This is a genomic window from Cystobacter fuscus (assembly GCF_044360685.1).
GTDB lineage: Bacteria > Myxococcota > Myxococcia > Myxococcales > Myxococcaceae > Cystobacter > Cystobacter fuscus_C.
Genome location: NZ_CP043491.1, coordinates 11,474,592 through 11,532,262, shown reverse-complemented (window position 1 = coordinate 11,532,262; position 57,671 = coordinate 11,474,592). Strand labels below are relative to the sequence as shown.

Below are 57,671 nucleotides of genomic sequence, written 5' to 3'. Positions count from 1 at the left end.
ACCTTCCCACACGGTGTCCATGGAGAACGAGAGCGCCAGCCGCATGCGTGCCAGCGTTTCGGGGGGCGGCGCGTTCTTTGGCGGCAGAAGCCGGTCGCCCGGAATCTCCAAGCGAGCGTACTGGCTCGTCGGCATTGGCGGGGTCGTGTTCCGCGACCCTTCCCAGGAGGCCAGTGCCACCTGTCTCTCCCATCGAGGTGGCGAGAGTGTCAGTGGAATGTTCAGCACGAGGTTGGTCAGAGCCTCGACGAACTCCTCCTGGTGGAGCTCCACAGGTGGGGGCTCGGAGGTCGGAGGCGTGTAGACAATGGACGGCCCCTGGCCCGTGTCCAGCCGAATCCCGGGGCGGGTTACACAATTCGTCAGCCAGGGCACCACCAGCAGCAACATGAGTCCACGCCATTTGTCGAGCACGTCCGCCTCCTCACGCCCCCTGCTGGGGGCAACGTCAGGTTGGATGCTATGGGGTACATCCGACGTTGATGACCTCGACGGTCAGCGATGCTCGGAGCACCTTCTAAATGGGATAGTGGCCATGGACCGGTTCGGTAACGTCCTCTTCGAGAACACGGAGATTGAAAACGAGCGGCTGGAGTTGATGGACAAGGAGGCGCACTACTTCCTGGGCCCCAACCTGACGATGAAGAACTGCACCCTCGTGCTGAAGGTGTCCGCCCCGCGTCTCTTCTTCGATGGCGCGCGCTTCATCAACTGCACCTTCGAGGTGAAGCAGGAACTGAAGAACCATCAGCAATGGCTGGCCGCGTCGCTGAAGGGCTGTCGGTTCAAGGGGCGGCTGTCGGGGTGCGATTTCGGCCACTGGCCCGAGTACATGAGCCTGCCGGGGTTTCAGCACGGCTCCATTGAGGACTGCGACTTCACCGAGGCCCGTCTGGATGGATGCCGCATCATGGGCTCGGCTCCCGCCACACTTCGCTTTCCCAAGTGGCCCTGCTTCACCCTCCTTGACCCCATCAGGCGAGCCCGCGAGCTCAACAGCGTCCAATGGCCGGGAGGTTTTCGCCCGATCATCGTGGAGGGGCAATACAGGGATCCTCCCTGCACAATGGCCGTAACGCTCCACGCTCCATCCCTCGCCAAGCGACGCGAGAGCACCGAGGAAGCATTCAGAGCGGTCGTTGAGCAGTTCGACTGCATCGTCTACTGACTGTCGGCTGCCCAGACCCGCGCGGGATTGACAAACGGGGAAGCTGTTGCAATATGTCCAGGTCATGAAGCCCGTCTCCACCATCCTGGGTGTGTCGTCCGAGCGCGTCGCCGCGCCGACGGTGGACGTGCGTCTGTCCCGCAACAAGGTGCTGCTCGACATTTGATCAGGCGGACTCGGTGCTCCGGGTGCGCGGGTGGCTGGTTCCCGTGTGCCCCTGGAGTCTGAGCTCCGCCCGTGATCCCGCCGGGCCCTCGTGTGTCCTCACGTCGTCCTGAGCCGCCCCGAGGGGCCGCTCCGGGCATGCGTGCGTCCACTCGCCAGGCCCGCTGCTCCCTCCATTTCCAACCAGTGTCTGTCTTCAACCCGCGGGGGCTCTCCTCCGCCGGGAACGGGAAGTCTTTATGTCTCGCACCACTCGAATCGAGCGCTATCGCAACATCGGCATCATGGCCCACATCGACGCGGGCAAGACCACGCTCACCGAGCGCATCCTCTTCTTCACCGGCCGCATCCACGCCATGGGCGAAGTGCACACCGGCTCCACCGAGATGGATTGGATGGTGCAGGAGAAGCAGCGCGGCATCACCATCACCTCGGCGGCCACCACCGCCTCCTGGAAGCCCGTGCGCGGGCCCTTCTCGGGCACCGAGCACCGTCTCAACATCATCGACACGCCGGGGCACGTGGACTTCACCATCGAGGTGGAGCGCTCGCTGCGCGTGCTCGATGGGGCCGTGGCCGTGTTCGACGGCAGCCAGGGCGTGGAGCCCCAGTCCGAGACGGTCTGGCGCCAGGCGGATCGCCACGGCGTGCCGCGCATCGCGTTCATCAACAAGATGGACAAGGTGGGCGCGGACTTCGACATGTGCGTGGACTCCATCCGTCAGCGGCTGGGCGCCAGGCCCGTGCCGGTGCAACTGCCCATCGGCGAGGGCGCGGACTTCCGCGGCCTCATCGACCTCGTGCGCATGCGCGCCTTCTTCTTCGACGAGGAGGGCGGCGAGACGCGCGAGGGACAGGACATCCCCGCGTCCCTGCGGGAGTGGGCCGAGGCCCTGCGCCTGCGGCTCATCGAGGCGTGCGCCGAGGAGGACGGCACGCTCCTGGAGAAGTACGTGGACGGGCGTTGGGACGACATCACCGAGGCGGAGCTGGAGCGCGCGCTGCGCTCGGGAACGCTCCAGCGGAGGCTCGTGCCCGTGCTGTGCGGGGCGGCCTTCAAGAACAAGGGAGTGCGCATGTTGCTGGACGCCATCGTCAACTACCTGCCCGCGCCGTCGGACCTGCGTGCGTCCGCCGAGGAGGAGCCCGTGAGCGCGCTCGTCTTCAAGCTCATGCACGACAAGGCCGTGGGGACCATCGTGTTCCTGCGCGTCTATTCGGGCACGCTGCGCACGGGCATGGCCGTGCTCAACACCCGTCAACAGCGCCGCGAGCGCGTGGGACGTCTCATGTTCATGCATGCCAACAAGCGCGAGGAGGTGGACGAGGTGCACGCGGGCGACATCTGCGCCGCGCTCAACCTCAAGGGCGTGCGCACTGGCGACACGCTCTGCTCCCCCGAGGCCCCCGTGCTCCTCGAGTCGCTCCACGTCCCCGAGCCCGTCATCCAGCTCGCCGTGGAGGCCGCCTCGCGCGCGGACCAGCAGCGCATGGAGGAGGGGCTCGCCCGGCTCGCCGCGGAGGACCCCTCGCTGCACGTGGGCGTGGATGCCGAGTCCGGACAGCAACTGCTCTCCGGCATGGGAGAGCTGCACCTGGAGATCATCGTGGACCGGCTGAGAACCGAGTACGGCGTGGAAGCCCGAGTGGGACAACCCAAGGTGGCCTGGCGCGAGACGCTGCGCCGCCGGGTGCGTCAGGAGTACCGTCATGTCCGGCAGAGCGGTGGCCCCGGCCAGTACGCCCATGTGGTGCTCGAGGTCGGTCCGGCGCCTCGCGGCGCGGGGCTCGTCTTCGTGGACGACACCCACGGCGGCGTCATCCCCAGGGAGCTCATCCCCGCCATCGAGAAGGGCGTGGAGGGGGCCATGCGGCGCGGGGTGCTCTCGGGCCACCCGGTGGTGGACGTGGAGGTGCGGCTGCTCGATGGGAGCACGCACGTGCGCGACTCCACCCCGCAGGCCTTCATGATGGCTGGCTCGCTCGCCTTCCAGGAGGCCGCGCGCCACGCGGGCGTGCAGTTGCTTGAGCCCGTGATGGACGTGGAGGTCTCCACGCCCGAGGAGTTCCTCGGTGACGTGCTCGGGGACCTGTCCTCCCGGCGTGGACGGGTGGTGGGGATGGAGGGCCATGGGGCCACGCGGAGCGTCTCCGCGCGGGTGCCCATGGCGAACCTCTTCGGTTATGTGACGAGCCTCCGGGGCCGCACGCAGGGCCGCGCCTCGGCCAGTCTGCGCCTGGCGGCCTATGAGCCCGTCCCCGACGCGCTCCAGGCCTCCGTGCTGGAAGCGCGGGCCTGAGTCGCACGAGGGGGCCTCGGGAGCCGTGGCTTCCGGGGCCCCCGCGTTCTCTTCCCGGCGGCCCGTGCTCGCTCGTCATCCGGACCGAGGAGCCATCCGACTCCTGGGAGTCCTCGGTCGTCCCTTGTCGGCCCCTGGACCGACTCCCAGGTTCGAGGCACAGCCCCACCCGCCTTCCGGAGAGCGCCCCTCATGGCCACCCCCGACTCCTCCCCCGAGCCGTCTTCCCGCCGCCACCCCTGGAGTCCGAGCGCGTTGTGGACGGGCCCCTTCGTGATGGGGATGCTCGTCATCCTGCTCGGCATGCTGGCGCTGGGCAGTGTCACCTTCACCAGCCTGCTGTCCGTCTTCTTCTATGGCGCGGTGCTGATGGTGGCGGGGGTGTTGGAGATCGTCCACGGCCTGCGCAACCGCGACACCGGCCCCTTCCTCTTGTTCGTCCTCGGGGGCCTGCTGTCGTTCCTCGTGGGGGGCTTCCTCCTCACCCAGCCGGGCGCGGGGCTGGTGTCGCTCACGGTGCTGCTCGCCGCGTACTTCTTCGCCAGCGGCTTCTTCCGCATCATCACCGCGAGCTCGGATCGCCACCCGGGCTGGGGCTGGGACTTCGCCCAGGGCGCGGTGTCGGTGATGCTCGGCGCCCTCATCTTCAGCCGGATTCCCTCCGCGTCCCTGTGGGTGCTCGGCGTGGTGGTGGGCGTGGAATTGCTCACCCGTGGACTGTCCCTGTTGGCCGGCGCACTCGTGGTGCGTGGCCTGGTGCGTCGGACCCCCGAGGGATGATCCCTCCCCGGCGGCCCCCGCTTTCCGGGGGATGTTCACGGGTGGATGGTCCCACCCCCCTGGGGTCTCGTCCTGGCCCCCCGGAATTCGTGCGCTGGTGCACGGATGGACAAGCTGGGCAGGCGCCAACGCCCAATCGCGTGGTCATCATGGCCCCAGGCGAGGGGACTGGTGATGGGGATCGTTTTGCGCATGTTTCCACCGGCCGGTGCCATCCAGAGTCCGAGCGCCGGGGAGCTCCCGGCGCGCAACGCCCCCCCCGTGGCGCCACCCACGGGCACGGTCGCGCTCGTCTTCACGGACGTGCAGGGCTCCACCCGGCTGTGGGAGCGCTGCCCCTCCGACATGGGCCGGGCGCTGGACGTGCACAACGAGGTGCTGCGCGCCCTGCTGGACGTGCACGGGGGCTACGAGGTGAAGACGCAGGGGGACTCCTTCATGGTGGCCTTCGCGTCGGTGGTGGAGGCGGTGCGCTGGTGCCTGGAGGCGCAGCAGGCGCTGGTGGAGGCGCCCTGGCCCGAGGTGCTGCTCGCCGAGCCGGACGCGCGGGTGGAGCGGGGCCCCCACGGGGTGATGCACCGGGGGCTGCGCGTGCGCATGGGCGTGCACCTGGGCGAGCCCGAGTGCCGGCTCGACGAGCGCACCGGCCACATGGACTACTTCGGGCGGATGGTGAACGCGGCGGCGCGCATCGCCTCGGCGGGCCATGGTGGCCAGGTGCTGGTGAGCGCGAGCGCGTGGACGCGCGTGGCGGACGCGTGGGAAGCGCTGGGGGGCCCCGTGGTGCGCTCGCTGGGCGACTACCTCCTCAAGGGCATCGAGGAGCCCATGGCGCTGGTGGAGGTGCTGCCCGCGCGGCTCGCGGATCGCCGCTTCGAGGCGCCGCGGGTGCAGAAGGCCCGGCGGGGCAACCTCCCGGGCGAGACGGGGGAGCTGATTGGCCGCGACGAGGAGCTGAAGGAGCTGCGCCGCTGCTTCGCCGAGGGCCTCTCGCTGGTGACGCTGCTGGGCCCCGGGGGCATGGGCAAGAGCCGCCTGGCCACGCGCTTCGGCAACCTGGAGGCGGAAGGGTGGGACGGCGGGGTGTGGCTGTGCGAGTTGTCGGACGCGGTGACGGTGGATGACATCTGCCATGCCGTGGGCCGGGCGCTCGGCGTCACGCTCACGCGCTCGGGCGAGGACAGCGAGCCCGCGGACCGGCTGGGCCGCGCCCTGGCCGGACGCGGGGACGTGCTGGTCATCCTCGACAACGTGGAGCACGTCATCCAGCACATGCCCGCCACGCTGGGCCGCTGGCGCGAGCTGGCGCCCCGGGCCCGCTTCCTCGTCACCTCGCGCGAGGCGCTCCAGTTGCCCACCGAGCGCGTGGTGGACCTGGAGCCCCTGGGGGTGCCCGAGGAGGGCGAGACGCGGCTGCCGGTGCTGCTCGCCTGTGGCGCGGTGTACCTGTTCGTGCAGCGCACGCGCGCGGTGCGCGGGGGCTTCGAGCTGACGGAGGCCGAGGCCCCGCTGGTGGCGGACATCGTGCGCAAGCTGGATGGCATTCCCCTGGCCATCGAGCTGGCGGCGGCGCGCACCAACCTGCTCGGGGTGAGTCAGATCCAGGATCGGCTCTCGCGCCGCTTCGAGCTGTTGCGCGGCGGGCGGCGGGACGGGTCGGCGCGGCAGAATACGCTGTGGGGGGCGATCGACTGGTCGTGGAACCTCTTGGAGCCCGCCGAGCGCGCGGCGCTGGCGCAGTGCTCGGTGTTCCGCGGCGGCTTCACCCTGGAGTCGGCCGAGGCCGTGCTGGTGTTCCCCCCGGGCGGGCCGGACGTGCTGGAGATCATCCACTCGCTGCGCTCCAAGTCGCTCTTGCGCGTCTTCACGCCGGACGGGCTCCCGGGAGAGCTGCGCCTGGGCATGTACGAGAGCATCCGGCAGTACGCCTCGAGCCGCCTGGCGGAGCGGGGGGAGGGGGCCACGGTCGCGGCGCGCCACGCGGCGTGCTACCTGGGGCTCGCGCGGCGCTTGAGCGAGCGGGGCGGGGGCGGGGCGGGGGAGATGGCCTTCCGCCGGCTGGTGCTCGAACGCGAGAACCTGCTGGCGGCGTGTGACAACGCGCTGGCGGTGGCGCCCGTCACGGCGAGCACGCTCGAGCGGGCGCTGGGCGCGCTGGTGGCGCTGGAGCCGGACGTGATGGCGCGCGGGCCGGTGGGCCTCACGCTCGCGCGGCTGGACAAGGCTCTGGAGCTGTCGGTCCACGGGGAGGTGGACCCGTTGCTGCGCGCCGAGGCGCTCGCCGTCCGGGGCCGGGTGCACCACATGGAGGGCCGGATGACGGCCGCGTGGACGGACCTGGGCGAGGCGCGCGCCATCTACCGGGAGCTGGGCGCGGCGGAGCGGGAGAAGCGCGTCCTGGTGGACCTGTGCATCGTGGCGCGGGAGGAGTGCGACACGGGCGCGGCCTGGACGCTCATCCAGGAGGCGCTGGAGCTGCCCTCGGGGGGAGACCTCTGGCTGGACGCGTACGCGGTGGGCAACCTCGGCCTGTTGGAGCTGGGACGGCGCGGGGTGGAGCCGGCGCTGCCGCACCTGCGCTCGGCACTGGAGCTGTTCCGGGCCATCGGCGACGTGGCGTTCGAGGTGGGCTTCCTCGTCAACTACGCGCTGGCCATTGGCGAGCACGGGCGCACGGAGGAGGCGGTGGCGCTGCTGGAGGAGGCCCTGGAGAAGGCGGCGCGCGTGGGGGATCGCTCGGGCCAGGCGCTGGCGTTGGTGAATCTGGGCTGCTTCCTGCTCGACGCGGGCCGGGCGGCGGAGGCGCGCGAGCAGCTGGGCGAGGCGGTGCGCATGGGGCGGCAGCTCGGCATGCGGCTGGTGGAGGGCGTGGCGCTGGGCGAGCAGGGCCGGGCGCTGGTGGCGCTCGGGGCGCTTCCGGCCGCGCGGGTGAGCCTGGAGGACGCGGTGGGGCTGCTGGCGCGGGTGTCCCGGTGGCACTCGCTGCGCTTCAGCGCGCACCTGGCCGCGGTGCAGGCCACCCAGGGCCACCTCGTGGCCGCGCGGCAGGGGTTCTCCGCGCTCGCCCAGGCCCCGGAGCTCCAGGACGATCTCGTGCTGCGCGAGCTCACCTCGGTGCTGCACGTGGCGGTGGACCTGGCGGAGGCCGGGAGCGCTCCGCACACCGAGCAGGGGCAGCGGGCGTTGATGGCGGCGCGGCATCGGCTGATGAGCGCGCGCCACGCTCCCGCGGAGGCGGCCTCGTCCGATCTGCGCGAGGCCCTGCGCCTCTTCGACCAGCGCGTGCTGGAGCTGGAGGGCGGCGTCCTGCGGGCGTGAGGCGGAAGGAAGAAACCGCGTCCGAGTGAATCCGGCCGGACGCGAGCACCGGGTGTGAAAGGGGGACGGAACGCCCGAGTGGAAAAGCCTTGGTCTGGTCTCTGGGAGAGAGGGCCTTTACAGGGCCCGGGCGTGTGAGGCCTTTCCGGCCGGGCGTTCCGATGAGGACAGGGACGGGGCGCGGTCGCGGTTCCTGACGGGCCTCTTCCAGACTTTTTTTCAGGCTCCGGCGCCGCCGGCTCGCGAGACGTTCACCGGGGAGCGTTCCAGGACCGGGGGGGTTGCTTCCTGGCGGACGACGCGGAAGGGACCCGCTATAGGCTTGTCCTCGGGTCCAAGGCGTGGAGTTGCGAGCATGTACATCCAGCGATCCCTCTTGCGTGAGGACGAGGTGCCCCGGGCGGGCGTGCGCCTCGGGACGGGTGCCGGCCAGGGTTGGGGGCCGGGGGCTCGTGGATGACGGCGCCCCTGCGCGTCCTGCTGGTGGCGGGAGAGCCGAACGACGAGGCTCGGGTGGTGGAGGCCCTGCGCGAGGGCGGCCACGGTGAAATCCAGGCGTGCGTCGTGCGCACCGCCGGGGAGCTGGGCACGGCGCTGGAGCGGGGGCCGTGGGAGGTGCTCGTGTGTGGCGAGGGCCCGCCGGGCCTCGACGCCGTGGCGGTGCTGGACACCCTGCGCGAGCGCGACCTGGAGATTCCGCTCCTGGTCCTCTCCGAGCACCTGGACGAGCGCGGGGCCGGGGAGGTGATGAAGGCGGGGGCGCGGGATTGCTTCTCCCGGGCGTGCCTGGGCCGGCTGCCGGCGGTGGTGGCCCGCGAGCTGAAGGTGTCGCGCCTGCGCCGCGAGCGCTCGCTGATGGCGCGCGTGGGCGAGGTGTTGGCCGGCTCGCTGGACTTCCAGGAGACGCTGCAGCAGGTGGCGCGGCTGATGGTGCCGGAGCTGGCGGACTGGTGCTCCGTCTACGCCCCCGACGACAAGGGGCAGCTCGAGCTGGTGGTGCTGGCGAACGAGGATCCCGAGTGGGTGGAGCGGGGCCGCGACCTCGACCGGCTCTTCCCGCTCGTGCCGGAGGCCACCTCGGGCTCCGCGCTGACCTGGCGCACGGGCCAGGCGCAGTGGGTGCCGGAGCTCCGGGGCGAGCATCTGCTGGCCTGGGCGCGCTCGCCGGAGCACCTGCGCGTGGTGACCGGGCTGCGCTTGCACTCGGCCGTCTGCGTCCCCCTGCGGGGGCGGCGGGAGAGCCAGGGGGTGATGACCCTGTTCGCCACGGGAGACCGGGCGGGCTTCACGGCCGAGGATCTGTCGCTCTTCCAGGACGTGGGGCGCCGCGCCGCGCTCGCGCTGGAGAACGCGCGGCTCTACCGCGAGGCGCAGGAGGCCATCCACCTGCGCGATGACTTCCTGGCCGTGGCCGCGCACGAGCTGCGCACGCCGCTGACCACACTGGGGTTGCAGCTCGGCTCGCTCGTGCAGCGCTCGCGGCGCGAGTCCCCGGCCCTGTGCGAGCGGCTGGAGCGGGGGCTGCGCCAGGTGCGGCGCCTGGGCACGCTGGTGGAGTCGCTCCTGGACGTGTCGCTGTTGTCCACGGGCGAGCTGCCCCTGTCGCCCGAGCGGGTGGACCTGGGCGAGCTGGTGGGCGAGGTGATGGAGCGCTTCCAGGCGGAGGCCGAGGCGGTGGGCTGTGGGCTGCGGGTGAGCGTGGCGTCGGGGCTCGTCGGCCAGTGGGACCGGATGCGCGTGGAGCAGGTGGTGTCGAGCCTGGTGGCCAACGCCCTCAAGTTCGGTCCGCGTCAGCCAGTGGTGGTGCGGGGCGAGGAGGCCGGGGGCCGGGTGCGCGTGGTGGTGGAGGACCAGGGCATCGGCGTGCCGGCGGAGCACCTGGAGCGCATCTTCGAGCGCTTCGGGCGGGCGGTGTCCTCGCGCTCGTACGGGGGCCTGGGGCTGGGGCTGTACCTGGCGCGCCGCGCGGCCGAGGCGCATGGCGGCCGCATTTGGGCCGAGCAGCGCCCGGAAGGCGGGGCGCGCTTCATCCTGGAGCTGCCCCTGGATCCGCCTGCCCGGCGCGGCGCACCCAGTTGACCCACGTCCCCAGGTGCCGGTAGCCGATGCCTCGGTACATGCTGACGCCCTCGTCGGAGGACTGGAGGACGGAGGCGACGCGGCCGCGCGCGAGCGCCTGGGCGTGCAGGGCCTCCATCACCCGTGCGCCCAGGCCCCGGCGGCGCGCGTCGGGGTGCGTGGCGACCATGTACACGCCCGCGGTGTCGTCCAGATCGAGCGCCAATCCCGCGGAGAGCACCCGGCCCGCCTCGCGCACGAGCACCCCGTGCAGCGGCACGTCCGGCGGCGATTCACCCCCCCAGACGCCCAGGAAGTCCATGACGCCCGGGGCGTAGCAGCGCATGTTGAGTTCAATCACCTCGCGCGGGTCGTCGGAGGACTCCAGGGAGAGCCCCGGGGGGAGGCGGGAGGGCGGGGCGGGCGCGAGGCACAGGCCCATGGCGGGCATGCCGCCCTCGGGCGTGTAGCCGGCGGCGGCCAGGGCGGACTCGGCGTGCGAGTCCCCCGGGGTGACGAGCACGCGCCAGGCGGGCACCCCCTGGTCGCGGTACCACGCCTCCAGGAGGGGCAGGGCGGGCGCGAGCGCCTCCGGGTGGGCGTACAGCACCTGTTGCTGGAAGAGGGGGACACCCCGGCCGGGCAGGCACAGGGCCCGGACTCCTGGCAGCTCCAGTCCACGCAGGGCCGTGGTGCGCGTCTGCATGCCCTTGAGGGCCAGCAGATTGGCGCGCAGCCGCGCGGTGAGTTCAGCGTCCGTCATGGGGGCTCTCCTGGGCGGCGCGGGCGCTTCCGGGTGGACAGTGCGGGCGGCGGGAAAATACCCGGCGGGCCCTCGGGGAGGGTAGGGTGCAGGCTGCTCGCATGGAGCCCCGCTTCTACGCCTTCGATCCCCGCTTCTCGCGCCGCGCCTTGTTCCTGGGCGCGTGCGTGCTGGCCATCCTCAGCGCCTGGGCCCTGGCGGATGCCCGCTCACAGGGCAATCCTCCCCTGGCCGTGGCCCGGGCGGGCGTCACCGGAGGATTGATGCTCGTCTTCGCCTTCGCCTGGCATCGCTTGCGGCCACGGTCAGGCTGGGGCGTTACACTCAGTGCTCGGGGCGTGGAAGTGGCTCGTCCCTTTTCCACCGGCCGGCTTCAGTTGTCCTGGGGGCAGATCGACTCCGTGCGGCGCATTGGCCGCCACGGCGAGGTGCTCGGCCTGTTCCTCGACGAGGGGGGACGGGTGCTCGTCACCCGGCACCTCTTCGCCTCCAAAAGCACCTATGGCGAGCTCGCGTCCGCCCTGGAGGAACGCAAGCCCGCCCCCCGGTTCGACGCCTAGCGTCATTTCGGGACATTTCGTGAATCTTTTCCACGCCTTGCGTGTTCTCCACATTCTTGTCCGGGGTATCTTCCAATGGTAGGCACCCGGGCTTCCCGACCTGTGATTTCCGAAGGATCTCCGCACATGGAAAACCTCCCCACCCCCGCCACCCCGGCGGCTCCGTCGTCGTCCGGGGACTATGACGCCGGTGCCATCACGAAGCTGGAAGGCGCGGAGGCCGTCCGCAAGCGGCCGGGCATGTACATCGGCGACACCGTCTCCTACGGGCTGCACAAGCTCGTCTACGAGGTGGTGGACAACTCCGTCGACGAGGCGCTCGCGGGCCACTGCACGGACATCGAGGTGGTCATCCACGTGGATGGCTCGCTGTCGGTGCAGGACAACGGCCGCGGCATTCCGGTGGGTCCGCACCCGGATCCCAAGTTCAAGGGCAAGGACACGCTGGACGTGGTGCTCACCGAGCTGCACGCGGGCAGCAAGTTCGGCAACGGCGCCTACAAGGTGTCCGGCGGTCTGCACGGCGTGGGCGTCACGTGCGTGAACTTCCTGTCCGAGTGGTTCAAGGTCCGCATCCAGCGCGGCGGCAAGGTGTACGAGCACTCGTACGCGCGCGGCGTGCCGCAGGACGCGGTGACGGTGGTGGGCGAGACGGACAAGCGCGGCACGCTCATCTCGTTCAAGCCGGACCCCACCATCATGGAAGTGGTGGACTTCAACTTCGAGACGCTCAGCCAGCGCATGCGCGAGCTCGCGTTCCTCAACGCCGGCCTGCGCATCGTCATCCGCGACATGCGCATCGGCAAGGAGCACGAGTTCAAGTTCGACGGCGGCATCGTGTCCTTCGTGGAGTACATCAACAAGGCGAAGGAGGCGCTGCACGACAAGCCCATCCACTTCAGCACCGAGCGCGAGGGCCTGGCGCTGGAGATCGCCCTGCAGTGGAACGATGGCTACGACGAGCGCATCTACACCTTCGCCAACAACATCAACACGCACGAGGGTGGCACGCACCTGTCGGGCATGAAGGCCGCGCTCACGCGCACGCTCAACACCTACGCGGAGAAGAGCGGCGTGTGGAAGGACCTCAAGGAGACGCCCACCGGCGAGGACGCGCGCGAGGGTCTGTCCGCCGTCATCTCCGTGAAGCTGTCCAACCCCCAGTTCGAGGGGCAGACGAAGACGAAGCTGGGCAACAGCGAGGTCAAGGGTCTGGTCGAGCAGATGGTGAATGACCAGCTCGCCACCTTCCTCGAGGAGAACCCCATCGTCGCCAAGAAGATCGTCATGAAGATTGGCGATGCCACGCGCGCGCGCATCGCGGCGCGCAAGGCGCGCGAGACGGTGCGGCGCAAGGGCATCCTCGATGGCGGCTCGCTGCCGGGCAAGCTCGCCGACTGCCAGAGCCGCGACCCGAGCGAGAGCGAGCTGTACCTCGTCGAGGGTGACTCCGCAGGCGGCTCGGCCAAGCAGGGCCGCGACCGGCGCAACCAGGCCATCCTTCCCCTGCGCGGTAAAATCCTCAACGTGGAGAAGGCGCGCTTCGAGAAGATGCTCACCAGCGCGGAGATCGTCACGCTCATCACCGCGCTCGGCACGGGCATCGGCCGCGAGGATTACGATCCCACCAAGGCGCGCTACCACCGCATCATCCTGATGACGGACGCCGACGTGGACGGCAGTCACATCCGTACCCTGCTGCTCACGTTCTTCTACCGGCAGATGCCGGAGCTCATCCAGAGCGGCTACCTCTACATCGCCCAGCCGCCGCTCTACAAAGTCACGCGCAACAAGAAGGACCTGTACGTCAAGGATCAGCGCGGCCTCAATGACTACCTCTTGCGCATCGCCTCGGATCACTCGCGCGTGGTGACGCCGGGCGGGGAGCTGGGCGGCTCGGAGCTGCGCTCGCTCCTGGAGAAGGTGCTCACCTACGAGGAGCGCCTGGAGAAGCTGGCGGCGCGGCGGGACGCGCGCGTGGTGGACGCCCTGGTGCAGGGCTGCGACCTGAACGTGGCCACCCTGTCCAACGAGGCCCTGCTCGCCGAGCAGGTGACCCAGCTGCGCGCCCACCTCCAGCTGCGCATGCCGGACACGCTCGGCCGTCTGGACGCCACCATCGTGGACGACCCCGAGGCCCAGGCGAAGAAGCTGGTGGTGAAGACGGACATCAACGGCGGCCTGCGCCAGTCCGTGTTCGACCACGCCTTCCTCTCCTCGCCCGAGTACCAGGAGCTGGTGAGCCTGCACGACGCGTTCGCCTCGCTGGGCAAGGCGCCCTACAAGGTGAAGGTGGGCGATGGCGAGGTGCTCGCCCTGTCCGTCCAGGAAGTCCTCGAGGCCGTACGCAAGGACGCCCAGAAGGGCCTCGGCCTGCAGCGCTACAAGGGTCTGGGCGAGATGAACCCCGAGCAGCTCTGGGAAACCACCATGAACCCGGCCACCCGCACGCTCCTGCAGGTGCGCGTCGAGGACGCGGTGGAGAGCGATGAGATCTTCTCGCTCCTCATGGGCGAGGCCGTCGAGCCGCGGCGCGAGTTCATCGAGCGCAACGCCCTCAACGTGCAGAACCTGGACATCTGAGCCGCTCGCCCCCCCGCTTCCCTCCCTCTCGAGGGAGCGGGAGGCCCCAAAAGACATGTGGGCCCGGTGCCATGAATGGCTCCGCGCCCACGTGCCTTTCCCGTCCTTGTTGAACCTGATCGCCTCACCGCCGCGAGCAGGCCCTTACGGAAGGAATCCTTCGGTTTTCGAAGGACCCGGTGATCCAGGCCCTTCCAACAGAGTATGCACCGTTTCGTTGAAAAGCGGTGCTCAAAGTAGGCTCGGCTGGTGGGCGCTTGGGCGCTCGTGTCGGATGGCGTCAGCGCCTGTCCGCCTGCTCCCTACCCCGTCCCGGGGGCAGGGGGCTCAGCGCGGGGCGTCGCGCAGGGCGTCGGCGCGCTCCTTGCGGGACATGGCGGTGACGTCGACGATGTCCACCTCGAAGGCGCCCGCGTTGTCCTCCACCCGGACATCCGGGAAGGCGCAGCGCAGGGTGTCCGCGCCCGTCAGCTGGAAGCGCTTGCCCGACTCGAGCAGACGGTGCACCCGCCGGGCGGACTTCTGGTTGCTCTCCACGCACAACACGCGGCGGGTGCGGCCGGTGGGGCCCACGCGCAGCTCCGCGACGTCATCGCGCACGGTGAGCATGTAGACGGCGTCCGGGTTGAGCCCGCGCAGGACGAACTGCTGCTCGGGGGCGAGCACCAGCGCGTTGCGGGTGGCCTCGAAGGTGAGGCTGCGCGGCGCGACGAACTGGGACTGGCGCAGGTTCACCCGCACCGAGCCGCTGTTGTCCGCCAGGTCATCGTCCAGGAGGAAGACATGCAGCCGGCGCACGCCCTTGAGCGTGCGCGTGGACGAGCCGAGCAGTCCGAAGGTCTCGTCCGCGGTCAGGTCGTCGCCCTCGGCGAAGTAGGCGAGCGTGCTCGTGGCCCCGCCCCGCCCGGAGGCCAGCGAGGCGCTGCCGTCGATGCTGACCGCGTAGGCCACCCGGGGGTTGAGCTCGAGCGAGGCCGTGGCGAGCCCGTCCACGACGAAGGCGTTGTAGCGCGGGCGCAGGACGAACAGCCGCGTCGGGTAGTCCACCTGGTTGCGCGACAGGTCGGGCTTCTCGGGCGCGGCAGTGGGCTCGGGCGCGGGGGGCGGCGCCTGCGGCGGGGGCTGCTCCTCGAGCGGCTCGAACACCGCGTTCAGGGTGGGCTTGTCGATGGCGGTCGGGGTGAAGCGCTTGGTCCACGTCCGGTAGCCCGGCAGCGTGAGCACGAAGGTGCTGGCCTCATTCAGGGGCACCCCCGGCACGAAGAGCGGCGTGACGCCGGGCACGTCCTGGCCGTTGAGCTTCACCGAGGCGCCCGGCGGCGTGGAGGTGAGCCACAGCGTGCCGACGTCCTCGTCCTTGCCCTTCTTGGGCGAGACGAGGAGGTAGACGAGGCCGAGCAGCGCGAGGGCGAACAGGGGGATGCTGAGCTGGCGCACCATGCGCCGTTGCCGCGCCTCGCGCGCCTTCTCCTCCAGCGCCCGTTGCTCGCGCGGCTCGCCCTGGGCGCCCTCCACGCTCGTGACGTGGGTGACCGCCGGCAACTGGATATCGAGGGGGGTGTTGTCGTTCGACTCGTCCGGGCTCTCGAGGACGCGGGCGGCCGTCGCCGGGCTCGCCATCGTCTCGGGCGCCGGGGCCTCGCGCGGGGCGGCGGCGGGGGCGCGCACGCCGCCCGCGCTCGTCACCCGGCGCCCCGTGGCCGAGTTGACGGCGCGCACGCCACTCGGCTGCGAGGGCCGGGCCACACCCGGGGAGCCCGCGCGTGACGACGGGGGGCGCGAGCCGGGGTTGCTCAGCATCGGCCCGCTGATCTCCCCGGACGCGGCGCCGGAAGCGGGCCTGGAGCGGGGACGGCTGGTGCCCGCCGGGGCCGGACGGGGCGCCCCGCTCGCCTGGTGCTGCCACTCGGCCAGCTGCTCGAGGAAGGCGGGCGTCACCTCCACCCGGCGGCCCTCGGCCGCGAGATCCTCGGCGAACAGGTGGCCGAGCAGCTGCGACGCCATGCTGGGCGAGAACCGGGGCCAGGCGGAGTAGAGCTGCTCGCGCAGCGCCTCGGCGAAGGCCTGGGCGGTGGGGTAGCGCTGCTCGCGCTCGAGCGCCATCGCCGTGGCGAGCACCAGCTCCACCTCGGGGGTGATGGCGGGGTTGTGCGAGGAGGGCCTGGGGTAGTCGCCGGCGAGCAGGCGCGGCAGCACGGTGACGAAGTCGCCGTCATAGGGGCGGCGGCCGCACAGCATTTCGTAGAGCACCACGCCCACGGCGAACGTGTCCGAGCGCGCGTCCAGATCCTGCTCGCCCCGGGCCTGCTCGGTGGAGAAGTACGGGTACTTGCCCTTGACGGTGCCCGGCGAGGTGCTGCCCTCCACGAGGCTCGTCGCCTTGGCGATGCCGAAGTCGATGACCTTGACCTGGCCCTCGTAGGAGATGAGCACGTTGTCCGGGGACACGTCGCGGTGCACCAGCCCCAGCGGCTCGCCGTGCTCGTCCAGGTGGCGGTGGGCGTAGTCCAGCCCGTCGCAGATCTGCGAGGCGATGTAGAGCGCCAGGGGAATGGGCAGCGACGGGAGGCCCGCGCGCTGGGCGCGGCGCAGAACCTTGGACAGCGGCTGGCCGTGCACGAACTCCATGGCCAGGAAGTAATGGCCGTCGATCTCTCCGAAGTCGAAGACCTGGGCGATGTTGCCGTGGGTGAGCGCCGCCGCCACGCGCGCCTCGCTGATGAACATCTCCACGAAGGCGGGGTCATCGGCGAAGTGGGGGAGGATCTGCTTGATGACCACCGGCTTGGTCACCCCCGCCGCGCCCTTCATCGTCGCGCGATAGGTGACCGCCATCCCGCCCGAGGCGAGCTTCGACACCAGTTCGTATCTGCCAAAGTCCCGGGCTGCGTTGGGGGCCACGTTGCGCGTCGTGTCGTTGAGGGGGAATCCGGAGGTCCAGCATACCTCGCTTCGCTCAAATAATCGCGAAACGGCAGGGGGACCCCGGCCCGGGTGCGTCGGCGCGGGGGGAGACGGGGGGGAGGCGCCTGGGCCCGCCTGTTCCCCCGCCTGCCCCCGGCCCCTCACTTCTGCGAGGCGGGGGGCACGGCCTGGACCACGGGCCCGGAGGGGCTCGGGATCAGGGTGAGCGTGGGGGCCTGGCCCGGCTTCTGGGTCTGGCGCAGCGCCGCCACGGCCGCGTCCACCACGCTCTGCCCGACGATGTTGCTGAGCGCGAGCCCCAGGCAGATGCTCTTCATCGCCGCGTCCATGTCCTGATCGCGCAGCCGGGAGATCTCATTGGCCAGGTCCAGCTTCTCCTCCGTCGTCACGTTCTGCATCATCGTGAAGGCGAGCTGGGGCAGGGCGGTGGAGATCTGACTGAACTCCAGGTCCTTCATCGTCTTGGCCATCCGCTCGGCGCGCACGGTGGCGCGCGCGCGATCCACGGCCCGGTCCGTGGCGGAGAGGATGATCTGCAACAGCGCGCTCGGTCCGATGGAGATGTCGTTGTTGCCCGAGCGCAGGGTGAAGGCCGAGGAGCGCAGGATGCTCATGGCGCCGAAGCCGGCGAGCAGCGTGTAGCCGATGCGGTGGGCCGCGTTCTGATCCCCGAGGGGATCCTGGTTGTTCACCGTATTGAGGGCCAGCAGGGCGACGACCGAGGCGAGCACATTGATGGCCGTGTAGAGCACGGCGTGCCGGTTGCGAATGGCCTCGTAGGGGTTGTCCTGATAACGCGAGACGAGCTCTCCAATGCCCACGCAGGCGCCGATGAGGGCCACCGCGAGGTACTGCAGCGATATTTCCAGCACTCGCACCCAGTCCACGGTTTCTTCCTCCGGTAGGGGGCCCGTGTGGGGGGCCGGAGTGGGATCCTAGCGCGTGTCCCGTGGGAGCCCATGCGACGCCAGGGTGGGGTCAATGGGGTCTTCTGGGGTGTTTTCGGCGCGGCGCCGCTGGAGGGCGGACAGGCGAGCGGGCCGGAGGGCCGACAAATCGGCCTCGCAGCGTACCCTCTTGATCTGACACTGCACATCTGTGCAGATAAGGGGCATCACGCAGCACGCGAAGGGAAGCCCCGACCATGTTCGACGCGACGGAAAACGATCCTATCTCGCCCGCGATGAGGGCGCTGCTCGAGGTGTTCTCCACGGAACTGTCCGAGGTGAAGTTTCCGGACGTGGACACGGAGGTGTTGGAGGAGGGGGCGAGCCGGGTGAGGGAGCAGGCGGAGGCGGTGGCGCGGGCGCAGGCGGCGCTGGAGGCGGCGCGCCAGGCGCTGGCGGACAGCCAGGACGCGCTGTTGCAGAAGGGGCAGCGGGCGCTGGCGTACGCGCGGGTGTTCTCCGAGGAGGACGCGGAGCTGAGCGCGAAGCTGGAGGCGATCAGCCTGCCCAAGCGGGGCGTGCGGGTGGAGACGGGCGTGGCGCCCGAGGCGAGCGCGCAGAACGAGGAGAACTCGCCGCGCCGCCGGGGCCGTCCGCCGAAGACGCGCCCGAGCGCGCCGCTGTTCAACGAGGGCAGCGCGCCCGAGGCGGCCGTGGCGGCCGAGCCGAGCGTGAGCGCGGCGGCGGTGACCCCGCGCCCCGTGGCGGCGTGAGGGCGGACTTCCGGACGGTGTCTGGAGCGTCGGGCCTGGGACTCCTTGGGAGCCCGGGCCCGTTTTCTTGGGTGCCTCGCTCCAGCACGGAACCCGGGTGTCGCTAGCCGCCCTTCCTCATCTTCGAGAGGAACAGCTCCGCCGTCCATTGACTGACGTTGTAGTACAGCTCCCAGAGCGAGTAGCCGAAGAGCTGTGGACCGGGTTTGCTGATGATGGCGAGCACCTGATCCCGACGGCCATTGGAGGCCATGTAGGCCAGGGCCGAGTTGAAGATCAAATCCACGAGCCGCGATTGATTGGAGAGATGGGCCCGCTGGATGAAGCGCGGATACCGTTGGGCGACGCCGTCGGACGTGGACTGGTAGTAGTCCGTCAGGTTCTGGGCGACGCTCCGGGAGAGGTTGAGCACCATCGCGTACGCGTCCGCATTCCCCGCGGTGTCCTCCGGGCTGATGAATTCCGTGTACTTCTGTTGGAGCCTGCCCGCGTCGACCCGGCTGGCCAGGTCATGGACGGATGCCTTGCTGCTCAGGACGTACTCGGCCACCACGCTGCCGAGATCGCCCGCGTACGTGGCCGCCGCCATGTTGGACTTGAGGTGGACGATTCCTCCGAGTGACAGGGGTGTGGGGTGGTTGCCCGCATCGAGCCCCGCGAACAAATGGCCGAGGTCCACCTCGCTCCCCTTGATCTTCATCACCTTGTGCTTGCGCAGGAAGTCGCGCGAGGCGGCCAGCTCTGGCGAAGCCCAGCTCCGGGGTTCCCGGTCCGCGGCGGCGCCTGGGATGAGGAGGCTCCAGGTTCCTCCACCCACGACGACCCCGAGGATGGTCCGAGCGGGCGCTCCATTGGGATAGTAGATGAGCCGGAAGTCCGTGATGCGCCGCTTCAAAGAGCCGTGCCCCTCCGTGATCGCCGCCTGCTCGAGCTTGGAGAGGTGGTGCAGGTACTGCTTGAAGGGGTCGTCGGTGGACTTCGCGGGGGCCTTCTGGGGTTCCACCTTGAGCGGCTGCTTCTGGCCCGATGGCGAGGTGTGGGGCTTGGACTTCTGGTCAGGGATGGCGATCCGGTCCCCTGGTTGAATGAGCGCCGGATTGGGACGCAGCTTGCGCAGTGCTTGGTTGGCCGGGTCTTCGTAGATGGGATGCCAGTCGGCGAAGCCGTGAGTCCTGGCGATGGACCAGATTGAATCGCCCTTCTTGACGATGTGGGTCTTCATCCACTCACTCCCCATTGCAGTCGCTTGAACACGTGCACGGCTGCTCCTGGCAGCGAGCCTTGAGTTTGCCGCAGCAGAAGGCGAGCTCCACTCCCGAGGAGAGCCGGGCCCGGAGCAGGTGGGGCCCTCGCAAGGGGTTGATCACTTCGAATCCCCGGAACTCGACCGAGCTTCCCAGCTCCTCTGGGGAGAAGCCCTGGGGCTCGATGGAGATACCCAGCCCGCGTTGGGTGTCACTGTCGGGAAAACGGCCCGTGGTCTTCGCCGCCTGGAGATAGAGGAGCGCGTCCATCTTCATGTCGCACTCCTCATCGAGGTTGGTGGACACGGGCGCTCCTGGCCCATGGTCGCGCTGCGGCGTGCAACCGAGCAACTCTCGGAGTTGCTCTGGAGTCTGGAGGGCGGTGAGTGGCAGCGGGGAGTGGCGTGTACAGGCGGCCAGGATCGTCAGTAATCCCAGCAGCGCCCGGATGCACGGGCGTGGGGTCTTCAGGGAAGACGCGCTCATCATCCCGGCATGATACCGGCAGGGGGTGTGCCACCGAGGGGGGCCCGGCGGAAAAAACGCCGCCCGGAGGCACGCCGATCCCCCGGAGCCCCCTCCGTGGGATGTTCGTGCATCCGGGCGATGGGGGCCGCGCAAGGGGCGGCCCCGGGTGCTGCGAGGACTTGCTCAGTTCTCCGGGTACGCGGTCCAGCCGGCCAGCCAGTTGTCCGTGCCCACCGCGCCCACGAAGCGGGCCGAGGCGTCGAAGAAGCCACCCGCGGGCGGCGTCGCGGCGTTCGCCGCATCCAGCGCCAGCGAGCCCGCCTGGGGCGCGAAGTTCGGCGCCTTCAGGTCCTGCGAGGCCGTCAGCTTCGGCTCCACCACCTGGTTGCGCAGGGCCGAGGCGAGGAACTGCTCGGGCTCCTTGAAGATGGCGTTGTTGGAGAGGCGCGACGAGTCCTCGTTGGTGACGGTGCCCGCCGAGTCCTTCACCGGGTTGGCGGCGTAGGGGATGCTCGCGGTATCGCCCCGGTTGCTGTAGAAGAAGGTGTTCTCGATGGACAGCGAGCCGGCCTCGAACATGGCCACGGACGCCTTGCCGTCCACGTCCACCGCCTGGTCCGCGAAGTTCACCACGAGGCTGTTGCGCAGCTTGACGCCCGCGCCGGTGTTGAAGACGAGGCCTTCCTGCTTGGTACCGCTCGTCGCCACGGGACGGCCGGAGCCGATGAACGAGGCGTTCCAGATCTCCGGCATGGAGCGCGGGGTGGCCGCGTTGTCGGAGCTGTTGCCGCTCGCCTCGATGCCGCGGTTGCCCACCTTGCTGTTCTGCTGCACCACCAGGAACTGCACCTTGCCCCGGTAGCCCAGGTCATAGTCCAGGCCGTCGTCGTCCGGCTGGGTGATGACGATGTGCTTGAGGTTCGCCGTGCCGCCGAACATCTCCACGCCGTCGTCCGCGCCCTTGTGCACCTGCACGAAGTCGATCTCCGTCTGCGAGCCGCACCCGCCCGTGGTCAGGCCGTTGAGCTCGTTGTTCGGCGCGAGCTGGTAGCCGGCGAACTCGATGCGCGCGTACTTGAGCTTGCCGCAGTCGTGGGCGTCGTCGGTGCCGCCGTACTTCGTGCGCTCATCCCCACTGTTGGTGACGAAGCCCTCGATGTTGTTCTGTCCGCCCGCGGAGTTGATGGTCGCCCGGCCCAGCAGCACCACGCCACCCCAGTTGCCCGGCTCGCGAGAGCCCTCTTCCCGGGCGCTGGTGAAGACGATGGGCTTGTCCTTCGTGCCCACCGCGTTGAGCCTGGCGTTGCGCGTGACCACGAGCGCGCTGCCATCGTTGCCGAGCACCTTCGTGCCCGCCTCGATGGTGAGCGTGCCGCCCTCCACGAAGATGTACTTCTTGAGCGAGTAGACCTTGTCCGCCGTCCAGGTGGTGTTCTGGGTGATGGCCTCGGTGACCTCCACGGTGGTCGTGGGGGCCGGGGGAGGGGGCTGCGGATTTCCTCCGCCTTCGCCGCCGTCGCAACCGGCGAGCAGGGACATGCCGAGGGTGATGCCAAGCGCGAGACGCTTCATGGGGTGGCTTCCTTTGATTGCTGGGGAAAGAGAGGGGGTCAGATCGCCCAGCCGAGTGACGCGGAGAAGGCGATGCCCGGGCGGTAGTTGACGACGGAGATGCCGCCCTGCTGGATGCGCACGGCGGAGTTGAGGAGGTTGGAGCCGGTGAGCTTGAGCTGCGTGCTCGCGCCCAGCTTCTGGCTCACGGTGAGGTCCACGCGGTGGAAGGGCTGCTCGTAGACGTCGGGCAGGCCCTGCACGCCCACCTCGCTGATGCGCGGGCCATACACGTTGTAGAGCACGGCCACCTCGGTGCCGCTCTCGGGGCGGTCGTAGCCGAGGTTGAGGTTGACGACGTAGGGCGACTGGCCCTGCATCGGCCGGCGGCTGTTCGTCTGGGCGCCCAGCTTGATGGGATCCGTCAGGATGATGTTGGACTGGATGAGCGTGAGGTTGGCCGCGGCGCGGAAGTTGGCGAGCACGGGGGTGATGCGGCCGAGCGAGGCGCGCGCCTCCAACTCCAGGCCATAGCTGGAGGCCCCGTCGGCGTTCTCGAAGCCGAGGTCTCCGCCCTGGGGGTTGTTGATGACGCGCTCGATGGGGTCGCGGAACTGCTTGTAGAAGGCGCTGGCGGCCAGCACCTCGTTCTCCCCGAGGAACCACTCCGCGCGGGCATCGACGTTGTGGATGCGCGTCTCCACCAGGTTGGGGTTGCCGGACACGTTGCGGCGGCGCGCGAAGTCGTAGAAGAGGAAGGGCGCCAGCTCGCGGAACGTGGGCCGCGCGAGCGTGTAGCTGTAGCCGGCGCGCAGGTTCACCTCGGGGGTGAGCGCGTAGATGGCGTTGAAGGAGGGCAGCACGTCCAGGTAGTTCGCCTCGCTGCTCACCGTGGGCGAGGGGTCGAAGGGGCTGTGCGCGGTGAGCCGCTGCCGCGAGTTCTCCAGGCGCACGCCGCCCACCAGGCGCAGGGGCTCCACCGGCTTGGCCTCCGCCGTCAGGTAGCCGGCGAAGATGCCGAGGTAGGCGTCGTAGGCATCATCCGGGCGGGTGGTCTCGCGCAGGCGGATGCCCGTGCCCAGGATGTCGGGGCCGAAGAGCGTCTCGGGCGGCAGGGAGGCATCCACCGGCTCGTCGGTGAGCTGGTAGCGGAAGCGGCGGTTGGAGAAGTCGCGGAAGGACACCTGGGCGAGGCCGCCCGCCTTGAGGCGCACCGCGGACAGGGGCAGGGTGAGGCTCGCGCTGCCACCGGTGGAGTTCTCGCCCAGGGTGACGTTGAAGCGCTCGCCGCTGTTGGGCTGGTTGGGGAAGGAGTACTTGCCGCTGGGGCTGCCCAGGTCGTCGGCGTAGAGAGTGTCACGCGTGTCCGGCTCGTCCCGGTCCACGCGGCTGAAGTTGGCCTGCCAGTCGATCTCCGCGTCGCCCAGTCCATCCAGCCGGTGGAAGCCACGCACCTGGTTGAAGGAGAGCACGCGCGAGACGAATTGCAGGCGGGTGCCCTCGTAGGTCTCCGAGCGCTCGTTGTTCACGCCGCGCGAGGTGAAGCTGGAGATGTCCGTGCCGCGCGTGTAGAGGCTGAAGAGGGTCAGCTCGTTGTCGCGGTTGAACTGGTAGCCGGCGCTCGCGAGCGCGCTGAGGTTGGCGCCCTCGGTGCCGAGCTGGGTCTGGGAGCCATCGCGCTCCTCCACCTGGTCCAGCGTGTTGACGGCGCGGGCGTACTGGGCCAGGCGCACGCCCTCGCGGTGGCCGTAGTTGACGGCCGCCAGGTAGCCCAGGCGCTGGTTGCCGAAGCGCAGCGTGTCGCCCACGGACGCGCCCAGGCCCAGGTTGGGCAGCGCGGTGGTCTGGCGCGCGGACCAGACGTTGGAGAAGCTCTTCCAGGTGTCCACCGACGAGCCCAGCCGCTGGTCGCGCGGCACGCCCGCGGGCAACTGGCGCCCGGGGCCCATGAAGCCCAGCGTCTCCAGGAAGCTGCCCGGCTGGGTGTTGCGCGGGCGGAAGGTGGAGAGGCTGTCGCCGGACAGGGTGAGGCGGGGCTTGAACTCGAACTTGCTCGGGTAGGTGTTGGTCTCGATGAGCAGCGTGCCGCCGGCGAAGGTGCCGGGCAGGTCCGCCGTGTAGCTCTTCACCACGTTGAGGTTGGCCAGCAGCGTCGTGGGGAACAGATCCAACGGCACCGAGGGCTCATCCGGCTCGGGGCTGGGCAGCAGCGCGCCGTTGAGCAGCGTCGTCGCGTAGCGGCCTCCGAGACCGCGCAGCAGCACGTAGCGGCCCTCCACCACCGTGGCGCTCACCACGCGCTTGACCGCGTCCGAGGCGCTCGAGTCCGGCGTGCGGGCGATCTCCTGCGAGCTGATGGCGTCCGACACCGTGACGGCCTTCTTGCGCTCCTGGAGCAGCGCGCTCTCGGCGCGGCGGTCCGAGCTGGCCTCGACGACGACTTCCTGCACGGCGGCGGCGTCGGCGCTCAGCTGCACGTCCAGCTTCGTGGCCTTGCCCGCCTCCACGCGCACGCCCGTGACGCGGCGGCCCTCGTAGACGTCGTAGAAGACGCGCAGGTCATACGTCCCGGGCGGCAGCGCGAGCTGGTAGTTGCCGTCCACGTCGGTGAGCACGCTCTTCTGCGCGCCCGAGACCACCTTCACCGTGGCCTCGATGAGGGTCTCCTTCGTCTGCGCGTCGCTGACCTGGCCGTAGACACCGGTGAAGCCTTCCGGGGGCGTGGCCGAGGCCTCTCCCATCGACTCGTCCATGGCCTCATCGGCCACCTGCGCCGCGGGCTCCCCGGCGGCCGGGGGCGGCTCGGTGGGGGCCGCTTCCACGGGGGCGGTCTGGGCGGGCAGGACGTCGGTGGTGGGCGCGGTGACGGGGGCATCCGCGGGAGGGGGCGTCACGGCCCCCTCGGGAATCGGGGCCTGCGCCAGCACGGGCGAGGCCATCAAGAGCAGCGCCATCAAGGGGGCGCGGAGGATGTCGGGATGGAAAGACAACACGGGTCTCCTCACCGGCGGACTCGCGCAGACAACGCGAGGTCCGTGGCAACCAGAGGAAGGGAAAGTGAAAGGGGAGCGAAGCGGAGTTGAACTTCAGGTCACGGAGCGCTGGGCTCCGCGACGGCGTCCGGGGCAACGGCGACGGTGATGTTGCCGCCGCGTGCGAGGTCCAACACATCCATGGCGCTGCCGTAGGGCACGTCGTTCTCCGCGTCGAAGAAGACGATCTTGTCCGGACGGGCGTTGAGCATGCGCTGCAGCCGGGTGACGAGCTGGTCGCGCGGAACCTCATCGCGGTTGATGCGCAGCGCGCCACTCTTGGAGAGCGTGAGCACCAGCGGAGGCAGCGCGCCCGGAGGAGGCGGCGTCTCGATCTTCTCGTCCGACTTGCCGGGCACGTCCAGGGACATCTGCTTGGTCATCAGCGGGGTGACGACCATGAAGATGATGAGGAGCACGAGCACCACGTCCACCAGGGGCGTCACGTTCATGGCGGGGCGGATGCCGCCCTTGCCACCACCGAGGTCGAAAGCCATGACAGTTGGTCCCTATTTCTTGAGGTCGATGACCTGCAGCGAGATGCCGGGGAAGCCCGCGTCCTGCAGCGTCTTGAAGACGTTGCGCACCTCGGCGTAGCGCACGGCGCGGTCGGCCTTGAGCACCACGCGCGCCTGGGGATCCTTCTCGAACACGCCGCGCAGCTTCTCGACGAGCTGGGCGCGCGGCACTTCGTGTTTGTCGATGAAGAGCGCGCCCTGGGCGGTGAGGCTCACCGTGGTGGGCGTCAGCGAGTTCTCCTCGCCCTTGTCCACGTTGGCCGCAGCGGGCAGGTCCACCGCCGCGCCAGCCTCGAGCTGGGGAGTGACGACCATGAAGATGATGAGGAGGACGAGCACCACGTCCACCAGGGGCGTCACGTTCATCTCGGGCACGAGCCCGGCGCCCTTACGCCGGGCGGACATCGTGACCCTCCCGGCGAGCCGCGCGCTCCACGTCCAGGGCCAGGGCGCCCTCGCCCCGAGCGGCGGGAGCGCCGCCCATGGAGTGCATGTCCTCCAGGTGATCCATGAACTCGCGGCGCGCCAGGTCCAGCGACAGCACGAGCGCGTCGGCGCGGGTGGACAGCAGGTTGAACATGAGCACCGCGGGGATGGCCACCAGCAGGCCGAGCGCCGTGACGACGAGCGCCTCGGAGATGCCCGCGGACACCGCGCCGAGGCCGCCCGAGCCCGTCTTGGCGATGCCGGCGAAGGACTCGATGATGCCCACCACCGTGCCGAGCAGTCCGACGAACGGGGCCACCGAGCCCACCGAGGCGAGCACGCTCATGCCGCGGCGCACGTCCGCGCCCACGCGCTCGTAGATGCGCTCCAGCTCGCGCCGGGTGAGCTCCACCGCGCCGAGGTTGCCCTGGGGAGCATCCTTGCGCACCAGGTACGTCTTCACCCCGCCACCCAGCAGCTTCGCCAGGCTGCTGGCGCGCGCCTTGGAGGCCTCGACGACGAAGGCCTCGTGCTGCTGCGACTCGAGCAGCCGGCCACCCTTGGAGATGAACTTGCGGTCCGCGCCCTTGGTGCGGAAGAGGAAGAAGAGCCGCTCGAAGAACACGATGAGCGAGGCGAGCGCGAAGGCGACCAGCGTGTAGGCGATGCACCGGGCGAACAGGCCCATGTGGTGGTAGATGTCGACCAGATTGAAGTTCATCTCGGGGGCTCCGGCGTGGAAACGGCGGGTACTGGCGCTGCGGGCGCTACTTGAGACGGAAGGGAATCTTCACGATGCGGAACACGGCGGTGGGCTGGCCGGCGACGAGCGCGGGCGAGTAGCGCCACGTCTTCACCGCGGCGACGGCGGCGCCCACGAAGGGCTCCTCTCCGCGCATCACCTTGACGGCGCTCACCCGGCCGTCCTCCTCGACGACGATCTTCAGGATGACCAGGCCCTCCTGTCCCCTGGCGCGCATGTCGGCGGGGAACTCGGGGGAGATGTTGGAGTCCAGCTCGCGCGGAGGCGTGGCGGACTCGGGCAGGTTGATGGGAGCGGGGCGGCGCGTGCCACCGGAGCCGGCCACGCCCGCGCTGTCCATGCCCGTGACGATGGCTCCGGCGACGAGCGAGCCCGTACCCCCCACGGCGATGGGCGCGGCGGCCACGGCGTTGGCGGCATCGGCCTCGGGGGGCTTCTCCTGGGGAATCTCCTTGGGCGCGAGCATCGCGGCGGGCGCGGCGACGGTCGGCGGAGGAGGCGGGGGCTTGGCCTTCGGCTTGGGGGGAGGAGGAGGCGGCGGCGGAGGCGGCTTCACCTCGGCGACCACCGGAGGAGGCGGCGGGGGGCGGAACACCACATCCACCTTCTTCTCCTTGAGGACTTCCTTGACCTGGGAGCCCACCGTCACCGCGGCGATGCCGAGCAGGGCACACACACCCAGGGATGTCACGGTGGAGAGCGCGAACCGGCGGGCGGACTGCACATCGGTGGCGCTATCGAAGGTCTCGAACATGTCGAGCGTCGTATAGCGAGGGCATGTTTCGGTCCCGTACCCGCCCGGTGACATTTCGTGGCTCGGTGCGTGACGGAAGGGTCACGCGGGGCGTCGAGACGACTTTTCGCGTCCTGTGGTCAATCGCCCTCCGGGGCAGCCAACCGGACGGGCGGTTCCGCCGGGGGACGCGTTCTTGGTGCCCTGGAGCGAACCGTGCGAGTCTTGCCCCTACCATGTCGGCCGCGGCGCTCCACCAGCAGGACGAAGAGCAGGGGAGGATCGGTCCCTATTGCCTTCAGGGCAGGCTGAGCGCGGGAGGCATGGGCGTGGTGTATCGCGCCCGTCACGAGAAGACGGGCGAGCTGGTGGCGCTCAAGACGGTGCGCGTGCCCGAGGTGGCGATGCTCCGGGGCATCCGCCGGGAGATCCACGCGCTGCGCCGCATCCAGCACCCGGGCGTGGTGCGCGTGCTCGCCGAGGGCGTGCAGGACGGGCTGCCCTGGTACGCGATGGAGCTGCTGGAGGGCATGACCCTGCGCCGCTTCATCGACGCGCTGTGGCGGCGTGATGCGCGCATCACCCAGGAGGTCATCACCCAGGCCGTCTCCGCCCCCACGCCCCTGACGCCCGGGGAAGGGCGGATGGTGTTCCAGGCCTACGGGCCGCCCCCGGAGGATCAGCGGCGGCCCGCCGCCCAGGGGCGTCTGGACGACGTGCTCCTCCTGGTACGCCGCCTGTGCTCCTCGCTCGCCTTCCTTCATGGCGAGGGGCTCGTGCACCGGGATCTCAAGCCGGACAACGTGGTCATCCGTCCGGATGGCACGCCGGTGCTGGTGGATTTCGGCCTGGCCTCCAACTTCGGTGGACCGCTCAGCCGCGAGTCGCTCGAGGTGTCCGGCAGCATGGAGGGCTCCTATGTCTACATGGCCCCCGAGCAGATCAAGGGCGGGCTGGTGGACGCGCGGGCGGATCTCTATTCACTCGGCTGCATCCTGTATGAGCTGGTGGTGGGCCAGCCGCCCTTCTCCGGCCTGGGCTGGGAGGTGCTGCGGCGGCACCTGAAGGAGGCGCCCCACGCGCCCTCGCGCTGGGTGCACGGGGTGCCGCCGGAGCTGGATGGGCTGGTGTTGCGCATGCTGGCGAAGGTGCCGCGCGAGCGCATCGGCTACGTGGCGGACGTGGGCGCGGTGCTCACCGGGCTGTGCTCCGGGGCGCTGACCGAGGATGCTCCGCCAGCCCCCCGGCCCTACCTGTACCGGCCGGAGTTCGTGGGCCGTCTCGGGCTGCTCGAGGAGTTGGAGGCCCGGCTGGAGCGGGCCCGGGAGCAGCGGGGCGGGTGTCTGTTCATCGGCGGGGAGAGCGGCGCGGGCAAGACGCGGCTGGTGATGGAGTGCGCGATGATCGCCAGCCGGCGCGCCTTCCGGGTCGTCACCGGTGGCTGTCTTCCGCTGTCGGGTGGAGCGGGGGGCGAGTCGCGCCATGGCGAGCCGTTGCATGCCTTCAAGCCCGTGCTCCAGGCCATCGCCGACGAGTGCCGGCAACGGGGGCTGCACGAGACGGAGCACCTGCTGGGCGAGCGGGGCAAGGTGCTCGCCCTCTATGAGCCCTCGCTGGCGGAGCTGCCCGGGCAGGACGCATGGGCCGAGCCCCCGCGGCTGCCACCCCAGGCCGCGCGCGAGCGCCTCATGCGCTGCCTCGCCGAGACGCTCGCCGCCTTCTGCGAGAAGGAGCCCGTGCTGCTGGTGATGGACGACCTGCAGTGGGCCGATGAGCTGTCGCTGGGTGCACTGGACTTCCTGCGCGAGGGCTTCCTGCGGGGGGCGTCCATGATGGTGATGGGCACCTACCGCACGGAGGAGCTGGGCACGGCGCTGCGCGCGTTGATCGACTCGCCGGGGGTGGAGCACCGGGTGCTGGGCCAGTTCGACGCTCCGGTGGTGGCGTGCATGGTGGAGGACATGCTGTCGATGGCCTCGCCGCCGGCCTCCTTCGTGCACTTCCTCACCACGCGCTCGGCGGGCAATCCCTTCTTCGTGGCGGAGTACCTGCGCACGGCGATCGACGAGCGGCTCTTGTATCGCGACTCCCTGGGCCAGTGGCAGGTGGCCGCCCGGGACGACGCGCTGGAGCGGCTGCACGAGGCGCTGCCCCTGCCGGGCTCTCTGCATGACCTGGTGTGCCGGCGCCTGGATGGCCTGGGCACCGAGGCGCGCAGGCTGTTGGAGGTGGCGGCGGTGCTCGGCCGCGAGCTGGACTCGGACATGCTGGCGGCGGCGGCGGGACTGGAGGACCTGCAGGAGCTGGAGGCGCTGGAGGAGCTGCGCGCGCGGCACGTGCTGGAGGACGCGGGCACCGGACGGCTGCGCTTCGTGCACGACAAGCTGCGCGAGTTCGCCTACGAGGGCATCTCGCCCGAGCGGGGGCGTGCGCTGCACCGCGCGGCGGCGCTCGCGCTGGAGGCGCAGGACGTGTGGGGCGGGGTGCCGCCCGCGCTCTACCCCGTGCTGGCGCACCACTGGGAGCAGGCCCAGGACGACGTGTGGACGTTCGAGTACCTGGAGAAGGCGGCCCGGCACGCGCTCGCGGCGGGCTCGAACGCCGAGGCGTGTGGCTACCTGAACCGGGCGTTGGAGCTGGAGGTGCGGCGCGGGCGGGACCGGGGCGTGCGCCTGGACGCGGTGAGGCGCGCGCGCTGGGAGCGGCTGCTGGCCGAGGCCCTGCACGGCCTGTCCGACTTCGATGGCTGCATCGTCCACTGCGAGCGCTCGCTGGCGGAGCTGGGCGAGCCGTTGCCGACCACGGAAAAGGGGTGGGGGCGCTTCCTGTTGGCGCAGGCGGCGCGGCAGGTGCTGCACCTGCTGGTGCCCCAGCGCTGGCGGCGGGTGGAGGACCGGCAGGTGCGTGAGCGGATGGGGGACGCGGCGCTCTCCGCGTTGCGGCTCGCCGAGTGCTACTACTGGCGCTACGACGCGTTCCGGATGATGGCCACGGCGCTCTTGTCCACCAACCTGGCCGAGCGCGCGGGGCGGGACGAGAAGGTGCTGCGGTTGTACGGGCAGCTCGGCTCCATCGCGGGCTTCGCGCGGCTGGATGCGCTGGCGCGCTCGTACTTCCGCCGGGCCCAGCAGGAGGATCGGGCGCTGGATGACCCGAGCGCCATGGCCTTCGGCCTCATCTCCGAGTCGATGTTCCACGCGAGCTTCGCGCGCTGGCCGCGCGCCGCGCTCAAGGCGAGCGAGGCACAGGGGACGCTGTTGCTGCTGGGCAACCAGGGCGAGTTCGAGCTGACGGAGGTGCTGCTCGGGCACGTGGACTTCTTCACGGGGCACTTCGAGCAGGCCCTGGAGCGCTTCGCGCGCCTGCGCGAGACGGCGCGCAAGCGGGGGCATTTCCAGCACATGGTGTGGAGCATGTACACCATGGCGCGCAGCCTGCTCGTGCTGGACCGGGGAGACGAGGCCCGGGCGCTGTTGCGCGAGTCGGCGGCGCTGCTCGAGGGCAAGCATGATCCGCTCTCGCACATCATCACCCGGGGGCTGCTGGCGGTGTCCGCGTTGGAGCGGGGCGAGTGGGAGGTGGCGCGGGACGAGGCGGATCGGGTGATGGCGCTCGCGCGGCGCTATCCGCCGATGCTCTTCACCGAAGGCCACGGTTATGAGGGCGCGGCGCGCGTGTACCTGACGTTGTGGGAGCGCGAGCGGGTGCCGGGCGAGCCCGCCCCGGCGGAGGCGGCGGAGGCGCGGGCGGCGTGCGAGCGGCTGTCGTTGTTCTCGAACCGCTTCCCCCTGGCGCGGCCCATGGCGCTGCGGTGCGAGGGGCGGATGCACTGGCTGGCGGGCCGCGCGTGGCGGGCGCGTTGGGCGTTGAAGCGCAGCGCGCGGCGGGCGCGGGAGCTGGGCATGCCCCTGGACGAGGCGCTCGCCTGGCTGGAGCTGGGACGCATCCTGGCGCTGGGCTCACCGGAGCGGGAGAGCAGTCTGCGTCAGGCGCGGGAGGGCTTCGCGGCGCTGGGGTGCGTGGGGCTCGCGCGTCAGGCCGAGGCCCTGCTCTCGAGCGAGCCGCCCGCTGCGTGAGCGTCAGAGGCCGGCCCACAGGTGGGTGTGCACCTGGAGGGCGCCGTCCTGTTCGCGCAGCAGCGCGACGAGGCGCCCGCGTTGCAGGGCCCGCACGAGCGGCTCGGGCGGCGGGAAGCCCGGGGGGAGGGACCACTCGGGAGGTCGGAGCTCGCCCCGGGGGAGGGTGCGCCCGTGCTTGAGGGCGTTGATTTCGTCGCCGGCGATGGCGCGCGAGGGGTACCAGGGCAGGAGCGCCGGGCCGTGCAGGGCGACGCGGCCGTTCGGGCCGGGATCCTCCCAGGGGCCGAGGGCGGTCCGGCGCAGCCGGGACAGGTGCGCGCCACACCCGAGCGCCCGGCCGAGGTCGCGCGCCAGCGCCCGCACGTAGTAGCCCCCGCGGCAGGTGAGGCGCAGGTGGCTGCGGTGGGGCAGCTCATGCGCGAGCCAGCGCGCCTCGTGCAGGTAGACGCGCGAGGGGGGCAGCTCCACGGCCTCGCCCCGGTGGGCCTTCTTGTAGGCGGGCTCGCCGCCCACCTTCTTGGCGCTGGTGGCGGGCGGCACCTGGTTCGTCCACCCGAGGAAGGGAGCGAGCGCGGCATCCAGGGCGGCGGGGGTGAGGTGGGCGGTGGAGCCGGGCGGGGTGGGCTGGCCGAGCCCGTCCCCGGTGTCCGTCTCCACGCCCCAGACGACCTCGGCCTCGTACGTCTTGGGGAGCGCGTGCAGCCCGTCCATGAGGTGGGTGGCGGGGCCGGCGAGCAGCAGCAGCAGCCCCTCGGCGAAGGGGTCCAGCGTGCCCCCGTGGCACACGGGGAGCTGCTTGCGCGTGAGGCCCGCGGCCTCCACTTCCTCCATGAAGGCCCGCACGAGGGAAAAACTGGTGACGCCCACCGGTTTATGGGCCAGATAGATGCCGGGCTTCATGGGGTGGGGGGGCTCCTCGGGAGGACGTAAGGGGCGGGGTGCCAACCTCCTACCCGTCCGGCCCCCCCGCTGTCATTCAGTCAACCCCGCGAGAGATTTGTTTCCGGATGGGACTGGATGGCCTACAATCCGATGGCGAGCTGTAGTGATGCGATCTTGCTGGGGCGTCGTCTAATGGCAGGACGTCAGACTTTGAATCTGATTATCAAGGTTCGAATCCTTGCGCCCCAGTCACCCTTGTTCCCAATCCGGGTGGCGCAGCCCGCCGCGCTCCCCTGAGCCTCAAGGACGGTGAGCAGATGGCGATGCCGCAGAAGGCCCTCCTGCTGGTGCCAGTGGGCAATCCGCCACCGGTACTCCTGCGGGACTTGGAGGAGCCCCTCGCGTTGCAACTGGGTCTGCGGGTCATCGTGGGCAAGACGGCCTTGTCCACGCCTACCTACGCCTTCAACAAGGACCGGGCGCAGTACCACTGCAACGCCATCATGCGGCGGCTGGTGACGTTGATGGAGCCCGGCCACGCCATGGTGATGGGCGTCACGGACGTGGACCTGTTCGTGCCGGACTCGCCCTTCGTGCTGGGCGAGGCGGACCGGGAATCGAAGAGCGCGGTGTTGAGCGTGTCGCGGCTGCGCCAGGGCGTCGAGGGCGAGCAGCTCAAGCGCCGCGTGCAGGTGGAGGCCATCCACCTGGCGGGGCACCTCTTGGGGCTGTCCTACTGCGAGGACGCGCGGTGCGTGATGTTCTTCGCCCAGACGCCCCAGGACTGCGACCGCAAGCACATGTCGCCCTGCAACAACTGCCGCAACGAGTTCAATAAGATCTCCCGCTGACCCGCGTCGCGCCCGTCCGGGTCGTCCGTGATTGAATGCGCGGCGCGCGGGGGGCGTCCCTCGCGCGCGCGAGCGTTCCCGGGCATCCCGTGGAGCGCCGTGCTCGGGCCGGACGACACGGGAGCATGGCGAATGAAGGCGTTGGTACGGATTCTTGGACTGGCCGCGGTGGCCGGGCTGGCGGCGGCGTGCGAGCCGCTGGATATCGATTTCGGGGGCGGCGGTGGTGGCGGTGGCGGGGCCTTCAGCAGTGGCTTCGTCTTCGTGCGCAACGGCACGGGGGGCCGCAACGTGTACGCGGTGGATGAGGATGGCGACGCCAACTCGCCGCTGCGGCTGACCACCGAGGGAGGGGCCTACGAGCCCACCGTGTCGCGCAGCGGTCTGGTCGCGGTGTTCGTGTACCGCGCGGGCTCGACCTGGGAGATTCGCCGGGTGCCCACCACGGGCACGGGTCAGGCCTCCACGGTCTTCTCCAACACGAGCGCCTCCTGCTCGAACTGCGCCAACTTCCGCTACCCCACGATCAGCCCCACCGGGGAGACGATCGTCTTCACCCTGACGAAGAACAACACCTCCTCGCTGGCGAAGGTGAACATCGACGGCACGGGCTTCCAGCTCTTCGCCAGTGGCACCTACTCCTACGGCGCGGCGTCCTTCTACCCGGATGGCCGCAGCGTGCTCGTGGCGGCGGGCTTCGGCGCCAACCAGTTGAGCACGCTGCTCAACGTGAACGTGACGACGGGCGCCTCCAACGTCATCACCAGCAGCCTGGGGAACACGGGCGCGGTGTCGGTGGTGTCGCGCGCCGTGGTGTCCCCGGATGGCTCGCGCGTGGCCTTCGATGGGCAGACGAACAACGGCTCGCAGATCTTCGTGGGCCAGCTCGGGAGTCAGAACCTCTCCGGCGTGACGCAGCTCACCAAGCACACCGGGGAGTTCGGCGTGATGGACACCTGGCCGAGCTGGCGCGGCAACACCGAGGTGACGTTCCTGTCCAACTCGGGCGGCAACGACAACATCTACCGCATCAGCACCGCCACCCCCGGCACGGGCACCCTCCTGGTGCCGGGCGCCCTCGAGCCCTCCTACGGCGGCACGTAGTCCCCTGGAAGCACGAAGGCCCGGGGACCCACGGTTTGGGGTCTCCCGGGCCTTCTCTCGAGGGTCAGCCGGGCCTCGGCCCGGCGCCCCGCTTCACTCCGGCTTGGCGCTCACCGCGCTGCCCGGGGCCACGGTGCCCGCGCCCTGGCGGACCTCCATGGCGTCGGCGACGAGCTCGGTGATGTCCTTCACCTTGATGCTCTGCTCGCGGCCCGTGTCGTTCACCGCGTCGTTGAGCATCGTCGAGCAGAACGGGCAGGCCACCGCCACCACGCCCTTGCCCCCCGGCTCCTTGTAGTCGCCCACCATGCCCGGCTTCTTCTTGTCCGTGGCGTCGGGGTACGGCGTGCTCGGGTCCTCGGCGTGCTTGAGCGTGAGGGCCACCTCGTTGACGCGGTTGTGGTTGATGCGCGTGCCGATGTGCTCCTCCATCCACATGCGCCCGCCACCCGCGCCGCAGCAGAAGCCCTCGCGCTTGCTGCGCTGCATCTCCACCACCTCCAGGCCCGGAATGGCGTTGAGCACCTCGCGCGGCGCGTCGTACACGCCGTTGTGCCGGCCCAGGTAGCAGGGGTCGTGGTAGGTGAGCTTCTGGTTCATCACCTGGGAGAGCTTGATGCGCTTCTCCTTGAGCAGCTGGTTGATGAGCTGCGTGTGGTTGATGACCTGGTACTCGCCGCCGAACTCCGGGTACTCGTTCTTGATGGTGTTGAAGCAGTGCGGGCACTGGGTGATGACCGCCTTCACGCCCATGGAGTTCCACGTCTCCACGTTCGTCTTGGCCAGCGTCTGGTACAGGTACTCGTTGCCCATGCGGCGCGCCGAGTCCCCGTTGCACATCTCCTGCTTGCTCAGCGTGGCGAAGCTCACCCCCGCCTCGCGCAGGATCTTCACCAGCGCCCGGCTCACCTTCTTCTGCTTGTCGTCGTAGCTGCCCGCGCACCCCACGAAGAAGAGGTACTCGTACGGGCCGCCGCCATCACCCCAGGTCGGCAGCGCCAGGTCCTCCGCCCACTCGTCGCGCCGGTCCTGGCCCAGGCCCCAGGGGTTGCCCTGGCGCTCCATGCCCTCGAACACGCGCTGGATCTCCGGCGGGAACTCCGCCTTCACCTGCACCTGGTAGCGGCGCATGTCGATGAGCCGCGGCACGTTCTCGATGAACACCGGGCACGCCGTCTCGCACCAGCCGCAGCTCGTGCACGCCCACACCGTCTCCGCCTTCAGCGCGCTGCCGATCATCTCCGGCAGGGGCTCCACGATGCCCGACGGGCCCCGGCCCTCCTCCACCCACATCTGGTGGTCCCACACCCAGTGCTTCAGGTCCTGGTTCACGCCCTTGTGCGTGAGCGGCTTGCCGGTGATGTACGTGGGGCAGTGCGTCTGGCAGCGGCCGCACTCGGTGCACGAGTACAGGTCCAGGCCCTGCTTCCACGTGAGGTCCTTGATGGTCGCGGCGCCGAACTCCTCCTTCTCCAGGTTGGGCGTGGACAGCTTCGCGCTCTGGGTCGTGCGCGGATCGTCCTTGGGCGCCAGGCGCTGGAAGAAGACGTTGGGCAGGCCGGTGATGACGTGGAAGTGCTTGCCCACGGGCAGGAAGTTGAGGAACGCGAGGATGATGACGAGGTGGATCCAGAAGCCCGCCAGGCCCAGCGCGTGCGCCACCGGGTAGCCCATGGGCCGCATCACCATGCCGAACACGCTGGTAACGGGCTCCCACCACACGAAGTTGCCCGTGGCCAGCGGCATCGTCTGCTCGCGCGGCACCATGTGGCTGCCACCGAAGAGGAACTCCGTCACCATCAGGCCGGTGATGAAGCCGAGGATGAGGAACGCCTCCCACGAGGGGCTGAGCCGGTCCGGCTTCACGCTGCCGCGCAGCCACACGAAGTAGGCCGAGCCCAGCACCGCCAGCGCCGCCACTCCGTCCTTGGCCAGCAGGTAGAGCTTGTAGACGAGCAGGAGGCCCGTGTGCTCCGCCCAGAACGGCGCCTGGAGGTTGGTGAGCACCTCGAGCGCCGTCTCGGAGAAGCCCATCACGAACATCATGATGGTGCGCAGCGCCAGCACCATGAACGCCGCGAAGATGAACACGTGCATGAGACCCGCGGTGCGCTCCTCCGGGTCCACCATGCGCTTCTGTCCGAGGCCGAATTTCAGGAGCGCGAGCGCGCGCTGGGGAAGGCGATCCAACCGGTTCTCCGGCTTCATCGCCAGCAGGGCGCCAATGCGCCCGGCCATGGTCATGACGAAGACGGAGACTCCGACGGTGAGCAGCAGGCCTGTGATGATGGGACTCATGGCGGTTTCGGTGAACCTCGTGAATTCGCTCGGGGAGGAGGTCCGGATGCCGCGTTGCGGCACCATGGGAAAAACCCACCCTAACAAGGTTGATTCCCGAATCAAGCACCTGTCCGGGACGGGGCCGAGGTGATTTCACTCCCAGGGCGCTTCTCCCATCACTCTGATTCCGGAGCGTTGGGCGCCCAACGTCCCCCCTCCCCAAGAGTCGCCTCCTTGTTCTCCGAGCACCCGGAAAAGCGCTCTCTCTGTTCGCTGCCAGGATTTCCCCTGATTGATTGCGTACCCAAGGGCTTTACAACGCGGAGCGTAATGCCCAACCTGGAAAGTAAATCGGTCAATGGCTGGGAAGGGGCTCCACATGGAGTGGGCCCTGGATGACCGGTGGAGCCGGGCGGACACCCCGAGGAGGAGCCATGGTGCACGACGATCGGACGTACCTGGACGACGAGGGCCTGGAGTACGTGACGCTGGGAGGCGGAGAAGAAGAGCTGGATCCCACGGGCCGGGTCCAGGTGGGACCGTCGGGCCACCTGTGGGGTGCCGACGAGAGCTACGGCGGCTACGACGCCGAGTAGTGCCGCGCCCCCCACGTCGCGCTTCGGCGTGGGGGCGGTTGCATCCGGCCGGACTCTCCGGTCGGCGGAAGGTGGCCCGGGTGGGCCGTGAGGGTTCCAGGCCCATGGCTCCTGGAGCGTCATGCAGCCCCCGCCTCTTCTCTGGCCTCCGCCGAAAGTCTTCTTTCTCCTCGCGCGATGAAGGCCCGGCGCGACTCCCGGACGTTTCCCCATGCGGGGTGAGGTGGGTGATACTGGGAGGCTCTGAGGGCGGTGGCCCGCGAGGCGCCCGGGGGTGCCGCGTACGGAGGAAGACGCGATGAAGCTGACGGCCTGGGCGGTCGAGCGCGACGGGGGGAAGGGTCGGGACGTTCACCTGCTCGTGACCGTGGAGGCCGAGGCGGATGCTCCCCGCGCTCCCGTGGCGGTGAACCTGGTCATCGATCGCAGCGCTTCCATGCGGGGCGCGCCCATGGCCGCCGCGGTGGAGGCCGCGCTGCTGCTCGTCGAGCGCGCCGGGCCCAAGGACTACCTGGGCCTGCTCGCCTTCGACGGCGTGCCCGAGCAGCTCGTGCCCCTGCGCATCCTGGACTCGGAGGCCCGCGCCCAGCTCGCCGAGCGTCTGTCGGCGCTCAAGACGGGGCAGGGCACCGCGCTGCACGAGGCGGTGGACTCCGGCGCCGCCGCCATCCGCCGGCTGTTCGTCCCGGGCGCGCGGCCCAAGATGCTGGTGCTCACCGACGGCGAGCCCTCGGTGGGCCCGCGCGCCCTCGCCGAGTTCCGCACGCTGGGCTCCACGGTGGCCGAGTCCGGCATCACCCTGCACGCGCTGGGGCTCGGACGGCACTACCTGCCGGAAATCCTGGAGGCGCTCACCGGCCCCTCGGGCACGGGCTTCACCCACGTGGACGACGCGGAGGGGCTGCCCCTGGCCACCGCGGCCCTGGTGGCCGAGCTCTTCGGCGAGGTGGGCACCTATGGCCGCATCTTCGTGCGCCCCACGGGCTTCTCCGAGCTGCAATGCCGCCACCGCTACCCGGCGCGCTCGGAGGGGGATGCGCTGAGCGTGGGGCTCGGCTCGCTGTCGCATGCCTTCGCGCGCCGGGCCCTGTTCACCGGGCGCCTGGAGTCGGCCGACTGGTCGCTCGGCGTCACCACCACGTGGATGGAGAATGGGGACACGCGCCGCGTCACCGTGCCCGTGCAGCGCGCCCTGCCGGACAGCCTCGAGGGCCGGCTCATCCGCGCGGTGGGCGTGGAGCTGGACCTGGTGGCGGCCGAGTCCGCCTCGTGGAAGGCGCTCCTGCGGCGCAATCCCCCCGCGGCCGAGCAGGCCCTGCTGACGGCCGAGTCCGCTCTGCGTGAACTCTTCGAGCTGGGCGTGGACGAGGTCTCCCCCAAGCGGCACGAGGAGCGGCTGGTGGACCTGCGGCGGGCGGTGGAACGCAAGGGCGCCGAGCTGCCGGCGCTGCTCGTGCGCCGCGCCCGGGCCGAGGACGCGCGCACGGGATTGAGTATCGTGCAGCACCTTCCCGCCCCCAGCAAGGCGGGGCGCTGAGGGGCCTGCCCACCCACCGGGAATGCCCGTCCGCTCGAAGGGTTGATGGGCGCCACTTCGCCGAAGGGAAGGATGGCGCAGGGCAGGCCGGTGGGTTAACGGGAGGCACATGACGCGGCCACGGGTAGGACGTTCAAGCTGGGGAGCACTTGTCTTCTGTGTGGGAGGGCTGTCGCTCGCCTCCAGCGCGTGGGGAGCGCCCCCTCCCGCCACGGCGGTGGGCCAGGGCGCCCTGGACGAGGGCGTGCCCCGGGTGAAGGCCACGCTGCTCACGGACGTCACCGAGGTGAAGCCCGGGGACACGTTCCGGGTGGGCGTGCGCTTCGAGCTGAACCCGGGCTGGCACGTCTACTGGAAGAACCCCGGCGAGTCGGGCCTGCCCTCGGAGATCGTCTGGGACACGCCGGGCAGCACCGTGGGGCCCCTGCAGTGGCCGCTGCCCTCCACCCTGCGCACCGATGACGGCTTCATCACCACCTATGGCTACGAGGGCGAGGTGCTCCTGGCCGCCGAGGCCCGGGCCTCGGACAAGGCCGAGGGCTTCCTGCAGCTGTCGGCCGCGGCGGACGTGCTGGTGTGTGAGATCAACTGTCTGCCCGCCCAGCTCATGCTCACGCGCAACGTGCCCGTGGGCCCGGCCACCGTGAAGGACGCCGAGCACGTGCCGGCCTTCGACGCGGCGCACGCGCGCGTGCCGGTGCCGGCGGAGTCCACTCCCTACCAGGTGGCGCTCGCGCTCGACTCGCAGACGCTCACCACCGGCAAGCCCTTCACGGGCACCCTCACGCTCAAGGGCGCCGAGGGCGCGCCGGTGCCCACGGTGGACAAGGACTTCTTCGTCCCCGAGCGCATCCCCGGCATCGCCCAGCTCGCCCTGTCCGAGGTGAAGGGCCAGCCCGGTACCTTCAAGGTGGAGGGCAAGGCCTCCCTCAAGGTGCCCCCGAGCCACCCCCGGCTGCTGGGCGTGCTGCGCCTGGGGCCCGCCGCCACGCCCTCGCACGCGCTGGCGTTGGATCTGCCGCTCGCGCCCGTGGTGGCCGGAGCCCCGGCTTCCCCGGCGGCGCCCAAGGCAGTGGCCACGGCGACCGCCCCGGCCGTGGCGCCCGCCGCCGGCTCGGCGGACCTGTCGCTCGGCCTGGTGTTCCTCTTCGCCTTCCTCGGCGGCGCGCTGCTCAACCTCATGCCGTGCGTCTTCCCGGTGCTGGCGCTCAAGGCCTATGGCTTCACCCGCACGGTGGGCGAGTCGCGCGGCCGGGTGGGCGCGCACGCGCTCGCGTACACGGGCGGCATCGTGGGCTCGCTGCTGGTGCTGGCGCTCGCGGTACTGGGCCTGCGCGCGGCCGGACACGGGGTGGGCTGGGGCTTCCAGTTCCAGGAGCCGCTCTTCGTCGCCGCGGTGGCCGCGGTGCTCGTGGCCTTCAGTCTCAACCTCTTCGGCGTCTTCAACGTGGGCACCGACGGCACCGCCCTCGTGGAGAAGGTGGACTCGAGCCACGGCCTGACGCGCAGCGCGGGCGAGGGTGTGCTCGCCGTGGTGCTCGCCACGCCCTGCTCGGCGCCGCTGCTCGGCACCGCCGTGGGCTTCGCGCTCGCGCAGGGGCCCGTCACCGTCCTCGCCACCTTCCTCTTCATGGGCCTGGGCCTCGCGCTCCCCTTCTGCCTGCTGGTGCTCGTGCCGGGGCTCGCCAAACGCCTGCCCAAGCCCGGACCGTGGATGGACCACGGCAAGAAGCTGCTCGGCTTCGCGCTCCTGGCCACCACGGTGTGGCTCGTGTGGGTGATGGGCGGGCTCGCGGGCGTGGACGGCATGGCGCGGCTGCTCGCCTTCCTCACCGTGGTGGCGCTGGGCGCGTGGATCTACGGCCTGCTGCAGGACTCCACCGGTGGGCGCAAGGTGGTGGGCGTGGCGGCGGTGGTGCTGCTGCTCGTCGGAGGCGGCGCCGGGTTCCTGCGCTTCGAGGAGCTGCGTGGCTCGGCGCCCCGGGAGGCCTCGGCGCAGGCGTGGAGCGAGGAGGCGGTGGCCGCGGCGCTCGCGGCCGGCCAGCCCGTCTTCATCGACTTCACCGCCGACTGGTGCCTCACCTGCAAGTTCAACGAGCGCACCGTGCTGCAGCGCGAGGACGTGCGCGCCGCCTTCGCCCAGCACAAGGTGGCCTTCTTCGTGGCGGACTGGACGCGGCGTGACGCGGCCATCAGCGCGAAGCTCGCCGAGTTCGGCCGCGCGGGCGTCCCCATGTACCTCTTGGTGAGCCCCTCCGCGCCGGGCAAGCCCGAGGTGCTCAGCGAGCTGCTCACCGCCGACTCCCTCATCGACTCCGTGCGCCGCGCCGCGGGCCGCGTGGCGGATGCCACCTGAACGAGTTGTCCAAGCAGTTCCCCTCAACCTGAAGGAGCGCTGACCGATGAAAAATCTGTTCTCCGCTGTCGCCCTCTCCCTGTCCCTGGTCTCCCCCGTGGTGGCGTTCGCCGCGGACACGGCCGAGGTGGGCAAGCCCGCTCCCGCCTTCACCCTCAAGGACGAGTCGGGCAAGGAGCACTCGCTCGCGCAGTACAAGGGGAAGATCGTCGTCCTCGAGTGGACCAACCCCGGCTGCCCCTTCGTGCAGCGCCACTACACCGCCAACACCATGCAGAAGACGTTCGGCGGCTATGACGCCAAGAAGGTGGTGTGGCTGGCGGTGGACTCCACCAACACCAACGCCCCCGAGAAGTCCGCCGCCTGGAAGAAGGAGAAGGGCTTCACCTATCCCGTGCTCCAGGACCCCAGCGGCCAGGTGGGCAAGCAGTACGCCGCCAAGACGACGCCGCACATGTACGTCATCGATGCGCAGGGCGTGCTGCGCTACGAGGGCGCCATCGACGACGACCCGCGCGGCAGCAAGAAGGACGCCGCCCCCACCAACTACGTGAAGGGCGCCGTGGACGCGCTGCTCTCCGGCAAGCCCGTGCCCTCGGCCACCACCGAGGCCTATGGCTGCTCGGTGAAGTACAAGAGCTGAGCCTAAAGCCCACGGTCCGACACTGACTCGCGTGGGGTTGTCGCTCAGCCCACGCTCCCGCGCCCCTCCCGCGATTGTCGCTGGAGGGGCGTGCGCGTTTCAGTTGCTCTGCCTCCCACTCCAGACGCGCCGAGCGCGTCCCCACCGTGAGGCAGGCACGACATGACATTCGACGAGACCCGGCGCTGGACCCGACGCAGGCTGTTGGAGACGACGGGAGGGCTGATTGGCGCGGGGCTCTGGCTTCCCGAGACGGCCCTGGCGGCCGCGGGCGAGGTGAAGCTGCCGCCCATGAAGGCCACCACCGAGGTGGAGTCCCCACTGCCCACCCCGCAGGAGCCCGACAAGCGCGTGGGCTTCGCCATCGTGGGCCTGGGCCGGCTGTCGCTCGAGGAGCTGCTGCCCGCCTTCGGCGAGTGCAAGAAGGCGAAGCTCGTGGCGCTGGTGAGCGGTGACAAGGACAAGGCGCGCACCGTGGCGGCCCAGTACGGCGTGCCCGAGAAGAACCTCTACGACTACAAGAACTACGACGCGCTCAAGGACAACCCGGAGGTGCAGGTCGTCTACATCGTGCTGCCCAACAACATGCACGCCGAGTACACGGTGCGCGCGGCCAAGGCGGGCAAGCACGTGCTGTGCGAGAAGCCCATGGCCAACAGCGTGGCCGAGTGCCAGCAGATGATCGACGCGTGCCGCGCGGCGAAGAAGCAGCTCATGGTGGCCTACCGGCTCCAGTACGAGCCGCACCACCGGGCCGCCATCCAGCTCGCGCGCGGCAAGAAGCTCGGGGCGCTCAAGCTCTTCAGCGCGGACAACGGACAGAACCAGGCGCCGGAGCCGCAGTGGCGGCACAAGAAGGCGATGGCGGGCGGCGGCGCGCTGCCGGACGTGGGCATCTACTGCCTGAGCGCCGCGCGCTACCTGAGCGGCGAGGAGCCCGTGGAGGTGTGGGGCTCCATGTACAGCACTCCCGGCGACGCGCGCTTCAAGGAGGTGGAGGAGAACTTCCTCTTCACCCTGCGCTTTCCCTCGGGGCTCATCGCGCAGTGCACCACGGGCTACGGCCACCATGACAGCCGGCGCCTGCGTCTGATGGGCTCGGAGGCGTGGGTGGACATGGACAACGCCTTCGCCTACCAGGGCCTGCGCATGAGGATTTCGCGCAAGTCCCCGGAGGACCCCAAGGCGTCGGACACCGTGGAGCGCAGCCTGCCCCAGCCCAGCCAGTTCGCCCGGGAGATGGACCACTTCGCCGAGTGCGTGCAGAACAACCGCCAGCCCCACACGCCCGGGGAGGAGGGCCTGCAGGACATGCGCATCATCGAGGCGCTCTACCGCGCGGCGCGCGAGGGCAAGTCGCAGAAGCTGGAGGCCGTGGGCAAGCAGGACGCCTTCCGCGGACCGGCGCCCACGGCCGAGGGATGAGCTTCAGCCCCGGTGCCGCTCGGCCACCCGGTAGAACTGGGTGAGGGAGGAGTCGAGCAGCGCCTGCCGCGAGCGCAGGGCATGGCGTGCCCGGGCGAAGGGTAGCCAGAGGCGAGGGCCCACGCGCACCTGGGCCTCCTCGAGCTTCTGGCGCGGGAGCCACTGACCGCCCAGGTGGCGTACCAGGACTTCGCCCAGGTAGGCGCCCAGGGCGGGCACCGCATGAGCGTCGATGGCCTCGCGCGGACGGCTCGTCGGGAACTCCTCGCGCCAGAGGTAGAAGTCGACCTCCGTGAGCGACTCGGGCGTGGCGTCGAAGGCGGAGGGCACCTCGGTGTGCAGCAAGGCCACGAGGTGCTCGGCGAGGTGGCGATAGTGTGCGCACGCGCGCTCCGGGTCCTCCACATCCGGGGGCAGGGCGGCGTCGGCGGGGCGCCACTCCTCGGGGTCGGAGGGCCGCCAGGTGTTGAACTCGGCGATTGTGCGCTGGCGCTGGTGACTGGCGACGTGGTCCACCACGCGGGAGAGGAGCGGAGCCACGTCCGGGGGAAAGCGGGGCTGCACGGGGGCGAGCGTGGCGCTGCGCTCGCGCAGGGTGCGCAGCACGGTGTCGAAGTCCAGGTCCGGTCGGAGGTGGACGTGGGCGCGAGCCTGGGCGAGACGCGCCTCCTCGCTGGCGAAGTCCGAGGCGGTGGGACGGGTCACCAGCAGGACGCAGCCGTTGGGCAACTCCTCCACCCGCCAGGCCGGTGTGGACAGCACGCGCTCGCGGCCGATGGTTTCCACCAGCTTCACGCCGAAGACGTTGAGCCAGAACACCTCGTAGACCTTGTCGAACCCGTCCCGGTACCAGGTCTGCTTGTCGCGGCCGAAGCTCGGAGCGTTCGTCAGTTCCGTGTCATCCGCGCTATGGGCCGCGGCATGTGTCACCGGGTAGTGGGAGGCCCATGTGCGCACCATTTCCACGAATGAGTGGCAGCGCTCCTCTTCGGCGAAGGAGGAGAGCGGCTTCACCTTGACTGTGATGCTCAGTTCGGGGGGCCGGGGTGGAAGCGAGAGCCGCAGGGCCATATCCAACGCGGGCCACTTCGTGCGGTAGAGCCCAAGCCCCATGCTGTTCCCGTCGCGCCGCTCCTCTAGGGCCTTCCAGAAGGAAGAGCGCGAGTAGGTCCGTTGCCGCTTTCCCTTGATGACGTCCGGCATCCACCCATCGCCATACTGCTCGAGCGCCTGAAGAAATGGCTCCAACTCGTTCTCGAGTGCCGCCCGCGGGTTGAAGGCACCGTCGAAAGTGAGCCGAAGGGAGTCCTCGTCCCCCGTGCCGTAAAACTCCAGCACCTTCATTGAAACAGCACCTCCACTCCCGGAACCGTGCTCTCCGCTTCTCTCACGGCGGCGTCCAGGTCAGCTACGTTCTTGGGCTTGAGTTCGCCGCCCTCGTAGATGAGGCGGATCCGCTGGATGGACACCTTGCTTCCCTTTCGCAGAAGGGGCCGGAGCGAGTCTCGGCGGATGTCCAGCGCGTCCTTGCCCGCGCGGGCCAGGCCCCGGCCCAGGTCGCTCCATGCGAAGTCCCGCTCCGTGAGGGCCGAGGGCTTGATGCCCCTCGCCTCCAGCGCCGGGCCGAGGGAAGGCAATTGCTCGAGCAGCTCCGAGAGCCGCCTGTCCCGGGCGAGCAGGAGGAGGATGTCTTTCAAGTCATCGTCATGACAGGAGTCGAGGACGAAGTGGGCGAGCACCGCGGTGTTGGCGGCGCCGTAGCGCTCCAGGGACTGGAGGAGGAACACGGTGCGCTGGCGGTTGAGAGGGCCAGAAGCCTCCTCGCGCACGGGCCCCCGGGAGCCGAGTCGCACGGCGCTCCAGGCGTCCAACCGCGCGACCAGCCGGGGCATGTCCACGCGCTGCTGTAGGGCGAGGAAGTCGCCCGGTGAGGCGCAGGAGAGGAAGGGCGCCAGGATCGCCTGGGTGTCCTCGGAGGAGAAGTCAGGCCCGCCGGGAAGCAGGGCCTGGTCGCCGCGGGAGGGCATGCCTCCATCAGAGGAACGGGCAACCCGAGGGAGGCCACCTGCTCCCCCGATGGCCTCCGGCTGGAGCAGCAGGCTCCCATGTGGCGAACTCGTGGCACAACCCGCCAGGAGCAGGAGCGCGGCGAAGGCGGGACGGAGTGAGCGGGTGTTCTGGCGGGCCATCTCTCCAGAAGCTGTCCAGAATACGAAACTCCGCGCCTGGGCGTCACCTCACGTACAGCCAGATGCCCAGCCCCACCGCCACCACCGCGAGGGCGGATAGGCGAGATGAGGGCCTTGTTAAGGGCCTCGGGTGGGAGCCGGAGACCGGGGAGGGCCTCTGACCTCGTAAGGGTCGATGATGCGCGCCCCAACTCGCTACGGATGTCGACCTCCGTGAGCGACTCATGGTTCGCCCACTCTTCGCCTCTTCTTTTGAGTGAACAAGTTCATGGGTGCATAGGGCCTCCGACAGTTTGCTTTTGCACCAAAAGAAAGTTTTTTGTCGATGCCGTGTAACTTCGCCGCTGTGTTGCTTCACACTCTGATGTGAAGGTCAGCACTTGTATCGGCGAGCACTTGTAGAAATCAAACAAAGGTTGCGGCACGTACATGGGCGACATATCGGGCCAGATCTGCGCCCTGTCGTACATGGCGAGACAATTTAATAGCGTGAGTGATTACCTCGACGCCTTCGCATCCGCGGGTGCTCTGGTCGCACGGTGGCGAGGCCACGACGCATGGCGCCTCCTCGAAGGCTCACGTTTGCCGATACCCGCATCCCCTTCTGATCAGGAGCAACACAATGCAAAGCAATGCAGGACGATGGATGACCAGACTGCTGGCAGTCTGGATCGGCGTGCTGATGGTGGTGGGTTGTGGTCAACCCACTGAGGAGTCAGAAGAGCAGGCGTTGATGGGCTCTCCGCTGTGGGCCGCACAGTCGCGAGCCCGTCTGGCGGCAGGGAGCTCACATTCTCTGGCACTGCGCCCAGATGGCACCGTCTGGGCATCAGGTGCCAACGACTGGGGCCAACTGGGGGATGGCACCACGGGCAACCGCTCGGTGCCCGTGCAGGTGCAGGGGTTGAGCGGAGTGGTGGCCGTGGCGGCGGGCTCCTCCCATTCGCTGGCGGTCCGCTATGACGGCACCGTGTGGGCCTGGGGCTACAATTACTATGGCCAGTTGGGGGATGGCACCACGGCCAACCGCTCGGTGCCGGTGCAGGTGCAGGGGTTGAGTGGAGTGGTGGCCGTGGCGGCGGGCTCCTCCCATTCGCTGGCGGTCCGCTATGACGGCACCGTGTGGGCCTGGGGCTACAATTACTATGGCCAGTTGGGGGATGGCACCACGACCAACCGCTCGGTGCCGGTGCAGGTGACAGCGTTGAGCGGAGTGGTGGCCGTGGCGGTGGGCTCCTACCATTCGCTGGCGGTGCGCTCCGACGGCACCGTGTGGGCCTGGGGCTCCAACTCTTCCGGCCGGCTGGGGGATGGCACCACGACCAGCCGCTTGCTGCCGGTGCAGGTGACAGGGTTGAGCGGAGTGGTGGCCGTGGCGGCGGGCTCTTCTCATTCGCTGGCGGTGCGCTCCGACGGCACCGTGTGGGCCTGGGGCTACAATTACTATGGCCAGCTGGGGGATGGCACCACGACCAGCCGCCAGCTGCCGGTGCAGGTGACAGGGTTGAGCGGAGGGGTGGCCGTGGCGGCGGGCTCCTCCCATTCGTTGGCGGTGCGCTCCGACGGCACCGTGTGGGCCTGGGGCTACAACTCCTCCGGCCAGCTGGGGGATGACACCACGACCGGCCGCTTGGTGCCGGTGCAGGTGCTGGGGTTGAGCGGAGGGGTGGCCGTGGCGGCGGGCTCCACCCATTCGCTGGCGGTGCGCTCCGACGGTACCCTGTGGGCCTGGGGGTCCAACTCTTCCGGACAACGTGGAGATGGGACGACGAACAACCGCTCAGTGCCGGTGCAAGCTCAAGGGCTGAGCGGGGTGGTGACCGTGGCGGCGGGCTCCTCCCATTCGCTGGCGGTGAGCTATGATGGCACCGTGTGGGCCTGGGGTTACAACTCCTATGGCCAGCTGGGAGATGGCACCACGAGCAACCGCTCGGAGCCCGTGCAAGTGCAGGGGTTGAGCGGGGTGGTGGCCGTGGCGGCGGGCTCCTACCATTCGCTGGCGGTGCGCTATGACGGCACCGTGTGGGCCTGGGGCTACAACTCCTATGGCCAGCTGGGGGATGGCACCACGAGCAACCGCCTGGTGCCAGTGCAGGTGCAGGGGTTGAGCGGGGTGGTGGCCGTGGCGGCGGGCTCCTACCATTCGCTGGCGGTACGTTACGACGGCACCGTGTGGGCCTGGGGCTACAACTCCTATGGCCAGTTGGGGGATGGCACCACGACCAACCGCGCGGTGCCGGTGCAGGTGACAGGGTTGAGCGGAGTGGTAGCCGTGGCGGCAGGCTCCTCCCATTCGCTGGCGGTGCGCTCCGATGGCACCGTGTGGGCCTGGGGCTACAATTACTATGGCCAGCTGGGGGATGGCACCACGACCAGCCGCGCGGTGCCGGTGCAGGTGACAGCGTTGAGCGGAGTGGTGGCCGTGGCGGCGGGCTCCTCCCATTCGCTGGCGGTGCGCTCCGATGGCACCGTGTGGGCCTGGGGCTACAATTACTATGGCCAGCTGGGGGATGGCACCACGACCAGCCGCGCGGTGCCGGTGCAGGTGACAGGGTTGAGCGGAGTGGTGGCCGTGGCGGCGGGCTCCTCCCATTCGCAGGTGGTTCTCTCTGATGGCACCGTGTGGGCCTGGGGTTACAACTCCTACGGCCAGCTGGGGGATGGCACCACGGTCAGTCGCCCCGCGCCAATTCAGACGCAAGGGCTGAGTGGGGTGGTGTCCGCAGCCCTGGGCTCCTCCCATTCGCTGACGGTGCGCTCCGACGGCACCGTCTGGACCTGGGGTTCCAACTCCTACGGCCAGCTAGGCAATGGACCCCCCTTGTACACAACCACCGTCATTCGCTCCTTGCTGTATTGAGGGCAATGCCTGCCTCTGCCCCAGGTGCCCGGTGGTTGGCACTTGGGGCTAGAACAGCCAGACGCCCAGCCCCACCGCCACCACCGCGAGCGCCACCAGCGAGGTGCGTACCCAACCCGAGCGTGAGCCCCACCACCCTCGCCGCTCCACCGGCTTCGCGAGGAGGTGCTGATACAGCCGATCCTTGTCCTCCACGCGCGCGATGGCCTGGAGGAGGAGCCGCAGCGCATCGGCCACCTCCTTCGCCGGGACGGGCCCGTCCGAGCGCTCCACCTTCATCTTCACCGAGGACTCTTCTTGCCCGCCGGAGAGGCTCACCTCCCAGTCGCCCTGGAGCAGCTCCTCCAGGTGCTTCTCGGGGAAGAGCAGCACGGTCCGCGCGCCCGTGTGGACATGGTGCGCCAGGTACAGGCGGCCCACCCCGCTCCCCATCAACTCGAGCCGCTCCCCCAGCAGGTACGGCCCCACCCGGTCCCCCGGCGCTTCCTTCTCGTCCGACACGTGCCTCTCCTCGTCTGGCGTTCCCTGCCCACGGGGCCAGATTCGACCTCCCAAGTCAAGGCGCCGGGCACGTCCTCCGAGGTCGAGTCGATGTCCTGGATGGGTGGGACCCATGGGACATCCCAGGTCGGTTCGAGACAACCCGAGCCCCCTGCCGGACGGTGCGGGACGGCCCATCACCTCTCCTGATGACTCGTGTCACCAGCCGACGAAACGTTGTCACCAGGGCCCTTCCACCCCCTTCTCCGAGGGGGCTTCACCGCTTGTCGTGGTGACACCTGTTACCAGCTTCCCCGCATCTCCCTCTCAGTGGGTTCAATGAAATCAATGGGTTGTATTCGTGAGGTCCTGACGCGGTGCGTGGCACACATGCTGCTCTATGTGGCGCACATCAACTACACGGGGTGAGCGCCTCCCACCTCGGACCAGAAAGCCCCACTGCCATGATCGTCTCCAACAAGCAGACCCCGGTCGCCGCGCCCCTGTCGTCCCCCGCCGTCCCCACCGCCGCGCCCCAGGCGCCCGTCGCCGCCCCCAAGAGCCCGCAGGCTCCCGCCTCCAAGGGGTTCGAGTCCGGCTCGACCTTCGCCACCGCCGCCCGTCCCGCCGTGGCCCTCTCCGCCTCCGCGGCCTCCTCCGCCAGCTCCGGCCCCCTGGCCCTCGACAGCCAGGAGGCGAAGGCCGCCATCCAGAAGTCGCTCGACTTCCTCGGGGGCTCCACCCGCGGCGTGGCCGCCTCGACCGGTGCCGCCTCCGCCGTCACGCCCCGCCAGGTGTTCAAGGACGAGCTGGGCATGACGCACGTGCGCCTGGACCGCACCCACGAGGGCACCAAGGTCTTCGCCGAGCAGGTCATCAGCCACCTGGACAAGGACGGCAAGGTGGCCGACGTCACCGGTCAGCTCTCCAGCATCCCCAAGGGCCTGGGCTCGGCGCCCGTGAAGCTCAAGGCGGAGGACGCGCTCGCCCTCGCCCAGAAGCAGTTCGCGGGCTCCACGGATCGCGCCCCCACCTCCGAGCGCGTCGTCGTCAAGGGCAACGACGGCCAGTACCACGCCGCCTACCACGTGCAGCTCAGCAACACCTCGAGCTTCAAGGCCGACCAGGGTCCCCGCCGCATGAACTACCTGGTGGACGCCAACACCGGTGAGCTGCTCAAGAGCTTCAACCAGATGGGCGGCATCGAGGTGCCGCACGCCAAGGCGGGCCCGTCCCAGACGACTCCTCCCTCCACGCCTTCCACTCCCTCCACCCCGGCCGCGGGCAAGGTGGACGACACCACGCTCTACAGCGGCAAGGTGGACCTCTCGACCACGAAGCAGGCCAATGGTTCCTACACACTGGAGGACAAGAGCCGTGGCGGGGGCGTGGTGACGTACGACGCGAAGAACAGGTCCACGGCCAGCGGCACCACGCCCTTCACCGACACGAACGACGTGTGGGGCGAGGCGGGCGACAACGCGCGCACCAAGGCGGCGGTGGACGCGCACTACGGCGCGGAGATGACGTACGACTTCATGAAGGACGTGCTCGGCCGCGACTCGCTGGATGGCAAGGGCGAGAAGCTCGTCTCCTACGTGCACGTGAACGAGCAGGACGGCAGCGCCATGGTCAACGCCTACTGGGACGGCGAGAAGATGAACTACGGCGATGGCGACGGGAAGAACGCCGGTCCGCTCACCACGCTGGACATCGCGGGCCATGAAATCGCCCATGGCCTCACCGAGCGCACCGCCGGCCTCATCTACGACGGCGAGTCCGGCGGCCTCAACGAGTCCTTCAGCGACATCATCGGCTCGGGCGTGGAGTGGTACGCCGCGCAGAAGAACAAGGCGGTGCAGTTCGACTGGAAGGTGGGCGAGGACGCGTGGACGCCGGCCAATGGCACCGGGGATGCGCTGCGCTACATGGACGACCCGACGAAGGACGGCTACTCGGTCGACCACTACAGCAACTACCCGAAGCAGACGGAGGTGCACGGCTCGAGCGGCATCGCCAACAACGCCTTCTACCTGGTGACCGAGGGCGGGAAGAACCGCACGTCGGGCCTGGGGGTGGAGGGCGGCATCGGCATGGACAAGAGCCAGAAGATCTTCGGCCGGGCACTCACCACGTACATGACGCCCAACACCACCTTCGCCCAGGCGCGCGAGGCCACCGTCAAGGCGGCCACGGACCTGTACGGCGCGAAGTCGGTGGAGGTGCAGAAGGTGAAGGACGCCTGGACCGCGGTGGGCGTGAAGTGAGGCGTGGAGTCACCACTGGTGACTCCAGTCACCGGGGAACTGGGGCGGCTCGGTGATCCACGCCGTGGGAGCAGACGCGCAACTCCCCGTTTTCACGAAGCTCGCCCCCGCGGAGTCCGACGCCGGGCCATGGCACGCCCACTGCATTACCCCTCGGCATCGCTGTTACCGACTTCCTCCCGAGTCGCCTCTCCTCCCCGGAGCCGCCCATGTCCATCTCCTCCCTGAAGAACAATCCCGCCGCCCTGCTCAACACGCTGAGCCAGCTCGCGGGTGTGCAGGCCAACGCTTCCCAGGGCCAGGGCAAGATCAACGCCCAGCTCGCCGGCCAGTTGTTCCAGGCGATGTCGCAGCTCGCCGGGGCGCTCCAGCAGATCAAGTCGACCCTCGGCCAGAAGGACTCCTTCGCGTCCCCGACGGGCCAGGGCGTGCCGCAGCACGGCGTGGGCGGACCCCAGGGCCAGTCCAATCCGCTCGCGCAGCTCGCCCAGATGCTCCAGGCCCTGCAGGGGCTGCTCAATGGCGGTGCCCACGGCCAGCTTCCCGGCGCTCACGGCCAGCTTCCGGGCGCCGGTCAGCCGCAGCTTCCGGGCGCCGGTCAGCCGCAGCTTCCGGGCGCCAACACCGCGCTTCCCTTCGGAGACGCCGCCACCCTGCTGAAGAACCTGAAGACGGAGCAGGGCGCGCTGCTGGAGAAGATCTCCCAGGGCGTGCGCTCGGGCAACATCACCTCGCAGGAGCTCGGCCAGTTGATGCAGGGCGTGCAGCAGTTGGCCGCTGCGACGAAGAGCGCCTCGGCGGACGGGCAGATCACGCTGGGTGAGGCGGCCAACCTGTCCCAGATGAGCACGCAGAACATCCTGAACACCAAGGCGGCGTTCGAGAACGGCTCGAAGTCCTCCTTCGCGCCCTTCAATCCGGTGGCCCAGACCCAGGCCAATCAGCTGGGGGCCATGAGCCAGGGCGTCAAGCAGGGCACCATCAGCAACGGCGAGCTGAGCATGCTCGCCCAGGAGCAGGGCGCGCTCGCCGACGCCCGCGGCCGCGCCCACTCGTTCCAGGATGCCGGCAAGCTGATGATGGCGCAGCAGATGCTCAACTCGAACATCCAGCTCGCCCGCCTCACCAACCTGTAGTCCGCCGCTCGGCGGGCCCGCGTCAGGCGACCCGGTTGTTCGCCCGCGCGCGCAACTGGAGGAGGAGCTGCTCGGCTTCCTCCTGCGTGGCGGCGAAGTGGATGGTCGCCAGCGAGGCATCCGCCAGCGTCTTGTTGGACTCGTCCAGGTGGGCGGCGATCACCACCCCCTTGATCAACGCCTTGTGGACGAGCCGCGCCCCGAAATAGACGGTGGCCTGGAACCACTCGGAGCGCATGTGCTCGCTGAGGTAGTGCCGGACCTCTGGCTCGAGCGGCTCGGCTTCGCTCATGCTGCCCAGCACATACAGGGGCACCGCCGTGCCCAGCTCGCGGTAGATCTCGATCATTCGCGGGGCGTCTTCCAGCGTGAGCACTCCGTGGAAGTCGATCCTCAGGAGGTCGGGAGGCTCGAAGCGGAGCGTATGGGTTGAGATCCTCCACTCACGATGGCCAGGCGTCATTCACTCTCCAGGAACGAACGCCCAGTGTAACCCAACTCCGTCTCCCCCCGGATGCGTCTGGTGTGCAGGCACCTCGGGGGGAGCGGGTAGACGCTCAGTCTGGCTGGGGGCCTCGGGGAGGAGGCCCCTGCTTCTGGAGGGCGGCGTACTCGTCGTCCGTGAAGACCCGGGAGCGGATGAGGAAGCGCACCCCCTCGGGGGCCTCCACGGAGAAGCCGCTGCCGCGCCCCTTCACCACATCCACCGTGAGGTGGGTGTGCTGCCAGTACTCGAACTGGGCGCCGCCGATGTAGAAGGGCGTGTCCACGATGGTGCCCAGGTACACGTCCTCCTGGCCCACGCGGAACTCCTTGCGGGGAAAGCACATGGGCGCGCTGCCGTCACAGCACCCTCCGGATTGATGGAACAGCAAGGGGCCGTGGAGGCCCTGCATCTTGCGCAGCAGGGCCTCGGCGGCGGGCGTGACGGTGACGCGCTCGATGGGCATTAGAAGAAACCCATGGGCTTGGGGTCGTAGCTGACGAGCAGGTTCTTCGTCTGCTGGTAGTGCGAGAGCATCATCTTGTGCGTCTCGCGGCCGATGCCCGATTGCTTGTAGCCGCCGAACGCCGCGTGCGCGGGGTAGAGGTGGTAGCAATTGACCCACACGCGGCCCGCCTGGATGGCGCGGCCCACGCGGTAGGCGGTGTTCGTGTCGCGCGACCACACGCCGGCGCCCAGGCCGTAGAGCGTGTCATTGGCGAGCGCCAGCGCGTCCTCCATGTCCTTGAACTTCGCCACCGACACCACCGGGCCGAAGATCTCCTCCTGGAAGATGCGCATGCGGTTGTGGCCCTCGAAGATGGTGGGCTGCACGTAGTAGCCCTCGGCGAGCGCCCCGGGCAGGCTCGCGCGCGCGCCCCCGAGCAGCACCTTGGCGCCCTCCTTCCGGCCGATGTCGAAGTACGAGAGGATCTTCTCGAGCTGATCATTGGACGCCTGCGCGCCGATCATCGTCGCGGTGTCCAGCGGGTTGCCCTGGACGATCCTCCGGGTGCGCTCGATGGCCTTGTGCATGAAGTCGTCGTAGAAGCTCTCCTGCACGAGCGCACGCGAGGGGCAGGTGCACACCTCGCCCTGGTTGAGGGCGAACATGCTGAAGCCCTCGAGCACCTTCTGGGCGAAGTCATCGTCCTTGGAGAACACGTCCGCGAAGAAGATGTTGGGCGACTTGCCGCCCAGCTCCAGCGTCACGGGGATCAGGTTCTCGCTCGCGTACTGCATGATGAGCCGGCCGGTGGTCGTCTCTCCGGTGAAGGCGACCTTGGCCACGCGCTTGCTGCTGGCCAGCGGCTTGCCGGCCTCGATGCCAAACCCGTTCACGATGTTGAGCACGCCGGGGGGCAGGAGGTCGCCCACCAGCTCGGCGAACTTGAGGATGGTGACGGGCGTCTGCTCGGCGGGCTTGAGCACGACGCAGTTGCCGGCGGCGAGCGCGGGGGCGAGCTTCCACGCCGCCATGAGCAGGGGGAAGTTCCAGGGGATGATTTGAGCCACCACGCCGAGCGGCTCCTGGAAGTGGTAGGCGACGGTGTCCGCGTCGAGCTCCGACAGGCTGCCCTCCTGCGAGCGCAGGCAGCTGGCGAAGTAGCGGAAGTGGTCCACGGCGAGCGGCAGGTCGGCGGCGAGCGTCTCGCGGATGGGCTTGCCGTTGTCCCACGTCTCGGAGACGGCGAGCATCTCGAGGTGGGCCTGCATCCGGTCGGCGATCTTCTGGAGGATGTCGGCGCGGGCGGCGGGCGAGGTGCGGCCCCAGGCGGCGCGGGCCTTGTGGGCGGCGTCGAGCGCCTTGTCCACGTCCTCCGCGGTCGAGCGCGGCACCTCGCAGAAGGGCCGGCCGGTGACGGGGCTGATGTTCTCGAAGTACTGGCCCTTCACGGGCGGCACGAACTCCCCGCCGATGTAGTTGCCATAGCGGGGGAGGTACTGGACCTTGCTGCCCTTCTGACCCGGTGCTTCATAGACTGTCGACGACATGCGGACCTCGGGGGTTAGGGGGTGAGGCGTGGTGATGGGAAGACAGACATGCGTGTGAGGAACCCCCCCATCAACGCCGCGCATGAGAGCATCCGCTCGCTCGGCGCGCAAGCCAGCTAGGCAGGCCCAAGGATGCGATGGCCTGCCCGCTTGTCCGCTGATTCGCTTCACGGCGCCTCGCGTCAGGGGGCGTGGTTAGGCTTTCCGGATGGACGTGCGCAAGAAGCTGGAGATCCTCGCCGATGCCGCCAAGTACGACGCCTCGTGTTCGAGCAGCGGCGGCCAGCGCAAGGCGGCGAAGGAGGGACTCGGCAGTGTGGAGGGCATGGGGATCTGCCACAGCTACACGCCGGACGGCCGGTGTGTGTCTTTGCTGAAAATCCTGCTCACCAATTTCTGTATCTATGATTGTCAGTACTGCATCAACCGCATCTCCAGCGACACGGCCCGGGCGCGCTTCACTCCCGAGGAGGTGGTGCGGCTCACGCTCGATTTCTACAAGCGCAACTACATCGAGGGCCTGTTCCTCAGCTCCGGTGTCATCAAGAGCCCGGACTACACGATGGAGCAGCTCGTCGAGGTGGCGCGCACGCTGCGCGAGGTGCACCAGTTCCAGGGCTACATCCATCTCAAGGCGGTGCCGGGCGCCTCGAAGGAGCTCATCGACGCGGCGGGCCGGCACGCGGACCGGCTGAGCGCCAACATCGAGCTGCCCACGGAGACGGATCTGCGCAAACTCGCGCCGGAGAAGAGCTTCGCCGTCACGGGCGAGACGATGAAGGAGATCTCCACGCGGGTGGCGCAGTCGAAGGCCGAGCGCGAGGAGAGCCCCAAGGCGCCGAGGTTCGCTCCCGCGGGGCAGAGCACGCAGATGATCGTCGGCGCCACGCCCACGCCGGATGCCGCCATCCTCGACACCGCGAGCCGGCTCTATTCGCGCTTCAAGCTCAAGCGCGTGTACTACTCGGCCTACAGCCCCATTCCGCTGGTGGATGCGCGGCTGCCCGCCAAGGCCCCGCCGCTCGTGCGCGAGCACCGGCTGTACCAGGCGGACTGGCTCCTGCGCTTCTATGGCTTTCGCGTGGACGAGCTCGCGCCGCCCGAGCATCCGGACCTGTCGCTGGAGATGGATCCAAAGCTCGCGTGGGCGCTGCGCCGGCGCGAGGCCTTCCCCGTCGACGTGAACCGGGCCCCGCGCGAGCGGCTCTTGCGCGTGCCGGGCATGGGCGTGCGCACGGTGGACCGGTTGATCCGCATCCGCCGGTGGCACCGGATCACCCTCGCGGACCTGGCGCGGCTGCGGGTGCCACTCACGCGGGTGAAGCCCTTCATCGTGACGGCGGATCACCGGCCCACGGGGCTGTTGGACTCGCACCGGCTCGCCGAGCGGGTGACGCCGCCCGCCACACAGCTCTCCCTGTTCACCGCGGCCCACGAGGCGCGCACGGGAGAGCTCTGATGCGGGTGGAGGTGGGGCCGGATCTGGAGTCCTTCCGCGCGGCGGCGCGGGGGCTGCTCGTGCGGGGCGTGTCCCCGGAGCGGGTGCTCTTCACGGAGGAGCGGGACGCACAGGGCTCGCTGCTCGCGCCGGAGGCGGTGCCGGCGAGTGCGCCCGTGGCGGGGCTGGCGGTGCCCCCGGCGTTCCTGGAGCTGGCGGAGAAGGTGGCGTGTCACCGCTCCCCCGAGCGCTGGGGCCTGCTCTACCGGGTGCTGTGGCGGCTCACCCATGGCGAGCGCAAGCTGCTGGAGGTGGAGAGCGACGCGGACGTGTACCGGCTGCTCACGCTCGCGAAGGCGGTGCAGCGGGACGCGCACAAGATGAAGGCCTTCGTGCGCTTCCGGCGGGTGGAGCGGGAAGGGGAGGAGTACTTCATCGCGTGGCACCGGCCCGAGCACCTCGTGGTGCGCCACGTGGCGCCCTTCTTCGCGCGGCGCTTTCCCTCCATGCGCTGGAGCATCCTCACGCCGGACGCGAGCGTGTCGTGGGACCTGGAGCGACTGTTGTTCGGGCCCGGGGTGCCGCGCTCGGAAGCGCCCGAGGGGGACGTGCTGGAGGAGATGTGGGGGACGTACTACGCGTCGACCTTCAATCCGGCGCGGCTCAACGTGAGGGCCATGCGCGCGGAGATGCCCCGGAAGCACTGGGCGACGCTGCCGGAGGCCCGGCTCATTCCGGAGCTGGTGCGCCAGGCGCCGGAGCGCACCGCGCGCATGGTGGGCCCGCGCCTCGAGCTGTCCGAGTCGAGCCGCTTCCTGCCGGAGCGCAAGGACATCGCCTCGCTCGCCGAGGCGGCGAAGGGGTGCCGGGCGTGTCCGCTGCACGAGCGGGCGACACAGACGGTGTTCGGTGAGGGGCCGGAGGACGCCCGGTTGATGCTCGTGGGGGAGCAGCCCGGAGACACGGAGGATCGGGAGGGACGGCCCTTCATCGGTCCGGCGGGCCGGCTGCTGGACGAGGTGCTCGCGGGGGTGGGGCTCAAGCGCGAGGAGCTGTACGTCACCAACGCGGTGAAGCACTTCGGGTGGATGGGGGAGGAGAAGCAGCGGCTGCACGCGAAGCCCGGCCGGCGCGAGGTGCTCGCGTGCAAGGCGTGGCTGCACGCGGAGGTGGAGCGGGTGAAGCCGAGGATGATTGTCTGCCTGGGGGCCACGGCGGCGCAGTCCTTCCTGGGGCCGGGCTTCCGCATCAACCTGAGCCGGGGGCAGGTGTTCGAGACGCCCTGGGCGAAGGCGTGGATGGCGACCTTCCACCCCTCGGCGCTCCTGCGCATGCCGGACGAGCGGGCACGGGTGAAAGCCCGGCTGCACTTCGAGGAGGATCTGCGCAAGGTGGCGGACACGCTGCGCGCGCTCGGGTGAACGCCCGGGTTGCGCGGCGCACGCCGGGAGGGTTAGGAGCACCTCCCATGTCCGCCTTCGCTCAGTTGTTGGAAACCGTCCGGAAGGAAGCCCGCCCTGGCATCTGGACCGTCGGGGTGAACCTCGCGCGCTCGGGGGCCGTCGCGCTCCAGAAGCGCACGGACAAGGAGCTGCAACTTCGGGTGAAGGCACCCGGGCGCACCGTGGCCCTCACCGTGTCGCTCTACCCGGCCGACGATGTCTGGGAATGCGACTGCCCGAGCCAGGTGGATCCGTGCGAGCACGTGGTGGCCGCGGCCATCTCCGTGCAGCAGGCGGAGAAGCAGGACGCCCCCATGGAGGTGACCACGGAGCGCTGGTCGCGCGTGGTGTACCGCTTCTCCCGCGCCGAGGGGGGCCTCGCGTTGCATCGGGAGATCGCCCACGCGGACGGGAAGACGGAGCCGCTGGAGGACAGCCTCGCCTCCCTCATGGCCAGGCCCGCCCGCGCCGCGAAGCTCCAGGTGGAGCAGGCGGATCTGCTCGCGGACCGGCTCCTGGAGAAGCGTGTCCGGGGCGCCCTGCCTCCCGAGCGTCTGGAGTCCCTGCTCAAGGTGCTCGAGGGGGCGCGCAACGTGCTGCTCGATGGGATGC

General features: G+C 69.8%; 42 protein-coding genes and 1 tRNA gene (2 of these 43 cut by a window edge). 23 read left to right on the top strand and 20 right to left on the bottom strand.

All coding sequences use genetic code 11. From position 1 onward, the window contains the following. On the bottom strand, positions 1-414 hold the 5' end (the start) of the coding sequence (locus F0U63_RS47190) for a hypothetical protein (protein ID WP_395841796.1). It extends 939 nt beyond the left edge of the window; only the first 414 of its 1,353 coding nucleotides appear in the window; the start codon lies at positions 412-414; its stop codon lies off the left edge, out of view. Positions 415-535: 121 nt separating this feature from the next. Here F0U63_RS47190 and F0U63_RS47185 point away from each other — a divergent pair, with 121 nt between their 5' ends. The 5 genes from F0U63_RS47185 (at position 536) to F0U63_RS47165 (ending at position 9,810) form a co-directional block, all read left to right on the top strand. Next, complete coding sequence (locus tag F0U63_RS47185; protein ID WP_395841794.1) at positions 536-1,168, top strand: hypothetical protein; 633 nt, start codon at positions 536-538, stop codon at positions 1,166-1,168. A 404-nt stretch (positions 1,169-1,572) separates the two neighbouring features. Then, entirely contained in the window at positions 1,573-3,633 is a 2,061-nt protein-coding gene (gene fusA / locus F0U63_RS47180; RefSeq protein WP_395841792.1) for an elongation factor G, read from the top strand. A 192-nt stretch (positions 3,634-3,825) separates the two neighbouring features. Continuing rightward, a complete protein-coding gene (locus tag F0U63_RS47175) occupies positions 3,826-4,413 on the top strand; it encodes an HdeD family acid-resistance protein (RefSeq protein WP_395841790.1) in 588 nt (195 codons plus the stop codon). Positions 4,414-4,605: 192 nt separating this feature from the next. Next, positions 4,606-7,731, top strand: a complete 3,126-nt coding sequence (locus tag F0U63_RS47170; protein ID WP_395848534.1) for an ATP-binding protein — start codon at positions 4,606-4,608, stop codon at positions 7,729-7,731. Between the two features lie 456 nt (positions 7,732-8,187). Then, on the top strand, positions 8,188-9,810 hold the full coding sequence (locus F0U63_RS47165; RefSeq protein WP_395841788.1) for an ATP-binding protein: 1,623 nt from the start codon (positions 8,188-8,190) through the stop codon (positions 9,808-9,810). Here F0U63_RS47165 and F0U63_RS47160 read toward each other — a convergent pair. Next, positions 9,758-10,552 (bottom strand): GNAT family N-acetyltransferase, encoded by a 795-nt coding sequence (locus F0U63_RS47160; RefSeq protein WP_395841786.1) that lies wholly within the window; start codon positions 10,550-10,552, stop codon positions 9,758-9,760. The two genes, F0U63_RS47165 and F0U63_RS47160, sit on opposite strands and share 53 nt — an antisense overlap. A gap of 101 nt (positions 10,553-10,653) precedes the next feature. Between F0U63_RS47160 and F0U63_RS47155 the strand changes: the two genes are divergently transcribed. Together F0U63_RS47155 and gyrB are read left to right on the top strand one after the other, a co-directional pair. Then, on the top strand, positions 10,654-11,112 hold the full coding sequence (locus F0U63_RS47155; RefSeq protein WP_395841784.1) for a hypothetical protein: 459 nt from the start codon (positions 10,654-10,656) through the stop codon (positions 11,110-11,112). Positions 11,113-11,238: 126 nt separating this feature from the next. Next, complete coding sequence (gyrB, locus tag F0U63_RS47150) at positions 11,239-13,695, top strand: DNA topoisomerase (ATP-hydrolyzing) subunit B (protein ID WP_395841782.1); 2,457 nt, start codon at positions 11,239-11,241, stop codon at positions 13,693-13,695. A gap of 327 nt (positions 13,696-14,022) precedes the next feature. On the opposite strand, the gene F0U63_RS47145 is transcribed toward gyrB, so the two are convergent. Next, positions 14,023-16,596, bottom strand: a complete 2,574-nt coding sequence (locus F0U63_RS47145; RefSeq protein ID WP_395841780.1) for a protein kinase — start codon at positions 16,594-16,596, stop codon at positions 14,023-14,025. Positions 16,597-16,760: 164 nt separating this feature from the next. Beyond that, entirely contained in the window at positions 16,761-17,507 is a 747-nt protein-coding gene (locus tag F0U63_RS47140; RefSeq protein ID WP_395841778.1) for a hypothetical protein, read from the bottom strand. Positions 17,508-17,764: 257 nt separating this feature from the next. On the opposite strand from F0U63_RS47140, the gene F0U63_RS47135 reads away from it, so the two are divergent. After that, entirely contained in the window at positions 17,765-18,280 is a 516-nt protein-coding gene (locus tag F0U63_RS47135) for a hypothetical protein (protein ID WP_395841776.1), read from the top strand. Between the two features lie 103 nt (positions 18,281-18,383). Here F0U63_RS47135 and F0U63_RS47130 read toward each other — a convergent pair whose 3' ends face one another. The 8 genes from F0U63_RS47130 to F0U63_RS47095 form a co-directional block, all read right to left on the bottom strand. Further along, the gene (locus tag F0U63_RS47130; protein ID WP_395841774.1) at positions 18,384-19,502 is read right to left on the bottom strand and encodes a LysM peptidoglycan-binding domain-containing protein; all 1,119 of its coding nucleotides are present in this window, start codon (positions 19,500-19,502) and stop codon (positions 18,384-18,386) included. A 4-nt stretch (positions 19,503-19,506) separates the two neighbouring features. Then, the gene (locus F0U63_RS47125; protein ID WP_395841772.1) at positions 19,507-19,830 is read right to left on the bottom strand and encodes a hypothetical protein; all 324 of its coding nucleotides are present in this window, start codon (positions 19,828-19,830) and stop codon (positions 19,507-19,509) included. 345 nt (positions 19,831-20,175) lie between these two features. Continuing rightward, complete coding sequence (locus tag F0U63_RS47120; protein WP_395841770.1) at positions 20,176-21,564, bottom strand: hypothetical protein; 1,389 nt, start codon at positions 21,562-21,564, stop codon at positions 20,176-20,178. 38 nt (positions 21,565-21,602) lie between these two features. After that, positions 21,603-24,536, bottom strand: coding sequence for a TonB-dependent receptor domain-containing protein (locus F0U63_RS47115; RefSeq protein ID WP_395841768.1), 2,934 nt, complete (start codon positions 24,534-24,536; stop codon positions 21,603-21,605). A 98-nt stretch (positions 24,537-24,634) separates the two neighbouring features. Beyond that, positions 24,635-25,072 (bottom strand): biopolymer transporter ExbD, encoded by a 438-nt coding sequence (locus F0U63_RS47110; protein ID WP_002627743.1) that lies wholly within the window; start codon positions 25,070-25,072, stop codon positions 24,635-24,637. Between the two features lie 12 nt (positions 25,073-25,084). Then, the gene (locus F0U63_RS47105) at positions 25,085-25,498 is read right to left on the bottom strand and encodes an ExbD/TolR family protein (RefSeq protein ID WP_395841765.1); all 414 of its coding nucleotides are present in this window, start codon (positions 25,496-25,498) and stop codon (positions 25,085-25,087) included. After that, positions 25,482-26,240 carry a MotA/TolQ/ExbB proton channel family protein gene (locus F0U63_RS47100; RefSeq protein ID WP_395841763.1) on the bottom strand — a complete coding sequence of 253 codons (759 nt, stop codon included), beginning with the start codon at positions 26,238-26,240 and terminating at the stop codon, positions 25,482-25,484. The genes F0U63_RS47105 and F0U63_RS47100 overlap by 17 nt, the downstream gene beginning before the upstream one ends. Positions 26,241-26,286: 46 nt before the next feature. After that, a complete protein-coding gene (locus F0U63_RS47095) occupies positions 26,287-27,036 on the bottom strand; it encodes an energy transducer TonB (protein ID WP_395841761.1) in 750 nt (249 codons plus the stop codon). Positions 27,037-27,251: 215 nt separating this feature from the next. Here F0U63_RS47095 and F0U63_RS47090 point away from each other — a divergent pair, with 215 nt between their 5' ends. Continuing rightward, positions 27,252-31,091 (top strand): serine/threonine-protein kinase PknK, encoded by a 3,840-nt coding sequence (locus tag F0U63_RS47090; protein WP_395841759.1) that lies wholly within the window; start codon positions 27,252-27,254, stop codon positions 31,089-31,091. 3 nt (positions 31,092-31,094) lie between these two features. Here the strand turns inward: F0U63_RS47090 and truB are convergent, their stop codons facing one another. Then, on the bottom strand, positions 31,095-31,994 hold the full coding sequence (gene truB / locus F0U63_RS47085) for a tRNA pseudouridine(55) synthase TruB (protein WP_395841757.1): 900 nt from the start codon (positions 31,992-31,994) through the stop codon (positions 31,095-31,097). Positions 31,995-32,154: 160 nt separating this feature from the next. Here truB and F0U63_RS47080 point away from each other — a divergent pair. The 3 genes from F0U63_RS47080 (at position 32,155) to F0U63_RS47070 (ending at position 33,931) form a co-directional block, all read left to right on the top strand. Then, a tRNA-Gln gene (locus tag F0U63_RS47080) sits at positions 32,155-32,225 on the top strand. Positions 32,226-32,299: 74 nt separating this feature from the next. After that, positions 32,300-32,827: a non-proteolytic archaemetzincin-like protein gene (locus F0U63_RS47075; protein ID WP_395848533.1), complete on the top strand. Its 528-nt coding sequence runs from the start codon at positions 32,300-32,302 to the stop codon at positions 32,825-32,827. Positions 32,828-32,959: 132 nt separating this feature from the next. Continuing rightward, entirely contained in the window at positions 32,960-33,931 is a 972-nt protein-coding gene (locus F0U63_RS47070; RefSeq protein WP_395841755.1) for a TolB family protein, read from the top strand. Positions 33,932-34,024: 93 nt separating this feature from the next. Here the strand turns inward: F0U63_RS47070 and F0U63_RS47065 are convergent, their stop codons facing one another. Beyond that, positions 34,025-36,229: a (Fe-S)-binding protein gene (locus tag F0U63_RS47065; RefSeq protein WP_395841753.1), complete on the bottom strand. Its 2,205-nt coding sequence runs from the start codon at positions 36,227-36,229 to the stop codon at positions 34,025-34,027. A gap of 416 nt (positions 36,230-36,645) precedes the next feature. Between F0U63_RS47065 and F0U63_RS47060 the strand changes: the two genes are divergently transcribed. The 5 genes from F0U63_RS47060 to F0U63_RS47040 all read left to right on the top strand — a co-directional run bounded on the left by F0U63_RS47060 (position 36,646) and on the right by F0U63_RS47040 (position 42,768). Beyond that, positions 36,646-36,807: a hypothetical protein gene (locus tag F0U63_RS47060; protein WP_002627733.1), complete on the top strand. Its 162-nt coding sequence runs from the start codon at positions 36,646-36,648 to the stop codon at positions 36,805-36,807. 298 nt (positions 36,808-37,105) lie between these two features. Beyond that, positions 37,106-38,344, top strand: a complete 1,239-nt coding sequence (locus F0U63_RS47055; protein ID WP_395841751.1) for a VWA domain-containing protein — start codon at positions 37,106-37,108, stop codon at positions 38,342-38,344. 109 nt (positions 38,345-38,453) lie between these two features. After that, positions 38,454-40,700 (top strand): protein-disulfide reductase DsbD family protein, encoded by a 2,247-nt coding sequence (locus tag F0U63_RS47050; RefSeq protein WP_395841749.1) that lies wholly within the window; start codon positions 38,454-38,456, stop codon positions 40,698-40,700. 46 nt (positions 40,701-40,746) lie between these two features. After that, positions 40,747-41,343, top strand: a complete 597-nt coding sequence (locus F0U63_RS47045) for a thioredoxin family protein (RefSeq protein WP_395841747.1) — start codon at positions 40,747-40,749, stop codon at positions 41,341-41,343. A 162-nt stretch (positions 41,344-41,505) separates the two neighbouring features. Continuing rightward, entirely contained in the window at positions 41,506-42,768 is a 1,263-nt protein-coding gene (locus F0U63_RS47040) for a Gfo/Idh/MocA family protein (RefSeq protein WP_395841745.1), read from the top strand. Between the two features lie 3 nt (positions 42,769-42,771). Here F0U63_RS47040 and F0U63_RS47035 read toward each other — a convergent pair whose 3' ends face one another. Further along, entirely contained in the window at positions 42,772-44,112 is a 1,341-nt protein-coding gene (locus F0U63_RS47035) for a hypothetical protein (protein WP_395841743.1), read from the bottom strand. Beyond that, a complete protein-coding gene (locus F0U63_RS47030) occupies positions 44,109-44,795 on the bottom strand; it encodes a hypothetical protein (protein WP_395841741.1) in 687 nt (228 codons plus the stop codon). Before F0U63_RS47030 ends, F0U63_RS47035 begins: the two co-directional genes overlap by 4 nt. A gap of 784 nt (positions 44,796-45,579) precedes the next feature. Here F0U63_RS47030 and F0U63_RS47025 point away from each other — a divergent pair. Next, on the top strand, positions 45,580-47,817 hold the full coding sequence (locus tag F0U63_RS47025; protein WP_395841739.1) for an RCC1 repeat-containing protein: 2,238 nt from the start codon (positions 45,580-45,582) through the stop codon (positions 47,815-47,817). Between the two features lie 48 nt (positions 47,818-47,865). Here F0U63_RS47025 and F0U63_RS47020 read toward each other — a convergent pair whose 3' ends face one another. Further along, on the bottom strand, positions 47,866-48,318 hold the full coding sequence (locus tag F0U63_RS47020) for a hypothetical protein (protein WP_395841737.1): 453 nt from the start codon (positions 48,316-48,318) through the stop codon (positions 47,866-47,868). Positions 48,319-48,761: 443 nt separating this feature from the next. Between F0U63_RS47020 and F0U63_RS47015 the strand changes: the two genes are divergently transcribed. Continuing rightward, a complete protein-coding gene (locus F0U63_RS47015; RefSeq protein ID WP_395841735.1) occupies positions 48,762-50,564 on the top strand; it encodes a M4 family metallopeptidase in 1,803 nt (600 codons plus the stop codon). Between the two features lie 209 nt (positions 50,565-50,773). Further along, on the top strand, positions 50,774-51,700 hold the full coding sequence (locus tag F0U63_RS47010) for a hypothetical protein (RefSeq protein ID WP_395841733.1): 927 nt from the start codon (positions 50,774-50,776) through the stop codon (positions 51,698-51,700). Between the two features lie 22 nt (positions 51,701-51,722). Here the strand turns inward: F0U63_RS47010 and F0U63_RS47005 are convergent, their stop codons facing one another. From F0U63_RS47005 to F0U63_RS46995, 3 genes are all read right to left on the bottom strand, one after another. After that, entirely contained in the window at positions 51,723-52,049 is a 327-nt protein-coding gene (locus F0U63_RS47005; RefSeq protein ID WP_395841731.1) for a hypothetical protein, read from the bottom strand. Positions 52,050-52,257: 208 nt separating this feature from the next. Next, positions 52,258-52,650, bottom strand: a complete 393-nt coding sequence (locus F0U63_RS47000) for a DUF779 domain-containing protein (RefSeq protein ID WP_395841729.1) — start codon at positions 52,648-52,650, stop codon at positions 52,258-52,260. Continuing rightward, complete coding sequence (locus F0U63_RS46995; RefSeq protein ID WP_395841727.1) at positions 52,650-54,179, bottom strand: aldehyde dehydrogenase family protein; 1,530 nt, start codon at positions 54,177-54,179, stop codon at positions 52,650-52,652. The genes F0U63_RS47000 and F0U63_RS46995 overlap by 1 nt, the downstream gene beginning before the upstream one ends. A gap of 208 nt (positions 54,180-54,387) precedes the next feature. Between F0U63_RS46995 and F0U63_RS46990 the strand changes: the two genes are divergently transcribed. The 3 genes in view from F0U63_RS46990 to F0U63_RS46980 are tightly spaced (at most 47 nt apart) and all read left to right on the top strand, a layout consistent with a single transcriptional unit that may run on beyond the window. Next, entirely contained in the window at positions 54,388-55,638 is a 1,251-nt protein-coding gene (locus tag F0U63_RS46990) for a putative DNA modification/repair radical SAM protein (protein WP_395841725.1), read from the top strand. Continuing rightward, entirely contained in the window at positions 55,638-57,038 is a 1,401-nt protein-coding gene (locus tag F0U63_RS46985) for a UdgX family uracil-DNA binding protein (RefSeq protein WP_395841723.1), read from the top strand. The genes F0U63_RS46990 and F0U63_RS46985 overlap by 1 nt, the downstream gene beginning before the upstream one ends. Positions 57,039-57,085: 47 nt before the next feature. Then, a protein-coding gene (locus F0U63_RS46980) for an SNF2-related protein (protein WP_395841721.1) crosses the window boundary here: on the top strand, positions 57,086-57,671 show its 5' end (the start). 2,363 nt of this gene lie beyond the right edge of the window; only the first 586 of its 2,949 coding nucleotides appear in the window; its start codon is at positions 57,086-57,088; its stop codon lies off the right edge, out of view.

Coding starts and splice junctions, on each gene's coding strand:
- F0U63_RS47185 (WP_395841794.1), top strand. CDS start 536: ATGGACCGGTTCGGTAACGTCCTCTTCGAGAACACGGAGATTGAAAAC.
- fusA (WP_395841792.1), top strand. CDS start 1,573: ATGTCTCGCACCACTCGAATCGAGCGCTATCGCAACATCGGCATCATG.
- F0U63_RS47175 (WP_395841790.1), top strand. CDS start 3,826: ATGGCCACCCCCGACTCCTCCCCCGAGCCGTCTTCCCGCCGCCACCCC.
- F0U63_RS47170 (WP_395848534.1), top strand. CDS start 4,606: ATGTTTCCACCGGCCGGTGCCATCCAGAGTCCGAGCGCCGGGGAGCTC.
- F0U63_RS47165 (WP_395841788.1), top strand. CDS start 8,188: ATGACGGCGCCCCTGCGCGTCCTGCTGGTGGCGGGAGAGCCGAACGAC.
- F0U63_RS47160 (WP_395841786.1), bottom strand. CDS start 10,552: ATGACGGACGCTGAACTCACCGCGCGGCTGCGCGCCAATCTGCTGGCC.
- F0U63_RS47155 (WP_395841784.1), top strand. CDS start 10,654: ATGGAGCCCCGCTTCTACGCCTTCGATCCCCGCTTCTCGCGCCGCGCC.
- gyrB (WP_395841782.1), top strand. CDS start 11,239: ATGGAAAACCTCCCCACCCCCGCCACCCCGGCGGCTCCGTCGTCGTCC.
- F0U63_RS47135 (WP_395841776.1), top strand. CDS start 17,765: ATGTTCGACGCGACGGAAAACGATCCTATCTCGCCCGCGATGAGGGCG.
- F0U63_RS47130 (WP_395841774.1), bottom strand. CDS start 19,502: ATGAAGACCCACATCGTCAAGAAGGGCGATTCAATCTGGTCCATCGCC.
- F0U63_RS47120 (WP_395841770.1), bottom strand. CDS start 21,564: ATGAAGCGTCTCGCGCTTGGCATCACCCTCGGCATGTCCCTGCTCGCC.
- F0U63_RS47110 (WP_002627743.1), bottom strand. CDS start 25,072: ATGGCTTTCGACCTCGGTGGTGGCAAGGGCGGCATCCGCCCCGCCATG.
- F0U63_RS47105 (WP_395841765.1), bottom strand. CDS start 25,498: ATGTCCGCCCGGCGTAAGGGCGCCGGGCTCGTGCCCGAGATGAACGTG.
- F0U63_RS47100 (WP_395841763.1), bottom strand. CDS start 26,240: ATGAACTTCAATCTGGTCGACATCTACCACCACATGGGCCTGTTCGCC.
- F0U63_RS47095 (WP_395841761.1), bottom strand. CDS start 27,036: ATGTTCGAGACCTTCGATAGCGCCACCGATGTGCAGTCCGCCCGCCGG.
- F0U63_RS47090 (WP_395841759.1), top strand. CDS start 27,252: ATGTCGGCCGCGGCGCTCCACCAGCAGGACGAAGAGCAGGGGAGGATC.
- truB (WP_395841757.1), bottom strand. CDS start 31,994: ATGAAGCCCGGCATCTATCTGGCCCATAAACCGGTGGGCGTCACCAGT.
- F0U63_RS47075 (WP_395848533.1), top strand. CDS start 32,300: ATGCCGCAGAAGGCCCTCCTGCTGGTGCCAGTGGGCAATCCGCCACCG.
- F0U63_RS47070 (WP_395841755.1), top strand. CDS start 32,960: ATGAAGGCGTTGGTACGGATTCTTGGACTGGCCGCGGTGGCCGGGCTG.
- F0U63_RS47065 (WP_395841753.1), bottom strand. CDS start 36,229: ATGAGTCCCATCATCACAGGCCTGCTGCTCACCGTCGGAGTCTCCGTC.
- F0U63_RS47060 (WP_002627733.1), top strand. CDS start 36,646: ATGGTGCACGACGATCGGACGTACCTGGACGACGAGGGCCTGGAGTAC.
- F0U63_RS47055 (WP_395841751.1), top strand. CDS start 37,106: ATGAAGCTGACGGCCTGGGCGGTCGAGCGCGACGGGGGGAAGGGTCGG.
- F0U63_RS47050 (WP_395841749.1), top strand. CDS start 38,454: ATGACGCGGCCACGGGTAGGACGTTCAAGCTGGGGAGCACTTGTCTTC.
- F0U63_RS47045 (WP_395841747.1), top strand. CDS start 40,747: ATGAAAAATCTGTTCTCCGCTGTCGCCCTCTCCCTGTCCCTGGTCTCC.
- F0U63_RS47040 (WP_395841745.1), top strand. CDS start 41,506: ATGACATTCGACGAGACCCGGCGCTGGACCCGACGCAGGCTGTTGGAG.
- F0U63_RS47035 (WP_395841743.1), bottom strand. CDS start 44,112: ATGAAGGTGCTGGAGTTTTACGGCACGGGGGACGAGGACTCCCTTCGG.
- F0U63_RS47030 (WP_395841741.1), bottom strand. CDS start 44,795: ATGCCCTCCCGCGGCGACCAGGCCCTGCTTCCCGGCGGGCCTGACTTC.
- F0U63_RS47025 (WP_395841739.1), top strand. CDS start 45,580: ATGCAAAGCAATGCAGGACGATGGATGACCAGACTGCTGGCAGTCTGG.
- F0U63_RS47015 (WP_395841735.1), top strand. CDS start 48,762: ATGATCGTCTCCAACAAGCAGACCCCGGTCGCCGCGCCCCTGTCGTCC.
- F0U63_RS47010 (WP_395841733.1), top strand. CDS start 50,774: ATGTCCATCTCCTCCCTGAAGAACAATCCCGCCGCCCTGCTCAACACG.
- F0U63_RS47005 (WP_395841731.1), bottom strand. CDS start 52,049: ATGATCGAGATCTACCGCGAGCTGGGCACGGCGGTGCCCCTGTATGTG.
- F0U63_RS47000 (WP_395841729.1), bottom strand. CDS start 52,650: ATGCCCATCGAGCGCGTCACCGTCACGCCCGCCGCCGAGGCCCTGCTG.
- F0U63_RS46995 (WP_395841727.1), bottom strand. CDS start 54,179: ATGTCGTCGACAGTCTATGAAGCACCGGGTCAGAAGGGCAGCAAGGTC.
- F0U63_RS46990 (WP_395841725.1), top strand. CDS start 54,388: ATGGACGTGCGCAAGAAGCTGGAGATCCTCGCCGATGCCGCCAAGTAC.
- F0U63_RS46985 (WP_395841723.1), top strand. CDS start 55,638: ATGCGGGTGGAGGTGGGGCCGGATCTGGAGTCCTTCCGCGCGGCGGCG.